Raw genomic sequence first — 57,671 nt, 5'->3', positions numbered from 1 at the left:
AAAGGCGCGCAGATTGCGCCAACAGGCCACGAAGCTGAAGAACAGACTTTTGACGGCTGGCAAGCCCTGCCAGTGCACCAGGGCAGGTGCATGCCAGAACATCATCGACAAGGGAATGTAAAGCACCATGGACAACCACATGGCCGCTTGAAATGACGCGTTATTGACCGCCTCTGGGGTGATGGCCGCTGCACCGAAATACACCTTGGCAAAAGTGCCGCCGTCCATCAACGCCGACGCCAACATGACCCCGATGAACAGCAAGGCATACAGGCCGCCCAGCTGGATCATGGCTTTGCGCTGCGGGCCGGTTTTGAGCGCGACAAACAACACCGCAGGCATGGGGAACTTGCCCTCGGCAGCCTCCTGAGTGGCGGCCATCGTGCCCAAAGTCAGGCTGGGCAGCACCATCAAGGCCAAGACTGGTCCGATGAACGGCACCATCGAAACCAAAGACACGGTGGCCATGAACAGGAAAAACAGGCCCGACATGGCCAGCGGCTGTCGCCAAAACGTGCGTATGCCTTGCATCGCCCAATGCGGACCAGAGCGGGCAGGGACGATGTTCAATTGCATGGTGATGTGCTCAAAAAAGAAAGGCGTTCAAAGCGTCACGGGTTGATCAATGCGACCACGCAGCACGCGCTCAAAGTGCGTGGGGTCGTGTGGCTTGAGCATCGAGGCTTCACGTGGCAGGTAAAAATCCCAAAGGCGTGAAATCCAAAAGCGCAATGCTCCTGCTCGCAACATGGCGGGCAGCAATTCACGTTCTGCAGCGCTCAAGGGGCGCACGGCCATGTAGCTGTGCAGCATGGCCAGGGCGCGATCCTGGTCGTGCCTGCCAGATGGCAAGTCGATGCACCAATCGTTCAGGCAGACGGCCAGGTCAAACAACCAGGCGTCCACGCCAGCAAAGTAAAAGTCAAAAAAACCAGTGAGCTGCTCGCCATCAAACATCACGTTGTCGCGAAACAGGTCGGCATGTACAGGGCCACGGGGCAGAGCCGCATAAGCCGCACCCTGGGCGATGTGGTTTTGGTAAGCCAGTTCACTGCGCAGCAGGGTCGCTTGCGCCTCATCCAGGTAGGGCAGCACCACGGGCACTGTTTCATTCCACCAAGGCAAGCCACGCAGATTGGGCTGGCTGCGGTTGTAATCGGATCCGGCCAAGTGCATGCGTGCCAACATGTCCCCCACAGCGGCGCAATGGGCAGTTTGGGGCTGCAACTGGCTTTTGCCTGCCAATTTGTTCACCACAGCGGCGGGTTTACCGCTGAGGGTGTGCAGCACATCGCCATCTCTGTTGGCGGCGGGGTCCGGCACCGGGATGCCGCGGCCCGCCAAGTGCTTCATCAGCAACAAATAAAAGGGCAGCTGTTCATGGGTCAGGCGCTCAAAAACGGTCAGCACATACTCACCTTGATCGGTGGTGGCGAAGTAATTGGTGTTTTCAATGCCGCCCTCAATGCCGCGCAAAGCGCACAGTCGCCCCAAATTCAGGGACTGCATCAGGTCATTGGCCTGGGTTTCGGTGACTTCGGTGAATACCGCCATGTTTGCAATCGGTGGCCCGCTGGATGGCCGCTGTGTGAACGAAGGGGAGATTGTAGGCGGGGCAGGCACTGCACACTGGGGTGGCCTGGGCAAATGAATGTGTGTTGCCGCAAGCACTCACGGATTAATATGCGGGGCTGACACTTCAAAGGCCGCACATGTTCAAAGTCCACGCCATCCCCCCAGAGCGCTTGCCTGAGTTGCTGAGTCTCATGCCCAAGGCCGAGCTGCACATCCACATCGAAGGATCACTCGAGCCCGAACTGATCTTTGCCCTGGCCCAGCGCAACGATGTGCAGCTGCCCTATGCCGATGTGGCCGCCTTGCGCAGCGCCTATGCCTTCACCAACCTGCAAAGCTTTCTGGACCTGTATTACGCCGGGGCCAGTGTGCTGCTGCACGAGCAGGATTTTTACGACATGGCCTGGGCCTATTTTGAAAAAGCCAAGGCCGATCATGTGGTGCGGGCCGAGCTGTTTTTTGATCCGCAAACCCATACGGCACGCGGTGTGGCCATGGGCGCGGTCATCGAAGGCCTGAGCCGCGCCTGCCGCGATGCGCAGACTCAGCTGGGCATCAGCGCCGATCTGATCCTGTGCTTTTTGCGCCACCTGTCCGAGGACGAGGCGCTGGCCACGCTGGAAGAAGCCATGCCCTGGCGTGAGCACTTCATCGGCGTGGGACTCGATTCGAGCGAGCTGGGCCACCCGCCCGAAAAGTTTGCCCGCGTGTTTGCCCGTGCCCGCGAGCTGGGCTTGCACTGCGTGGCCCATGCGGGCGAAGAAGGCCCGCCTGCCTACATCTGGGGCGCATTGGACGTGCTGCAGGTCGAGCGCATCGACCACGGCGTGCAAGCCATCCACGATGCGGCTTTGATGCAGCGCCTGGCCGACAGCCAGATGCCACTCACGGTCTGCCCGCTGTCCAACCTCAAGCTGTGTGTGTTCAAAAACCTGGCCGACCACAACCTGGGCCAGATGCTGGATGCAGGCCTGCGCATCACCCTCAACTCGGACGACCCGGCCTATTTTGGGGGCTACCTGAACGACAACTACCTGCAGACCTTTGCCGCGCTGCACCTGAATGCCCAGCAAGCCTACAAATTGGCCGCCAACAGCATCGAAGCGAGCTTTGCACCCGAGGCGGACAAGCACCGCTGGATGCATGAATTGAAAGTCTGTTTTCAGGGGTTTGCGGAGCAGGATTGAGGGGTTTGCCTGTCAAAATGGCGCGATGCTCAAGCAAGAATCCCAGCACACCGAATGGAAGGAAACCTGGCGCGATGACTACCTGCGCTGGGTGTGCGGCTTTGCCAATGCGCAAGGCGGCCATTTGCTGCTGGGGGTGAATGACAAGGGCGAAGTGGTGGGTCTGCCCGATGCGGCCAAACTCTTGGAAGATTTACCCAACAAGGTGCGCGACTTGCTGGGCATTGTGGTGGACGTGAACCTGCACACCGAAGGCGAGTTGCACTACATCGAGGTGGTGGTGCAAGCCTATCCCAACCCGATCAGCTACCGGGGCCATTACTACATGCTCAGCGGCAGCACGCTGCAAGAACTCAAGGGCGCGGCTCTGGACCGCTTTTTGTTGGGACGCCATGGCCGCACTTGGGACGGCGTACCGATGCCCCAGTTCAGTCTGGCCGATGTGTCTGCACCGGCCATGGCGCGGTTTCGCCAGCTGGCCCAGCGCAGCGGACGGCTGGATGCAGAGACACTGGCCGAGAGCGATGCCAACTTGCTCGACAAACTGCGTCTGAAAGAGGGGGCGTATTACCAACGCGCGACAGCCTTGTTGTTTGCCGCAGACCCCCAGCGTTTTGTGACGGGTGCGTTTGTGAAGGTGGGTTATTTCGAGTCAGAGACCGAGTTGCTGTACCACGACGAGGTCGAAGGCGCTTTGTTCCACCAAGTCAAGAACACGCTGGACTTGCTGCTGACCAAATACCTGAAGGCGGTCATTTCATACGATGGCATTGTGCGGGTGGAGACCTTTCCGGTGCCGCGTGCTGCGCTGCGCGAGGCATTGCTGAATGCGCTGGTGCACCGCGACTATGCAGTGACCGCGCCCGTGCAGATTCGGGTGTACGAAAACCGCTTGCGCATCTGGAACCCTGCGGTCTTGCCCGAAGGCTGGACACTGGACACGTTGCTGGGCGCGCATTCCTCCAGCCCGTACAACCCGGCCATTGCAAATGCCTTTTTCAGGGCGGGCGAAATCGAAGCATGGGGCCGTGGGGTGGAGCGCATTTTTGCGGCATGCGCTGCGGCGGGCACGCCCAAGCCAGTGCTGCGCTACCAACCGTTCGACATGTGGCTGGAATTCCCATTTGACCCCGCGTATTTGAAGGTGCTCAGGGCGGGGCAGGGGCAGAGCGAACAAGTCGAAGCACAAGTCACCCCCGAAGTCACCCCCGAAGTGGAGCGCATGTTGAGGCGGGTCAATGGCGAGATGAGCCGCGTTGAATTGATGAGCGCGTTGGGCTTGAAAGACGAAAAACACTTCCGTGTCCACTATCAGCAAACGGCTTTGGCCTTGGGCGTTCTGGAGATGACGGTGCCCGGTAAGCCCCAAAGTCGTCTTCAAAAATATCGACTGACGCCAGCAGGTCGACGCTGGCTTGCCAGACAGGCTTAAAACATACCCAGAGGGGGCGTGATGCGATTGGCATTTGTTTCAGATATTCATGGCAATTTGGCTGCTTTAGACGCCGTGATGGCCGACATGAGTCATCGAAAAATTCAGTGTGTGGTGAATTTGGGTGACAGCTTGAGTGGCCCATTGCTTCCCCATGAGACCGCAGCCCGACTTCAAAATTTGCCATGGCTGCATGTCGCAGGTAACCATGAGCGCCAGTTATTGAGCTTGCCGATCGAGCGTCAAAATTTGTCAGATGCATACACATCTGCTCAATTGAACCTAGAAAACGCAGTTGACCGCTTTGAACCCGCTGGAAACCCTGATGTATCCTGAACTTTGTGAGCACGAAGACGCTCACCTGGTGGGTGATACCGCTACGCACCCGATGGCACAGCCCTGGGGGGCACTGGCGGCGTTGCTCGTCGTTGCAGGGGTGCAGCCTGCGGCCTCCTCGCGCCTGGCCATTGCCCACCATGGCTGCACCCTCGGGCGCGTTCAACTGCGTTTTCTAGGTTGAATCCGTTTGTCAAAACATGGTTGGCGTCGCACGCTGATCCGTCGGACCCCCGGCTGCACACGGCACAAATTTGGTCTGAACAATTGGGCCATGATGTGGCACTGTGCCATGGCAGTCCTCGCAGCGACATCGAATATTTGTTGGAAACACCCGAAGGCGAAGCGGCCCGATTGGCGAACGTGACAGAGATTGAAGAGCGTTTGGCGGGGCTGATACCGGAAAACATCAGCTTGCTGGCCTGCGGACACAGTCACGTTCCGAGGACGGTTCGTTGGCGATCCAAGCTGCTCATCATCAATCCGGGCAGTGTCGGTTTGCCTGCTTACGATGACGATCACCCTTACCCTTTTTCCAAGTTCCATCGCATAGAGAACGGCAGCCCCGATGCGCGTTATGCGGTGGTCGAAAAATCGGGTGCGGACTGGTGTTGTGAATTGATCAGCGTGCCCTATGACCATGAATCCATGGCGATTTTGGCCGACAAGCGTGGCCGTCTTGATTGGGCGCATGCTTTGAGAACTGGATGGATGCCCAGGGTTTGAATCGAGGAGGACTGAACATGTTGTTTGTCGTTTTGTTCACTGATCGACCCGACCAAGCCGCTTGGCGTGCCACGTATTTGCAGGCCCACATTGATTGGGTGGGTGCACACCAGGCGCAAGTGCGCGTGGCCGGCAGTTTGCGCGAGCAGCTTGGTCAGGTGCCCACAGGTGGCTTGTGGATCGTTGAGTCCGAGTTCAAAGAAAGTGTCCATCAACTGAAGCAGACCGACCCCTTCTGGATTTGTGGGCTGCGCCAGAGCGTGGAGGTATTGCATTGGAGCAAAGCGCTGGACCAGCAAGTGTTGGTTTGAGGGGCTCATTGACGCCTGTGGATGGGTGCGAATTTGCGATAAACTTCAGCACATGTTGAATACATTTGTATTGATAAATCTTGTGAGTATGGTCTGCGCTCAACCAGCGCGTGGCCTGTCTTCAGGTGTTTGTTTGCGCAAGCGGTTCAACATGATTACCACCACAACCAACGCGGCCACCTGAGTTCGCGCGGGTGGCCTTACTGGCTGCCCACTGGTGGATTTCCAAACAAACCAGCCCCGGCAGCTGGATTTCACAGTTTGGAGATTTTCATGATTCATGGTTCTTTGTTTTCCGCAGCATCGGATGCATCCGATGTGCCAGGCGATGGCGCTTTGCGTGTGGGTTTGATTGGCACGGGTGTGGTGGGCTCTGGCACTTGCCAGGTGCTGGCACGCAATGCCGACCTGATTGCCCAACGCGCGGGTCGGCCGATCCGGCTGGTCATGGCCACTGCACGCAATTTGCTCAAAGCGGCTCAAGTGCTTGGGCCGGATGTGGCCTTGGTCAGCGATCCCTTGACCTTGGTGCGTCACCCGGGCATCGATGTCGTTGTGGAGGTCATGGGCGGGGTGACCCTGGCCAAGGCACTGGTGATGGAAGCCATTGCCCACGGTAAGCATGTGGTCACGGCCAACAAAGCGCTGTTGGCTGAACATGGGACGGAGATTTTTGCTGCGGCCGATGCGCAAGGCGTGATCGTGGCCTATGAAGGTGCCGTGGCGGTGAGCATCCCCATCATCAAAGCCTTGCGTGAGGGCTTGGCTGCCAACCGCATCCTGGAGGTGGTGGGCATCGTGAACGGGACAACCAACTTTATCCTGACCCAAATGCAAGAGGCGGGGCTGAGCTTTGAGGCGGCTTTGCGCTTGGCTACCGAGCTCGGCTATGCCGAAGCCGACCCTGCATTGGATGTATCGGGTATGGATGCTGCCCACAAAACGGCCTTGCTGGCCGCCATCGCCTTTGGGGCTGATGTGCCTTTGGATCAGGTGCATGTCCAAGGCATCAGCAGCTTGGAATCGTTTGACATGGTGTGTGCCCAAGCGCTGGGTTACCGAATCAAGTTGTTGAGCATGGCCAGGCAGCGGTCCGACGCTCTGGAGTTGCGGGTGCATCCGGCCCTGGTGCCCGAGAAGCATTTGCTGGCGCAAGTACCGGGCGCGATGAATGGCATTTGGGTGAATGCGGATGCGGCTGGGCCCACGTTCTATTACGGTGCAGGAGCGGGTTCACAAACCACGGCCTCAGCGGTCGTGGCCGATTTGATCGATGTGGCACGACTGGGGTCTGCTGGCTTGTATGCACGGGTGCCGCATCGCTCGGTGCCCTCGGGCGTGATTCGGTCGTTGCCCATCTTGCCCATCGGGCAGGTGGCCTCGCGGCATTACCTGCGCTTTGCGCTGCATGGGCAGCCTGAGTGCTTGGCCTGTCTGACTGGATGGCTGCAGGATTGGGGTGTGGACGTAAAGCAGTGGACGCATGTTCAGCACCCTGAGGATCCCTCGCGTGATGCTTGGGTGGTCTTGACGCCATCGCTCCCAGGTGATGTTTTGCTGGATGCGCTGGCGGGGCTGCGTCATATATCTGGAGGCCTTGTCCCCGTTGCTGTGTGGCGCGTAGAAGATTTGGATTTGTGATGCACTTTTGACGAGCAGGACTGGCTTGCCATGTAAAATCCACTCCCGAAGCCCGCCGCCCCGGCGGGCTTTGTTTTGTTCAATCTCGGGGCCATGTAGAGGACTACCATGTATAAAAACCTCGCTGCCATGCTCGTGGCCGCCTGCTTTTTTTTTCCTGCCGTTCAGGCACAAACTTCCACTCCAACGCCAGTCAAAGCTACTGAGCCCATCAAGGCCGGTTTTGTCTATGTCTCGCCCATCACCGAGGCGGGCTGGACGCGTCAGCACGACGAGGGCCGAAAGGCCGTTGAGCGGGCTTTGGGCGATCAGGTCAAGACCACTTTTGTGGCCGATGTGCCCGAGGGTGCGGATGCCGAGCGCGTGATCCGCGACCTCGCTAACCAAGGCCACCAGATCATTTTCACGCCCAGCTTTGGCTACATGGAGCCCACGCTCCGAGTGGCCAAAGACTTTCCGAATGTGAAGTTCGAGTCAGTGACCGGCTTCAAGACCGCACCCAACGTGGCGGCCTCCAACGCCCGTTATTACGAGGGCCGCTATTTGGCGGGCATCGCAGCCGGGCGCATGACGCAAACGAATGTGGCCGGTTATGTGGCGGGCTTTCCGATTCCAGAAGTCCTGCAGGGCATCAACGCCTTCACTTTGGGCATGCGCTCGGTCAACCCCAAAGCCAACGTCAAGGTGGTCTGGCTCAACGCCTGGTTTGACCCCCCCAAAGAGCGCGAAGCGGCCATGGCCTTGTTCAACCAGGATGTCGATGTGATCGCCTTCCACACGGGATCGACCGCCGTGATGGCCGCGGCCCAAGAGCGCGGCAAGATGGCCGTGGCCTACCACTCCGACATGCGCAAGATCGGGCCGGATGCGCAGATCATCGCCGTGACCCACCAGTGGGGCGACTACTACACGGCCCGCGTCAGGGCGGCCATGAATGGCACCTGGACTTCAGGCAGTGTGTGGGGCGGCGTCAAGGACGGCATGATCCGCGTCGGCGACTTTGGCCCTAGGGTGCCCAAGCAGGTTCAGGACGAAATCCTGGCCAAGCAAAAGCTGGTGGGCTCGGGCAAGTTGTTGCCGTTTGCAGGTCCGATCACCGACAACGAAGGCCGTGCCGTGCTGCCCGCAGGCCAAAGCCTGAACGATGGCCAAATCCTGGGCATGAACTATCTGGTTCAGGGTGTGCAGGGCAAGGTTTTGCGTTGAGGCCTGAATGTCATTGCGAGGAGCGCAGCGACGCGGCCATCCAGTGATAGCACTTGCGCACACACTGGATCGCCGCGCCTCGCTCGCGATGATGATCGTGGGCATTGCGGGATGCATGATGACGCGGCAATCCAGTGGTGACTCTCATCGTTGGACTGGATCGCCACTAAAATCGAGCCCATCACCAAAGGGCATACCATGAGCATCAAGAGCGATAAATGGATCCGACGCATGGCCGAGCAGCACGGCATGATTGAGCCGTTTGAGCCGGGACAGATCCGTCAAAACGCCGCAGGTCAAAAAATCGTCAGCTATGGCACCAGCAGCTATGGCTATGACATCCGCTGCGCCCCTGAATTCAAGGTGTTCACCAACATCTACAGCACGGTGGTTGACCCGAAGAATTTTGACGACCGCAGTTTTGTGGACATTGAAGGGGATGTCTGCATCATCCCGCCGAACAGTTTTGCACTGGCCCGCACGGTGGAGTACTTTCGTATTCCACGCAATGTGCTGACCATTTGCCTGGGCAAAAGCACCTACGCCCGCTGCGGCATCATCGTGAACGTGACGCCTTTCGAGCCGGAGTGGGAAGGCTATGTGACGCTGGAGTTCAGCAACACCACCCCGCTGCCCGCCAAGATCTACGCGGGTGAAGGCTGTGCCCAGGTGCTGTTCCTGGAGAGCGACGAAGTGTGCGAAACCAGCTACAAAGACCGTGGCGGCAAATACCAGGGCCAAGTGGGCGTGACATTGCCCAAAACCTGAGCCTTGAAACCAGAGTCAAAAAATCAGATTTTGGGGAGCTCAGCCCAAAATGAGACAATAGCGGGTTAATGACCGACTCTTTTTCCAATTTATCGCTGGCGCCCACGCTGGCACGAGCCGTAGCCGAAATGGGCTACGAATCCATGACGCCCATCCAGGCCCAAGCCATTCCAGTGGTGTTGACGGGCCAGGACGTGATGGGCGCAGCCCAAACCGGTACCGGCAAAACCGCTGCTTTCTCGCTGCCTTTGTTGCAGCGCCTGCTCAAGCACGAAAACCCCTCCACCTCACCAGCACGCCACCCGGTGCGCGCTTTGGTGTTGTTGCCCACGCGTGAGCTGGCCGACCAGGTGGCCCAACAAATTAAGATGTACGCCAAGTACACCCAGCTGCGCAGCGCGGTGGTGTTTGGCGGCATGGACATGAAGCCCCAGACCCTGGAGCTGAAAAAAGGTGTGGAGGTGCTGGTCGCCACGCCAGGGCGTTTGCTGGACCACATCGAAGCCAAAAATGCGGTCTTGAATCAAGTGGAATATGTGGTGCTGGACGAAGCCGACCGCATGTTGGACATCGGCTTTTTGCCCGATCTGCAGCGCATCCTGAGCTTTTTGCCCAAGCAGCGCACCACGCTGCTGTTCTCGGCCACCTTCTCGCCCGAAATCAAGCGCCTGGCTGGCAGCTACCTGCAAAACCCCATCACCATTGAGGTAGCGCGTCCCAACGAGACGGCTTCGACGGTCGAGCAGCGTTTTTACGCCGCGCAAGACGACGACAAGCGCCGCGTGATCCGCAAGGTGCTCGACGACCGGGGCATCAAGCAGGCGTTCATCTTTGTCAACAGCAAACTCGGCTGCGGCCGCTTGGCCCGTTCGCTGGAGCGTGAAGGCTTGCGCACTGCCGCTTTGCACGGTGACAAGAGCCAAGACGAGCGCCTGAAAGCGCTGGAAGCCTTCAAAAAGGGCGAAGTCGATTTGCTGGTGTGTACCGATGTGGCCGCCCGTGGCCTGGACATCAAAGATGTGCCTGCGGTGTTCAACTTCGATGTGCCTTTCAACGCCGAAGACTATGTGCACCGCATTGGCCGTACCGGCCGTGCCGGGGCTTCGGGTTTGGCAGTCACGTTGGTCAGCCCTTCCGACACCCGCTTGGTGGGCGACATTGAAAAGCTGATCAAAAACAAGATCGAGGTCGAAACCGTGCAGCTGGAGACACGGCCCGCAGCCCCTTCCGCAGGAAAATGGGGCGAACGCCCTGAAGACCGCCCCCGTGCACGCCCCTACGAAGGCCGTCGACGTGAAGAGTTTGACCCCCGTGACGCCTTGGAGTCCCCACGCCGAGGGGGCTTTCGTCCCGCGCCCATCAGCCGCGATCCGTTTTTTGAAAAGCCCTACGAGGCTTCGCAAACCGATGTGGCCCCCAGCTGGGAGCCCAGTGGTCCCAAGCCCGTGCGTTCGTCGATTTCGGCCAACATCAAGCCCAAGCGCAAGGTGGCGGCCCTCTTCAAGTCGGGCGATTGATTCTCTGGGCCAAGGGCATAAGGGCCCGGTCTTTACCCGGGCTTTAAAGAAGTGACTCGGGGCGCTGTCAAAATCGGCACATGCGCCCTTATTTTCTAGCCTCCACTTTTTCTTCCACCGCTCGTGTCGCTCGGCCGACTTGCTGGACGTTGACCCCCATTTCTCGCCTTCTGCTAGCTGCCAGCTGTGGTGTCACGGCCTGGCCAGGATTGGCGCTGGCGCAAAGCGCAACGCCCAGCCCGACCACCGATCTGGGCAGGGTGGAGATCCGCAGTAACCGCAACATCGACACCGAAGTGAGGCGCGAATCCACGGCATCCAAGATCGTGATCGGCCGTGAAGAAATCGAAAAACAAGGCGATGCCACCTTGAGTGAGGTGCTCAAGCGCTTGCCGGGCGTGACCATCGGTGGTGCACCCGGACGAGGCGGGGCGATTCGCATGCGTGGGCTGGGCAATGGCTACACGCAAATCCTGCTCGATGGTGAGCGCATGCCGCCTGGCTTTTCGGTGGATTCTCTGACGCCAGAACAGGTCGAGAAGATCGAAATTTTGCGCTCACCCACAGCCGAGACCGGCGCACGCGCCATTGCGGGCACCATCAACATTGTGCTGCGCGAGGGTCAAAAAGCCAGCCCTGATGACCTGAAGATCACCCGCAGCCAGGAGCATGGGCAAGACTCCAGCCAGGTCAATTGGGTGCACAACCTCAAGACCGAGCCAGTGACCGGGACCTTCACGGTGTCCGCCATGGACAACTACCGTGCGGACGCGTCCACCATCGTCACAGACTCTTCACAAACCACCGACCGTGTGCGCGAAAGCACCAGCCTGGGCCACCGCCAGGCGATTCACGCCAATGCCCGCTTGCAATGGAAAGGTGAGCAGGGGCGAAGCCTCACGCTCATGCCCTTTGTCATGGCGTCCGACTGGAACAGTCAACTGAATGCCCGGGTGACAACCCTAGAGAGTCCTCTCGTGAGTGACAGCATCCTGTCACAAACCCACAGCCGTTTTTCCATGGGCAGGCTCAATGGCCAATGGTCTGCGCGCCTGTCGGCCGATGACCGGCTGGAGCTGAGATTTGGTTTGGGTGAGTCCCGCTATGACTACCGCATGGACCAGACCGGTGCATCCGGTGTGTTGAGCGGCAGCGGCCAGCCCTTGCTGCGCAATGGGTTTGAGACGCAAAATTTTGTAGACACAAGCGGCAGCTTGAATGGCAAATGGACTCGCGCACTGGACAATGGCTACCAGATCGTGAGCGGTGTCGAGTTGGAGCAGGTGCAGCGTGATGAAAAGGGCAATGCGGCCAGTTCAGAAGACGCAGGCAACCTCAATGCCAAAACCCGTCGATGGGCGGCTTACACGCAAGACGAATTCAAGATCAATGCCAACTGGTCGGCTTATGGGGGCTTGCGCTACGAATCAATTTTGACTGAAGGCACGGTCAATGGTGTGCTCAAGCGCAATGAAAGTTCGATTTGGACGCCACTTTTGCATGCCGTATGGAAACCCGATGCACAAAAGCGCGATCAGGTGCGTATGAGCTTGACCCGCAGCTACAAGACGCCGACGCTTTTCAACCTGATGGCGCGCTATGTGCCCTCCTTGGGGGAGAACACTTGGACCCAGCCTGACCGCACGGGCAATCCGGACTTGAAGCCCGAGCTGGCGACGGGTGTGGATGTGGCGTTTGAGCGCTATCTGGATCAGGGTGGTTTGCTCAGTGCCAACTTGTTTCATCGCAACATCACGAATTTGATCCGCTACACCACGGCATACAACAGTGCGACTCAGCGCTACATTTCTTCACCCGCCAACGTCGGGGATGCCTACACCCAAGGTGTGGAGTTGGAGGCCAAGTTCCGGCTCAATCAGTGGATGGCCGATGCATTGCCGGTCGATATCCGCGCCAACACCAGCTTTTTTCATTCGCAGGTCAAGGATGTGCCCGGACCCAACAACCGTCTGGACCAGCAGCCCAGCATGACGGCCAATCTGGGGGCGGACTACCGCATGCGCAGCCTGCCTTTGACTTTGGGCGGCAACCTCAACTGGAACCCTGATTACAGCACCCAGCGTACCGAGCAGCAGCTGAATTACCAAGGGGTCAAGCGGGTGGTGGATGTGTATGGCCTGTGGCGTTTTTCGGCGGTCACAGCCTTGCGGCTTACGGTCAGCAATTTGGTGCCGCGTGATTACCAAACGGGCAGCACCTTCGTCAATGGGGCCTTCCGCGAGTGGGCTCAAACCACCGACCGCAATTGGCGCAACCTCCAACTGCGTTTGGAAATGAAAATTTGAGCGGTACTGCGGCATCAGGTTGTCGCAAGTTGTGCAGGATACGGCGCCCCCTTGTGCCAAGATGCCGGATCATTTGAACCGGAGACCAAGATGCCCCTCAAAGACGCCGCCTGGCATGACCGCATGTACAACAACCGTGCACTGGTGCCGGATTTTGCGGACCACTTTGCACACTGGATGAGCGCCTCGGCCCAGGCCCGACAGGCACTCCCGTGCACACTGGATGTGTCATATGGAGATGGGCCCAAGGAGACGCTGGACATCTTCCCGGCTGAACAAAAAGATGCGCCTGTGGTGATCTTTATTCACGGCGGTTATTGGCGCAGTCTGGACAAATCAGACCACTCGTTTGTGGTGCCCGCCTTGCGCGAGATGGGGGCTTGCACCGTGGTGGTCAATTACGCCTTTTGCCCAGGCACAGAGGATCAGCCTGTCACCGTGCCCGACATCGCTTTGCAGATGACTCAGGCGAGCGCCTGGGTCTGGCGACACATTGCCCAATATGGCGGCAATCGCGACAACATCACCGTCATGGGGCATTCGGCGGGCGGTCATCTGGTGGCCATGCTGCTGGGCTGTGACTGGAAGCGGGTGGGACGCGATTTGCCCGCAGGCCTGGTGCGCAAGGCCTTGTCGATTTCAGGCTTGTTTGATCTGGAGCCCCTGCGCAAAACGCCTTTTTTGAATGCTGATTTGTGCTTGACCCCGGCGCATGTGCGCATGGCCAGTCCCGCCAAATGGCAGCGTCCGAGCAAAGGCGTGCTTTACACCGTGGTCGGGGGCGACGAGAGCCCGGAGTTTTTGCGCCACAACCGTTTGATCCACCAGGCCTGGGGGCCCAAGACGGTGCCCGTCTGCGAAGACCTGCCAGGCCTGAACCATTTCAGCGTGGTCACCGAACTGACCCAAAGCGGCAGCCGCTTGAACGCCTTGGCCCGCGAATTGATCGGCCGCTGAGCTGTCCACCCCCGGGGACATGCCGGACTTAGCGACTGCCGGCCGATGGGGGCAGGGTCGGTCGGCGGTCAAAGACCCGGGCAAATACGAGCGATCAAACGGCAGGCCAAAGGCCTGCTTTTCGGTTTGCAGGCACGCTCAGTTTCCATTGGCTGGCAAGGGCTGGAACTGTCAGTGGCAGGCGCAGCAGCCGTTTGTCTCGCGACACCAGGGCTATTAGCTGGCGCTCACGCCCCAGCAGGGCAGGCAGATCGTCCAATTTGGACAGGCGCCAGCTGCCGCCCTGGGAGTGACCACCTTTGACAGGGCCCACGTCCAGGCCCAGCCACTCATCCCCCGCAGCCAGTCCCGCTGCTTCAGCGGCGCTGCCGCGCAGCACGGCCTTGATCTGCACGCTGGCGCCGGTCTCGCTCACACGCAGTCCCAGGCGTTGGGCCATGGGCGATGTGTCGGCACTGACTTCGATGCCTTGTGCGCTGAGCAGATCGCGCAGTGGCAAGTCGGTGGTGCTGTGGACCCATGCCTTGATTTCAGGCTGCCAGCTGCGGCCTGTGAGGGCTTGCAGTTCATCCAGCAGGTCTTGTTCACGCATCGGTCCGGCTTTGCAGCGTTTCCACAAGCCGCGCATCACGCTGTCCAGCGTGTGACCTTCAGCCGTGAATTCCTGGCGCAGCGTCAGGTCCAGGCACAGCGCCACCAGAGCGCCTTTGGTGTAGTAACTCACGGTGGCGTTGGGGGTGTTCTCGTCTTGCCGGTAGTACTTGACCCAGGCGTCAAAGCTGGCCTGTGCCAAGGTCTGCACTTGCCGGCCTGGGGTTTGCTGCACCTGGGCGATGGTTTTACCCAGCAGTTGGATGTACGTGGCGTCGTCGATCAGCTCTGCGCGGCGCAGCAGCAGGTCGTCGTAATAGCTGGTGAAGCCTTCAAAGAACCACAGCAACTGGGTGTAGTTTTCCTGCGTGTAGTCATAACGGGCAAAAGCATCAGGGCGCAGTTGCTTGACGTTCCAGGTGTGGAAGTATTCGTGGCTGATCAGGCCCAGCAAGGTGGTGTAGCCCTCACCCGTGTGCGGGCTGGTCTGGCGCGGCAGATCAGAGCGTTTGCAGATCAACGCGGTGCTGTTGCGGTGTTCCAGCCCGCCGTAGCCGTCGTGCACGGCGTTCAGCATGAACACGTAATCTTTGTGTGGGGCTTTGCTTGCTGCCTGCTTGCCTTGGCCGTGCCAGAAACGGATGAGGGTTTCGCAAATCTTTTGCGTATCGGCCAACAACCGGTCACCGTCAAACGAGGGCAGGGCCCCGGCCACCACAAAGCGATGCGGGATGCCGCAGGCCTTGAAGCTTCCCGACCAGAATGCCCCCAACTCCACCGGGCTGTCCACCAATTCATCATAGTCAGCAGCTTGAAACAGGCCAAAGCCTCGCTTGTCGGTTTCAACGGCTTTCAGGCCCGTCGTTGCCAACCAGTTGGGCTGGCCTTTGACGGGGTGCAGCTGCAAGTGCTGCGGTTGATGCTCTTGTCCGTGGACCCGCAGGCACAGGCTGGTGCCGTTGAAAAAGCCCCGTTGCGTGTCCAGCCAGGCGGTGCGAACCGAGTTGTCAAAGGCATAAACCTCGTAGCTCAATACCAGCGGTTCACCGATGCGGCAGGTGATGACCCAGGTGCATTTGTCCTGCTGCGCAACAGGGGCGGCGCGGCGGCCTTGCCGGGCTTGCAGTTTTTGAAGGTTTTTTGAAAACTCCCGGACGAGGTAGCTGCCGGGTATCCAGACAGGCAGTGACACGGTCTGCTGCGGCGCCGGTTCGCGGATGGTCAAGGTGACGCGAAACAGGTGCGCGTGAAGGTCGGCGGCTTCGATGCTGTAGGTGGTGGCGTGCATGGGGCGCGTTCGTTCAAGTCAAAAGGAGAGGGGTGCTCGGCGAGCAGTTCAAGCTTGGCCCAGGGCCGTCAGCAGCTGGGTGTGGATGCTCCCAAAACCGCCATTGCTCATGCACAGCAGATGGTCGCCCGGACGGGCCTGCGCCAGCACCTGCTGGATGACTTCCGGCACGTTGGCACCCACTTGCGCCCGCTCGCCCATTGAGGCGAGTGCTGCGTTGGCGTCCCAGTCCAACCCGCCCGAATGGCAAAAGGCCAGGTCGGCTTCTTCCAGGCTCCAGGGCAATTGGCCCTTCATGGAGCCCAGCTTCATGGTGTTGCTGCGCGGCTCAAAGATGGCCAGGATGCGCGCATGGGGGCCGATCTGGCGACGCAGTCCGTTGACGGTGGTGCGGATGGCGGTGGGGTGGTGCGCAAAGTCGTCGTACACGGTGATGCCGTTCACTGTGCCACGCACTTCCATGCGGCGTTTGACGTTTTCAAAGCTGGACAGCGCTTGTGCAGCCACGCCCGGGCTGACGCCGATATGTTCAGCTGCGGCGATGGCGGCCAGGGCGTTGAGCTGGTTGTGCACGCCGCCCAATGCCCACTGCACCTGAGCCACGGCCTGGCCCGCCTGACGGACCTGGAAGCTGGACGGCTCGCCCTCAGCCACAAAGTCACTCACGGTCGAGCCGAAGGTGCGCACGTCGCTCCAGCAGCCTTGAGCCAGCACTCGGGTCAGGCTTTCTTCCAGGCCGTTGACCACCACGCGGCCAGAGCCGGGGATGGTGCGCACCAGATGATGGAATTGCCGCTCAATGGCGGCCAGGTTGTCGAAGATGTCGGCGTGGTCGAATTCCAGGTTGTTCAGGATGGCCGTGCGCGGATGGTAATGCACAAACTTGCTGCGCTTGTCGAAGAAGGCGGTGTCATATTCGTCGGCTTCGATCACAAAATAGCGGCCGCCGCCCAAACGTGCCGATACGCCAAAGTTCAACGGCACACCGCCCACCAGAAAACCGGGCTGCAAACCGGCGTGTTCAAGCACCCAACTCAGCATGGAGGTGGTGGTGGTCTTGCCGTGCGTGCCAGCCACCGCCAGCACATGACGACCTTGCAGCACATGCTCGGACAGCCACTGCGGGCCGCTGGTGTAGGGCGCTCCGGCTTCGAGAATGGCCTCCATCAGCGGAAATTTTGGCTTTCCGTCGGGCAGTCGGGCGCGGCTGACCACGTTGCCGATCACGTAGATGTCGGGTTTCAGCACCATTTGATCTGCGCCAAACCCTTCGATCAACTCGATGCCCAAAGCCAGCAGTTGCTCACTCATGGGCGGGTAGACCCCGGTATCACAACCAGTGACCCGATGACCGGCTTCGCGTGCCAGTGCTGCCAAACCACCCATGAAGGTGCCACAAATGCCCAGAATATGAATATGCATGCGGGGGATTTTAGGCGCCGTGGGGTAAGTGCCCCTGCTGTGCACAGGCACAATCCATTCGCATGAACGATGTTGCACATGAAATTGCTGCCACGGCGGCGCGCCTGGTGGTGGAAGAAGGGCTGGCTTTTGGCCCTGCCAAGCACCGCGCCCTGAAAGAGCTGGGTTTGCCGGGGCGCACGGCCTTGCCCTCCAATGAAATCGTCGAGAGCGAGGTGCGCGATTACATTGCCCTGTTTTGCGCCGACACCCAGCCCCAGGAGTTGCGCGCTTTGCGCGAATTGGCACGGATATGGATGCAACGGCTGGTGGCATTTCGCCCGCATTTGGGGGGCGCCGTCTGGCAAGGCTGGGCCACACGGCTGTCGGACGTGGATTTGGCCTTGTTTTGCGATGACCCCAAATCGGCCGAGATCGCCTTGATCAACCAGAACCAGCGGTATGAGGTCCAGACGGTGCGCGGTATGCACGGCGATGACGTGGATGTGCTGAGCGTGCACAGTTTTTGTGAGGCCTTGGGCGAAGACATTGGCGTGCATCTGCGCATTTATGACCTGGATGACTTGCGCGGGGCCTTGCTGCCCGATGCTCAGGGCCGCTCTCCCCGAGGCGATTTGCAGGCGCTGGAACGTTTGCTGGCCGCTTGAATCACAATCACACCCATGACAGAACAACTGCAAACGCGCTCCAGGCGAAACTGGATGTTGGGGGCGGGTGCCTTGGCGGCATCCGGTGGAGCGGCCTTGTCTTGGTGGCGATTGCAACCGGGCACCCAAGCACCCGGCGCCGTGCATGCCCTGTGGTCTCAAAAGTTTGAAACGGTTTCCGGAGAGGTGCTGGACATGAGCGCATTTCGAGGTAAACCGCTGCTGCTGAACTTTTGGGCGACATGGTGCCCCCCTTGTGTTGAAGAGTTACCCCTGATCGATGCCTTTTGGCGCGAACAGCATGCGAACGGCTTTCAAGTTCTGGCATTGGCCATTGATCAACCCAGCGCCGTGAAACGTTTTCTGGCGCGTCAACCTCTGGGTTTTCCGGTTGGTCTGGCGGGCTTGCAAGGCACGGAGTTGGCCAGATCATTGGGAAACAGTGCAGGCGGATTGCCGTTTAGCGTCTTTTTTAAAGAAGATGGCACCATTTGGCTGCAGAAGCTGGGGCAACTCTCGTCCGGTGACTTGATCAAGTGGCGCACGCAGCGGACTTGAATCCTGAAGAGTCGGCAAACCTTGAGCTCTTTTTGCCGTTTATGTCAAATTTAATTAAAAAATCAAAATTTCGCTCAAAGAAGACGCTGATTTAGCGTGCTTTTGCTGAAAATTGGTGTAAATTCAATACATTACGTTGGCTTACGCAATGGAGGACTTTATGGACTTGCGCAAACTCAAAACCCTGATCGACTTGGTATCTGACTCAAACGTCTCCGAACTGGAGATCACCGAAGCTGAAGGCAAGGTGCGCATTGTCAAAAGCATGGGCGTTGCTGCACCCGTGATGATGCAACAAGTGGCAGCGCCAGTCGCAGTTGCAGCCCCCGCCGCTGCTGCGCCTGCTGCAGAAGTTCCCGTCGCGGCTCCAGCCGGTCATGCGGTGAAATCCCCCATGGTGGGCACTTTTTACCGTTCTTCCAGCCCGGGTGCTGCACCATTCGTGCAGATTGGCTCGGTCGTGAAGGAAGGCGATACCGTGTGCATCATTGAAGCGATGAAGATCCTCAATGAAATCGTGTCCGACAAGTCTGGAACTGTGACCCAAATCCTGTGCGAAAACGGTCAAGCGACCGAATACGGCCAGCCCTTGTTCATCATCGAATAAAGCGAACGGGAATTTCATGTTCAAGAAAATCCTGGTGGCCAACCGCGGTGAGATTGCCCTGCGCATCCAGCGTGCGTGCCGCGAACTCGGCATCAAGGCCGTGATGGTGTACTCAGAGGCGGATAAAGAAGCCAAATACGTGAAGTTGGCAGAAGAAGCCGTCTGTATTGGGCCTGCGGCCTCGCCCCTGAGTTACCTCAATATGCCCGCCATCATTTCGGCGGCTGAAGTGACCGATGCAGAAGCCATTCACCCTGGTTATGGCTTTCTCAGTGAAAACGCGGACTTCGCTGAGCGTGTGGAAAAAAGCGGTTTCCAGTTCATTGGTCCGACACCCGAGTCGATCCGCATCATGGGCGACAAGGTCTCGGCCAAGCAGGCAATGATCCGCGCTGGTGTGCCTTGCGTGCCGGGCTCAGAAGGCGAATTGCCCGATGACCCGGTGCAGATCCGCCGCGTGGCCAAGAGTGTGGGTTACCCGGTGATCATCAAGGCCGCAGGCGGCGGCGGTGGTCGCGGCATGCGCGTGGTGCACACCGAGGCAGCCCTGATCAATGCGGTGCAAATGACCAAGGCCGAAGCCGGTGTGGCTTTCGGCAATCCCGCGGTCTACATGGAAAAGTTCCTGCAAAACCCACGCCACATCGAAATCCAGATCCTGGCCGACAAGCACAAGAACGCGGTGTATTTGGGTGAGCGCGACTGCTCCATGCAGCGGCGCCACCAGAAGGTGATCGAAGAAGCGCCAGCACCGGGTATTCCCCGCAAGTTGATTGAGAAAATCGGTGAGCGTTGTGTGGCCGCCTGCAAGAAAATCGGTTACCGTGGTGCGGGCACTTTCGAGTTCCTCTACGAAAACGGCGAGTTTTATTTCATAGAAATGAACACCCGTGTGCAGGTGGAGCACCCCGTGACCGAATGGGTCACAGGTGTGGACATTGTGAAAACCCAAATCATGGTGGCAGCTGGTGAAAAGCTGCCTTTCACCCAGCGTGATATCCAGATCCGGGGCCACGCCATTGAGTGTCGCGTGAATGCTGAAGATCCATTCAAATTCACACCTTCACCGGGTCGCATCACGTCCTGGCACATGCCGGGTGGTCCTGGTGTGCGGGTTGATTCGCACGCCTACAACAACTACTTTGTGCCGCCCAACTACGATTCGATGATCGGCAAAATCATCGTGCACGGCGATACCCGTGAGCAGGCTCTGGCCCGCATGCAGACCGCCTTGGCCGAGACCGTGATCGAAGGCATCAGTACCAATATCCCGCTGCACCGTGAGTTGATGGTGGACGCCAAGTTCATGTCCGGAGGCACCAACATCCATTACCTGGAACACTGGCTTAGCCAGCACAAGCGCTGAGACGGGATGACGCATGTTTGAACTGAGCCTGTTGTGCCCGGAGGAGCGGGTAGATGTGTTGAGCGATGCCTTCGATGCATTGGATGCCTTGAGTGTGTCAGTCGAAGACGCTGATGCCCAGACCCCCGCAGAGCAGGCTTTGTTTGGCGAACCCGGCATGCCGCCCCCCAAGGATGGCTGGCAGCGCTCGCGCATGGTGGCCTTGTTTGCGCAGGAAACAGCGGCCAAAGAAGCAGCAGTGTTGCTGCAAGCACAGGACTTTTTTGAAGGCTGTCGCTTCTTGGGTATTCAAGTTGTGGCCGATCAGGACTGGGTGCGTTTGACGCAATCTCAGTTTGCCCCGGTCGAGGTGACTTCCGATTTTTGGATTGTTCCCAGTTGGCATGAACCCCCCGCCCAGGCCCGCAAGATCATCCGCCTGGATCCGGGTTTGGCCTTTGGCACAGGTACGCATCCGACCACCCGCATGTGCCTGCGTTGGATTGCGCGGCAAGGCTTGACCGGTCAGCGTGTGCTGGATTACGGATGTGGTTCGGGTATTTTGGCCATTGGCGCCGCCAAATATGGTGCCACCCAGATTGACGCTGTTGATATCGACGAAGCGGCGGTCACTTCTACCCGCTTGAATGCAGAGGCCAACCATGTTGAGTTGAGTGCCGGTATGTCTGAGCTGGCTCAAGGCCAATACCAAACCGTGCTGGCCAATATTCTGGCAACACCGCTGAAGGTGCTGGCCCCCTTGCTGTGCTCGCATGTCGCTTCGGGAGGATCATTGGTGCTGGCGGGTATTTTGGAGCGACAAGCCCAGGAACTCCAAGATGCCTATGCGCCTTGGCTGTCACTAAAAGTGTCTGATGCCGAAGATGGTTGGATTTTGATGACCGCACAATTGCCTTAAGCTTGAGCATGGCTGCGGACTCTGACTAAAATCGTGCATGAATTGGATCACCCGCTGCCCAGAGTGCGTCACGGTTTATCAGGTCGTGCCCGATCAACTCAAGCAAGCCAAAGGCTGGTTGAGGTGCGGCCACTGTTCACATGTTTTTGACAGCACTGGTCGGGTGCTGGCCTGGCAAGGGGTAGCCGGGAATTCGCCTGAGTTTCGTCAGTCCATAGATGTGAAGAGTTCGGTTGCATCTGCTCCGCAACTGCAGGATACATCGCCCCAAACACCCGTGTCTCTCAATGACTCGGTGAGCACAGCTTCAGCTACCGATCCTTCCCCCGATCATTTGTTCCCTGTCGAACCAGAAGCCGAAAAGGTTTCCTCAGGCGAATCTACAGACACCATTGGCAAGCCAGTGCCAATCTTCAGTCCTTTGGTGCTTGCTGAACCTCCAGCGCAATTGCCTACCTCCCCGGTACAGGCTCGTGGCCCATGGCGCGTGCTGTCTTTGGGACTGGTGCTGACTTTGACTTTGCAGTGGCTTTGGTTACAACGCGGTGTAGTGGTTTCTGTGTTTCCTCAGCTTGAAATGGCTTTTCAGTCGGTTTGTCAAGTGACGGGCTGTGAGTCTGCCGTGGTGCGCAATCCAGATGCGATGGTCATTGACAGCTCCAGCTTCGTGAAGCTAAAAGATGGTTTTGTCCTACATTGGACAGTGCGCAACAGCTCCCATCAAACCTTGGGGATGACCGCTTTGGAGTTGAGCTTGAAAGATGGTCAAGACAGCGATTTGGTGCGACGGGTGTTGCTGCCCAAGGACATGGAAGCACCCCCGACAATTGCCGCCGGTCAGACTTGGTCAGGCATGCTGATTTTGGGTGTCAGTGATAACTTGCCTGTGGTCGGTTACCGCGTGTTGAGTTTTTACCCCTGAAATGGTCTTAAAAAAACCCGGCACGATTGACCGTGTCGGGTTTTCAGTGCTGTTGCTTGACAGCTGAATCAGGGCTTGGCAGCCGATGGAAACGGCCAGGCAGCTTGAGGATTCAGAGTGGTTTGGGCAGCAGGGGCAGCGGGTGCTTTGGCGGCCTTCTTCGCAGCAGGCTTTTTCGCAGCTTTTTTCACCACGGCTTTTTTGGCGGCTGGCTTTTTGGCAGCAGCTTTTTTGGCGGTGGCTTTTTTGGCTGGAGCAGCGGCTTTTGCGGGAGCAGCTTTTTTCGCAGCTGGCTTTTTGGCCGCTACTTTTTTGGCTGCTGCTTGCTTGGCCGGTGCTGCTTTTTTGGCAGCTGGTTTCTTGGCTGCGGCTACTTTTTTAGCTGGAGCGGCTTTCTTTGCTGGAACAGCTTTTTTGGCTGCTGGCTTTTTAGCGACGGCAGCTTTTTTAGCTGGAGCAGCCTTTTTCGCCGGAGCAGCTTTCTTGGCTGCGGCTACTTTTTTAGCGGGTGCAGCTTTGGCCGGAGCGGCCTTCTTCGCGGGGGCAGCTTTTTTTGCTGCTGCTTTTTTTGCAGTTGCCATGATTTTCTCCTTGATCAAGTTGAGAACTCAACGGAAAGGTAACGCTTGGTGCTTGTTGGAATGCACAAAACGATCCATGGTGTTGAGGCATTCCTCAGCACCATGAACGCGGGAAAGCCACACTTCACAGCGCCTTGCGGCGCTGGGGAGTGTGGCTTGAAAAGGGGAGTCATTTGTGGGGTGTTCAGAAGTTCAATCCCAAGACAAGGCCCCACCAGATTGGTATTCGATGACCCGGGTCTCAAAGAAATTGCGTTCTTTTTTCAGGTCAATCATCTCGCTCATCCAGGGGAAGGGATTTTCTTCGTTCGGGAAAAGCGCTTCGAGGCCAATTTGCGTGGCGCGTCGGTTGGCAATGTAACGTAAATAGCCCTTGAACATCGAAGCGTTCATGCCCAGCACACCACGGGGCATGGTGTCTTCGGCATAGCGGTATTCCAGTTCAACGGCTTTGAGAAACAAGGCCTTGATTTCGGCTTTGAACTCAGCGGTCCACAGCTGGGGATTTTCCAGCTTCACGGTGTTGATCAAGTCGATGCCGAAGTTGCAGTGCATGGACTCATCGCGCAGGATGTACTGGTACTGCTCAGCGGCACCGGTCATCTTGTTCTGGCGGCCCAAAGCCAGAATCTGTGTGAAGCCCACATAGAAGAACAGACCTTCCATGAGGCAGGCAAACACGATCAGCGACTTGAGCAGGGTCTGGTCGTTTTCCAGCGTGCCGGTCTTGAAGTCGGGGTCCATGATCGCACTGATGAAGGGGATCAGGAACTCGTCCTTGTCGCGGATGGATTTGACTTCGTTGTAGGCGTTGAAGATTTCGCTCTCGTCAAGCCCCAGCGATTCCACAATGTATTGGTAGGCGTGTGTGTGGATGGCTTCTTCAAAAGCTTGACGCAGAAGGAACTGGCGGCATTCGGGGGCTGTGATGTGGCGGTAAGTGCCCAAGACAATGTTGTTCGCAGCCAAGGAGTCGGCCGTGACAAAGAAACCCAGATTGCGCTTGACGATGCGGCGCTCGTCTTCGGTCAGACCGTTGGGGTCTTTCCACAAGGCGATGTCACGGTTCATGTTCACTTCTTGCGGCATCCAGTGATTGGCGCAGGTCGCGAGGTATTTTTCCCAAGCCCATTTGTATTTGAAGGGCACCAACTGGTTGACGTCGGTTTGGCCGTTGATGATGCGCTTGTCTGCGGCATTCATGCGGCGAGGGCTTGCAGATGCAGATGCAGCAGTAGATGCTGAAAATGCATCAGCACCAGATGAAGCGGGCATTGCGGGTTGCAATGCGGGTTTGACTTGTTCGTCCCAGGACAGCATAAAAATTTCCAGTGTTCAAATTATGAAAGCATGCACACGAAATGCAAAGCAGTGATTGACGTTATGCCTGTGTACGGTTGAGAAGTGTTGTTCAATTGCATCGCACGGAGTCAGATCGACACAGTGCAATGCCTTGAACAATCACTGACAAGCTTCGCAACCAGGATCGTCGATGGCGCAGAACTTGATGTCGGTCGCAGGTGTGGCATTCATTTGCGCTTGCGCTGCAGTGGCTGCGGCTTCCAGTGCGCTCATGCCGGTTGAAGAAACAGCGTTGTGCGAGCCTGCTTGCACGGTGGATTTTTCCGCTTGTGTGGCGCTCGATGTGCGCAAGTAGTAAGTGGTTTTGAGGCCCCGCAACCAAGCCAGCTTGTAGGTGTCATCGAGCTTCTTGCCCGAAGCACCGGCCATGTAGATGTTGAGCGACTGCGCCTGATCAATCCATTTCTGGCGACGTGCAGCGGCTTCCACCAACCAGGTCGTTTCCACTTCGAATGCGGTGGCGTACAGCGATTTGATCTCTTGGGGTACGCGGTCGATGGGACGCAGTGAGCCGTCGAAGTGTTTGAGGTCCATGACCATCACATCGTCCCACAGGCCCAAGCGCTTCAAGTCACGCACCAGGTAGCTGTTGATGACGGTGAATTCACCCGACAGGTTGGACTTGACCGAGAGGTTGCCAAAGCAAGGCTCGATCGAGGCGTCCACGCCGATGATGTTGGAGATGGTGGCCGTGGGCGCAATGGCCACGCAGTTGGAGTTGCGCATGCCGTCGGCTGCAATTTTCTTGCGCAGGGCGTCCCAGTCCAGTGTGGCAGAGCGGTCCACTTCGACATAGCCACCGCGTTCACGGGCCAACAAGTCGAGCGTGTCCAGCGGCAAGATGCCTTGTTCCCACAAAGAGCCTTTGTAGCTGGAGTACTGACCGCGCTCCTTGGCCAGATCGGTGGACGCCCAGTAGGCAAAGTAGCAGATCGCTTCCATGGACTGGTCTGCAAATTCCACAGCTGCTTGCGAAGCGTAGGGAATGCGCATTTCATACAAGGCATCCTGAAACCCCATCAGGCCCAAGCCCACAGGGCGGTGACGCAGATTGGAGTCGCGGGCCTTTTTGACAGCGTAGTAGTTGATGTCGATCACGTTGTCGAGCATGCGCATCGCTGTCGAGATGGTTTGACGCAGTTTGTCTTGGTCAATGACTTTGCCGTTGGGGCCGTCTTTCAGGTGTTTGGACAGGTTGACCGAGCCCAGGTTGCACACAGCGGTTTCGGTGTCGCTGGTGTTGAGCGTGATCTCGGTGCACAGATTCGAGGAGTGCACCACCCCGGCGTGCTGCTGGGGCGAACGCACATTGCATGGGTCCTTGAAGGTGATCCAGGGGTGGCCGGTTTCAAACAGCATGGACAGCATCTTGCGCCACAGGTCGTTGGCAGACACCTTTTTGCTGGGCTTGAGTTCGCCGCGCTCGGCTTGTTGTTCGTAGGCGACGTAAGCTTTTTCAAAAGCGGCGCCGAATAGATCGTGCAGGTCGGGGCAGTCGGATGGCGAGAACAAGGTCCAGTCGCCTTTTTCCATCACGCGGCGCATGAAGAGGTCGGGAATCCAGTTGGCCGTGTTCATGTCGTGCGTGCGGCGGCGGTCGTCGCCGGTGTTCTTGCGCAGCTCCAGGAACTCTTCGATGTCCAGGTGCCAGGTTTCCAGGTAGGTGCAGACCGCGCCCTTGCGCTTGCCGCCCTGGTTGACTGCCACGGCAGTGTCGTTGACGACTTTCAGGAACGGCACCACACCTTGCGATTCACCGTTGGTGCCCTTGATGTGCGAGCCCATGGCGCGCACGCGGGTCCAGTCGTTGCCCAGGCCGCCCGCAAATTTGGACAGCAGGGCGTTTTCCTTGATCGACTCGTAGATGCCGTCCAGGTCGTCGGGTACGGTGGTCAGGTAGCAGCTCGACAGTTGTGAGCGCAAGGTGCCACTGTTGAACAGCGTGGGGGTGGACGACATGAAGTCGAATGAGGACAGGATTTCGTAGAACTCTATGGCGCGGGCTTCGCGATCAGTCTCATTGAGCGACAGGCCCATGGCCACGCGCATGAAGAAAGCCTGAGGCATTTCGATGCGGGTCTTGCGCACATGCAGGAAATAGCGGTCGTACAGGGTTTGCAGGCCCAGGTAGTCGAATTGCATGTCACGCTCGGGCTTGAGCGCTGCGGCCAGGCGCTTCAAGTCAAACTGCAAGAGCTTTTCGTCGAGCAGGTCGTTGTCCACGCCCTTCTTGATGAATTGGGGGAAGTAATCGATGTAGGCCTCAGGCATCTGGTCTTGCGTCACTTCCTTGCCCAAGATTTCCTTGGCAATGGTGTGCATCAGCAAGCGGGCGGTGACGTAGGTGTAGTCCGGGTCTTTTTCGATCAAGGTGCGGGCCGCCAGGATGGAGGCCTTGTACACCTCTTCCATGGGCACGCCGTCATACAGGTTGCGCAAGGTTTCGGCCACGATGGGCTCGGCGCTCACGTCCTTGCCCAGACCTGCGCAGGCATTGATCATGATGTCTTTGAGGTAGTCCTGGTTCAATGCGACGCGCTGGCCGCCATCGAGCACATGCAAGGTGGGTTCCTGGGGGGCTGCGGCCACTTGTTGCTGAGCACGGTCCTGGTTGCGGCGTTCACGGTAGAGCACATAAGCGCGGGCCACTTCGTGGTTGCTGCTGCGCATCAGGCCCAATTCGACCTGGTCTTGCACATCTTCAATGTGGAAGGTGCCACCGCCGGGTCGTGAGCGCATCAAGGCGCGCACCACATTTTTGGTCAGGTCTTCCACCACTTCGCGCACGCTGGCAGATGCGGCGCCTTGCGTGCCATGGACAGCCAAAAACGCCTTCATCAAGGCCACGGCGATTTTGTTGGGCTCAAATGGAACCACGGCGCCATTGCGGCGGATGATCTGGTAATGGGTCAACGCATGACCATTGGCTGCGCTGGCATTGTCGGATTCAGGCAGGTTCATCGCGCCAGAAGACGAGGAGGTAATGATCGTATTGGTGTGCATGGTCATGGGCTTCGGTAAGGGGTGTTTAGTCGCTGTTGATGGCGGTTGGATTGCTGCAAATGTTGTTTTTGTTAGTTTGGCCTAGACACTATATATGGTGTCTGCGGGCAATTCAAGCCACTACAGGTAGTGTACCGGGGCAATTGCGTGGCGTTCGCGATGGCGCCTAAAAAAATACAAATTGCCAAAGTCGGTGGCCGGTTTCAGACCGTGAAAATTAGACTGAGAAACCCATTCAACAGGTGCTTTTTGTGGGAAGCATCAAGCCTGCATTGGCTTTTGAGGGGTTTTTAGCGGCAAACCCATGAGGGACGGGAAGTCTTTTTGCTGGAAACGGGATACACGGTCTGGAAACAAGGGCAAAGCTGTGTGCGCTAGCGTCCACAAAATTATTTGCAGAGATACAACAGTCAAAGCCTGGGGAAACTTTGGGATGGGAAATTCAGTCCAGATTGCAAGCGCAACCAATCAAAGCCAGCCCCAGGGTCGAACTTGCGGCCTGGGGCAATATGCTCATGCCCCGCCACATGTGCGATCGGGTAGTGTTGTTGCAGCTCACGGCACAAGGCGTTCAGGCAGATGTATTGAGCGTCTTCAAACGCTTCACCTTCCAGGCCTTCTAGCTCGATGCCAATCGAGTCGTCGTTGCAGTTGCTGCGTCCCCGGTATTGCGATGCCCCTGCGTGCCAGGCCCGGTCATCACAACTGACAAATTGCCACAGCGTGCCATCGCGCCGGATATAAAAGTGCGCGGACACCTGCAGGCCCCGTATCTGTTCAAAGTAAGGATGCGCCGCCCAGTCCAGGCGGTTGGTGAACAAGTCCTGCACTTCATGACCACCGTAATGCCCGGGCGGCAAGCTGATCGAGTGAATGACCACCAGATCAATGCAGGCGCCTGCAGGTCGAGGGCCGTAGTTGGGTGAATCCAGCCTAAGGGCCTGTGGGTTCCAGCCTTGGAGCCAAGAGTTGTCTGGCGAGAGCGGCAGTTCCTGCATAGTGCAGCGCTTCAGACCGGGTTGCTGTCATGGGCTGCGCTGCGGTGCTCAGTGCTGCAATAGGCGCCATTTTGGCCAGACACGGCTTCTTCTGCGGGCAGATGAATGCCGCAGTGGGCGCAGGTGATCATTTCAGCAGGGCTAGAGGGGGTCTTGCTGTTTGGAGGGGGGACCTTGCCCGCACGACTGCGCTTGAATGCCCAAATGGCCACAAAAATCACCAGCAACCAAAACAGGTACTTCATCCAGCACGTCCCAACAAAATTTCAAGAACAAAACGCGAGCCCGCATAGGACAACAGCAGCAAGCCTGCCCCTATGTAAAGCACCCGCACAGCACGGCGACCCCGCCAGCCCCATAGATTGCGCCCGATCAGCAAGACCGCAAAGGTCAGCCACGACAGCAAGGCAAACACGGTTTTATGTTCCCAACGCCAATGCCCATTGCCTTGGCCGTAAAGGTTTTCTCCAAACAGAGCACCTGCGACCAGTGTGGCGCTCAACAGAGCGAAACCCGCACTGACAAAACGAAAGGTCAGCCGCTCCAGCGTGAGCAAGGGCAAACCACTGTCGGCTTCTTGGCCTTGGCGAATGTCATGTTCCGTGCGGGTCATCATCCAGGCGTGCACCACGGCAGCGGCAAACATGCCATAGGCCGACAAACCCAAGGCCCAGTGCAGCGGCAGCCAAGGCGACGCCACCGAGGACAGCAAGCTGCCCGGAAACACCCAGGCCAGCAGCACCGCAACGGCCCCAAGACCGCCCATGGCCCAGCGTGCCTTGAGTTGCGGAAAGATGTGGCGCTCAACCCCATAAGCCGTCACCACCAGCCAGGCGGTGACCGACAGGGCTGGCGCAAAACCGAAGCGCACAGGCCCGGCCAGCAATCCAAGCAAGGCCACGGCATGGGCGGCCCAAGCCAGCCAAATCAGGCGCCGAGCACTGCGATCACTCAAGCGGGCGCCGGCCAAGGCGGCCAAGGCATAGGCCAGCGCCGCCAGACCTGAGGCGGGCTGCATCCAGAATGGGGTACTGGCTAAAATCATGGGTCCGAGTTTAGCCTTTCAGGCGCAGCCGCAGGGGCTTCGCCATCACGCTGAACCGGTTATTTCTGGATTCCCCCCATGGCCTCCGCACTGACCGACAAACTCTCACGCCTCGTCAAGAACCTCAGCGGACAGGCCCGTATCACCGAATCCAACGTCACCGACATGCTGCGCGAAGTGCGCATGGCGCTGTTGGAGGCCGATGTGGCCTTGCCCGTGGTGCGCGACTTCATCGCCCGCGTCAAAGATAAGGCCCTGGGCCAGGAGGTGATCGGTTCCCTCAAGCCCGGGCAGGCCCTGGTGGGCATTGTCAACAAAGAGCTTGCCGCCACCATGGGCGAGGGCGTGTCCGACATCAACCTGGCCGTGCAGCCCCCCGCCGTGATCCTGATGGCCGGTTTGCAAGGTGCTGGTAAAACCACCACCACCGCCAAGCTGGCCAAACACCTGATCGAAAAGCGCAAGAAAAAAGTGCTGACCGTATCGGGCGACGTGTACCGCCCTGCAGCCATCGAGCAGCTCAAAACCGTCACCGCCCAAGCCGGGGCCGAATGGTTCCCCAGCTCGCCCGATCAAAAGCCCATCGACATCGCCCGCGCCGCCATCGACCACGCTCGCAAGCACCACTTTGATGTGTTGCTGGTGGACACCGCCGGTCGCCTGGCCATTGACGAAGTCCTGATGGCCGAAATCAAGGGGCTCCACGCGGAACTCAAACCTGTTGAAACCCTGTTCGTGGTCGACGCCATGCAGGGCCAGGATGCGGCCAACACCGCCCGAGCCTTTGGTGATGCCTTGCCCCTGACCGGCATCGTGCTGACCAAACTGGACGGCGACTCACGCGGTGGTGCGGCCCTGTCGGTGCGCCAGATCACGGGGGTGCCGATCAAGTTTGCCGGTACCAGCGAGAAAATTGACGGCCTGGAAGTGTTCGACGCTGAACGCCACGCTGGCCGTGTGCTGGGTATGGGCGACATCGTGGCCCTGGTCGAGCAGGTCACTGCCGGCGTGGACATCGAAGCCGCACAAAAGCTGGCCGCCAAGGTCAAGAGTGGTGGCAGTTTTGATTTGAACGACTTTTTGGCACAGATCCAGCAGATGAAACAAATGGGTGGTTTGTCCAGCCTGATGGACAAGCTGCCCAGCCAGCTGACCGCTAAAGCCGGTGCCATGGACATGGGTAAGGTTGAAAAAGACATTGCCCGCAAGCAAGGCATCATCCACAGCATGACGCCCAAAGAGCGCAGCAAACCCGAGCTGATCAAAGCCACCCGCAAGCGTCGTATTGCCGCTGGCGCGGGTGTTCAGGTGCAAGACGTCAACCGCATGCTCAAGGAGTTTGAGCAGATGCAGGACATGATGAAAAAAATGTCCGGCGGCGGCATGATGAAGATGATGAAACGCATGGGCGCCATGAAAGGCATGATGGGCGGCGGCGGGGGCTTCCCCGGCATGCCTCGTTGATCACACAGGCCATCCAAAGATGACTTACCTCTTTATTTACGGCACCCTGATGCCTGGTTTGCGCTTGGAAGCGGAAATGCACGGTGCCCGCTTCATGGGCCCTGCCCAAGTGCCCGGCCGCTTGTTCGACCTTGGGCGTTACCCCGGCTTGCTGCCAGGAGACGGCCTCGTCACGGGCGAAGTCTATGAAGTCGATGACGCACACCTGGCCCGTCTGGATGGGGTGGAAGGCGTGGTGCCCGGTGACCGCGCCGAATCACATTACTGGCGAGAGGTGGTGACGGTGGCCAGCGGCCCGCTGCAAGGCCTGAAGGTGCAGACCTATTTGTACAACCGGCCAGTCGATGGCTGCGCGCCCATCCCGCACGGCGACTACCGCCGCTACATCCGCGAAGTCGGGCGCGAGTCCTGATCGATTGATCGAAAAACAAATGGCCCCTGTCTTTGTAGGAGCCCACCCCGTGGGCGATGGGATGCGGACCCCCACATCACAACATTGCCCACAGGGTGGGCTCCTACAAATTTAATCGCGGATCACCAACTCGCCGCGCAGCGAATGCGACAGCCCCTGCGTGATGCGCACATCCGCCATCTGACCGATCAGGCGGTCCATGTTCGGGCCGCCGGGGAAGTTGACCACTCGGTTGCACTCGGTGCGGCCCGCCAGTTCGGTGGCGTCTTTGCGTGAAGGGCGCTCCACCAAGATGCGCTGCACTGTGCCCACGCGGCTCTCGCCAATGCGCTGCACGTTCTCTTCGATGGTCGCTTGCAGGTGGTGCAGGCGGCGCAGCTTCACTTCGTGCGGCGTGTCGTCGTGCAGGTTGGCCGCAGGCGTGCCGGGGCGGGGGCTGAAGATGAAGCTGAAACTCGTGTCAAAACCCACGTCGGTGATCAGCTTCATCATCTTGTTGAAGTCGTCCTCGGTCTCGCCGGGAAAGCCCACGATGAAATCGCTGCTGAGCGACATGTCGGGGCGGATCGCCCGCAGCTTGCGGATCGTGCTCTTGTATTCCATGGCGGTGTAGCCGCGCTTCATGGCCATCAAGATGCGGTCCGAGCCGTGCTGCACGGGCAGGTGCAAATGGCTCACCAGTTTGGGAATCTTTTCGTAAGCGTCGATCAGGCGCTGTGTGAACTCGTTGGGGTGGCTGGTCACGTAGCGGATGCGCTCGATGCCTGGCATGTCGGCCACGTACTCCAGCAACAAGGCAAAGTCGGCAATCTCTGAGGTGCCGCCCATCTTGCCCCGGTAAGCATTCACGTTCTGGCCCAACAGCGTGATCTCTTTGACGCCCTGCGCGGCCAAGCCTGCCACCTCGACCAATACATCGTCAAACGGGCGAGAGACTTCTTCGCCTCGGGTGTAGGGCACCACGCAATAGCTGCAATATTTGCTGCAACCTTCCATGATCGAGACAAAAGCGGTGGCGCCTTCCACCTTGGCAGGTGGCAGGTGGTCGAACTTTTCAATCTCGGGGAAGCTGATGTCCACCTGCGGGCGCTGCTTGCGCTCGCGCTCGGCCAGCATCTCGGGCAGGCGGTGCAGGGTCTGCGGGCCAAACACCACGTCCACATAAGGCGCACGTTTGATGATCTCGGCACCTTCCTGGCTGGCCACACAGCCGCCCACGCCAATCAGCACGCCCTTGGCTTTGAGGTGTTGCACCCGGCCCAGATCGCTGAACACTTTTTCTTGCGCCTTCTCGCGCACCGAGCAGGTGTTGAACAAAATCAGATCGGCCTCGTCCACGTCCTGCGTGGGCTCATAGCCCTGGGCCGCGCCCAGCACATCGGCCATCTTGTCCGAGTCGTACTCGTTCATCTGGCAGCCAAATGTTTTGATGAAGACCTTCTTGCTCATGCGGCCTCCACGGATTCAAGGGAGGTGATGAAGTCAAGGCAAAGCAAAGCACGCCCGCGAGGGGCCAAAGTGCAGCGGTTCATGGTGTAGATCCAGAGGCTGTTGAGGGAAGCGCTTGGGGCGCTGGGGAGGGGGGATTATCGCAGGGGGTCATGCATGGAGTTTTTTAAGTCGGACAAACCTTATTCCAGGCGTTAAAAGTCACTCTTTCTTGTTACGATCATTCTCCGCAGCCGCACTTCAAAGCGGCGTGCCGCACGAACCCACAAAACGACAAAGACCCGCAATGCTCACAGGCGAACTTCGCAGCCAAATCGATGCCATCTGGAACTCCTTTTGGACAGGCGGGATCTCCAACCCGCTGGAGGTGATGGAGCAAATCACTTACCTGCTGTTCATTCGCCGCTTGGACGACGCGCATACGCTCGAAGAGAGCAAGGCCTTCATGCTCAAGCGCCCCATGGCCAAGCGCATCTTTCCAGAGGGCCAAGACCTCAAAGGCCGCCGCTTTGACGATCTGCGCTGGTCACGCTTCAAAAACTTTGCGCCCGCCGACATGTACACCGTGGTGGGCGAGCATGTGTTTCCGTTTCTTCGCACTGGGCTGGTCACGGGCGGGGGCGACGGCTCCACCTACGCCAGCCACATGAAAGATGCCCGCTTCACCATCCCCACGCCTGCGCTGTTGGCCAAAGTGGTGGACATGCTCGACCATGTGCCCATGGACGACCGCGACACCAAGGGCGACTTGTATGAATACATGCTGGGCAAGATTGCCAGCGCGGGCCAAAACGGCCAGTTCCGCACGCCGCGCCACATCATCCAGCTCATGGTGGCCATGACCGCCCCCACGCCCAAAGACGTGATTTGCGATCCGGCCAGCGGCACCTGCGGATTTTTGGTGGCGGCGGGCGAACACCTGCGCGACAAGCACCCAGAACTGTTCAACGACGCCACAGCCCGTGCGCACTTTCACACCGGCATGTTCAACGGCTACGACTTTGACAACACCATGCTGCGCATTGGCAGCATGAACATGGCGCTGCACGGTGTGGAAAACCCCGACATCCGCTACAAAGACTCGCTGGCCCAAGACCACGCGGGCGACGAAGAGAAATACAGCCTCATCCTGGCCAACCCCCCCTTTGCGGGCAGCCTGGACTATGAGAACACCGCCAAAGACCTGCTGGCCATGGTCAAAACCAAAAAGACCGAGCTGCTGTTTTTGGCGCTGTTTTTGCGGCTGCTCAAACCCGGTGGCCGCGCCGCCGTGGTGGTGCCCGACGGCGTGCTGTTTGGCTCCAGCAAGGCGCACAAAGAGCTGCGCCGCATGGTGGTGGAAGACCAAAAACTCGACGCCGTCATCTCGCTGACCTCAGGCGTGTTCAAGCCCTATGCGGGCGTGTCGTGTGCCATTTTGCTGTTCACTAAAACCAACTCAGGCGGCACTGACCAAGTGTGGTTTTATGACATGCAGGCCGACGGCTGGAGCCTGGACGACAAGCGCCAGCCCTTGCTGGCCGAGGCGCTGCTGGGTGCAACCCCGGGCCAAGCGCTGAGTGAAGCTGAGCACGCCAAAAATAACCTGCCCGATGTGCTTGCCCGCTGGCAACAGCGCGAAGGCAGCGAGCACCAACGCCCACGTACCGCACAAAGCTTTTGTGTGCCCAAGGCCGACATTGCGGCGCAGGGTTATGACCTGTCGATCAACCGCTACAAGGAAGTGGTGCATGCGGCGGTAGAACACTTGCCACCGAAAGACATTCTGGCCAAGTTGGCAGAGTTGGAAGCGGAGATTCAGGCAGGGATGAAGGCGCTTGAGGGGATGTTGAAGTGACGCGATTTCGACGCATCCCGATAGAAGACTTGATGCACAACACTCGCGCTCAAGATGTGGTTGGTGGTGATGCAAAAGTTTGGAGCCTGAATCTGGATCAGATTGAGTCTGGAAGCGGGCGAATTCTTGAAAAGCGCATGGTCGCGTTGAAGGATTTGGGACCATCGACTTATCGTTTTGATGCTGGGACCTTGCTTTATTCAAAACTTCGTCCTTATTTGAACAAGGTTGTGGTTGCCGACGCGCCAGGCTACGCCACGACTGAGCTGGTGGCTTTGCGATGCGATTCTGCAAAAATGGTGCCCAACTTTTTGGCGCATTATTTGCGATCGCCAGAGTTTCTTGAATTTGCTAATACTGTCGTCGCTGGCGCGAAGATGCCACGCATGGTCATGAGCGCGTTTTGGCGATATGAAGTCCCTGCGCCATCTTTGGACGACCAGCACCACATTGCCACCATCCTCGACCAAGCCGACGCCCTCAAAGCCAAGCGCCGCGAAGCCTTGGCCCAACTCGATAAGCTCACGCAGTCCATCTTCATTGAGATGTTTGGTGAATACCAGCATGGTCGTATTCGTTGGCCGATTGAAGTGGTTGAGCAATTGACTTCTGATACTCAAATTGGACTGGTTCGAGGGGCAGAAGATTTTGGCCCCGATTTTGAAGTGCCTTATGTGCGCATGAATGCCGTGGGTCGGTGTGGTGAGTTTTTTCCAGAGTTGGTACAGCGTACAAATGCGACACCCGAGGAGTTGACAAGTTACTCGCTCAAAGCAGGCGATTTACTGTTCAACACGCGGAACTCAAAAGAGTTGGTCGGGAAAACAGCTTTGTTCCGCGAACAAGGCGTATACGTTTACAACAACAATTTGATGCGAATTCGATTCAAGCCAAGTATTGAACCGGAATACATTGCCGCAGCTTTCTTGACGCCCTTTATCCAGCAAGAGCTTGAAACGAGGAAATCGGGAACCACAAGCGTGTTTGCCATATATGGCCGCGAGTTGAAAACATTACCCATACCCGTGCCGCCATTGCCCTTACAAAAAACCTTCACCTCTCGAATCCAAGCCGTCGAATCCCTCAAAACTCAGCACCGTGCCGCTTTGACCGAGTTGGACGCCTTGTTTGCCTCGCTCCAGTACCGGGCGTTTCAAGGAGAACTTTGATGGGGTTGATCTCAGTGTTTTTTCTTGTTAAAAAATTCAATGAATTCAAGTGCTTAGAGGATGTCTCCCTCATTCATGAGGGTAACAAACGGCGCATTCGCATTCACTGGGATACCGAGAGCCAAGCATGAACACCACTCGCGCACAGCTCGATCAATGGCTGGCCGAGCCTGAAGGCTTGCGCTTGGAGTTCAAAGAAGCCAAGCAGCGCTACGACTTTGAAAAACTGTTGAAGTACTGTGTAGCCCTGGCCAACGAAGGGGGTGGCACCATTGTGTTGGGCGTGACCGACCAGCGGCCGCGCCGCATTGTGGGCACCCAGGCGTTTGAAGACCCGGGCCGTACTGAAGCGGGGCTGCATCAACGTTTGGGACACCGCATTCCTGTCGAGGAGCTGCGGCTGCCCGAAGGGCGCGTTTTGGTGGTGCATGTGCCCACGCGTTTGCCGGGAACAGCCTGGAATTTGGATGGCCGATACTTCAAGCGGGCGGGCGACGACCTGGCCCATTTGGGCGACCACGAACTGCGCACTCTATTTGCCGAGGCAGGCCCCGATTTCTCTGCACAGCCTTGTCCGGGCGCGACGCTGGCTGATCTGGAGCCCGCTTCGCTGGCCCTGTTTCGGGAGCGGTGGGCGCGCAAAAGCGGCGACCCACGCAAGCGCGAGTTAAGCGACCAGCAAACCTTGCGCGATGCGGAGCTGTTGGTCGATGGCGATCAGGTGAGTTATGCCGCGCTGATTTTGTTTGGCACGCGGTCCGGCCTGACTCGTTATTTGGCCCAAGCGGAGCTGGTGTTTGAATACCGCGCAACGGAAGCGGCAGGGCCTGCTGCCGACCGCGAAGAATACAGAGCGGGCTTTTTCGCCTGGCAAGACGCGCTTTGGAAAAAGATCAACCTGCGCAATGACCGACAGAGCTTTCAGGACGATTTTTTTCGTATGGACTTGCCGACTTTCGACGAGGTGCCGGTGCGCGAAGCCATCTTGAACGCGGTGGCCCACCGGGATTACCGCTTGGGGGGCTCGGTTTTTGTGCGCCAGTTTTCCAGACGCCTGGAGGTGGTGAGTCCTGGTGGCCTGCCCCCAGGCATCACCCCCGAAAACATCATTGACCAACAAAATCCGCGCAACCGCCGACTTGCAGAAGCGTTGGCGCGTTGTGGCTTGATCGAACGATCCGGTCAAGGCTTGAACCTGATGACGGAAAGCGCCGTGCGACAGGGCAAGCCTTTGCCCAGTTTTGCAGGGACAGCGGCTCACGAGGTGCGATTGACCCTGGAAGGCGGCGTGAGAAACCCGGCGTTTGTGCGCTTCATGGAGCGGCTGGGCAACGATCGGCTGAGTGGCTTTTCTACGCTCGACTATTTGGCACTGGAGCGTTTGGAGCAAGGTCGGCCGCTCTCCCCAGACTTGCAGGACCGCCTGCCGAGATTGGCCGAGGTGGGCGCGGTGGAGGTGATCGGCCGAGGCAAAAATGCCAAGTACATATTGGCTGCAGCCCTGTATGCGTCGCTGGGCAGCAAAGGCGTTTACACGCGCAAACGGGGCCTGGACCATGACACCAACAAGGCGCTGCTGCTCAAACACTTGCGCGATCAGGGCGGCGAAGGGGCACCCTTAAGCGAGCTTCGGCAGGTGCTGCCTTCACTGACCGAGCGAGGGGTGCAGTTGCTGCTCGATGAGTTGAGAAGTGAGGGGCTGATCCGCGTGCACGGACAGCGTCGCTGGGCTCGCTGGCACTTGTCGGACAGCAGCGTCTTTAAACCCAGTTAAGCCCAAAATGGCTAAAGGCATGTGCAAAGAATTCGATCAATTTCTTTATAAATCAATGACTTATAAAGCCGTTCACGTCTTGAAAACGTCTTTAGCCGGCTAAACACCCACCGTACAACACCACCACAACAAACCCACAGTGAACCGCCTAATGAGCAACTTTGCCTTCCTTGAGTCTGAATGGCTGATGCTGTTTGAGTCCACCTGCAAGGCAGAGTCGCTTGCCAACAGCGATGCAAGGGCGTCATGCTTTTACGCCCGCCGCACCCTGGAGCTGGCGGTGGCTTGGATGTACACGCATGACAAATCGCTGCGCCTGCCGTACCAGGAAAATTTGAGCGCGTTCATCCACGAGCCCACCTTCAAGAGCACCGTGGGCGATGCCCTCTTCACCAAGGCCCGGCTGATCAAGGACCTGGGCAACATGGCGGTGCACAGCACCAAAAAGATGGCCACCAGCGACGCCTTGAACGCCACGCGTGAGCTGTTTCATTTTTGCTATTGGCTGGCCCGCACCTATGGCCGTAAAAACCGGCCATCGCCTGGCTTGACCTTTTCTGCAGACCTGTTGCCTGCTGCTGCGTCGGCTGGCTCTGCTCCACAGTCGGCAGAGCAGCTGCAAAAGCTCGAAGCCAGCCTGAAAGAGCGTGACGACAAGCTGGCCTCTGCCCACGCCCAGCACGCCGCCGAAAAGGCCACGCTGGAACAAGAACTGCAACAGTTGCGCGAGGCAGTCGCGGCAGCCAAGAAGGCCAACACCGCCGAGCCCGACACACACGACTACTCCGAGGCCGAAACGCGCAAGGCCTTCATTGATGTGTTGCTCAAGGAAGCCGGTTGGAACCTGGACCCGGCCGTGAGCCATGAGGTGGAAGTGGTGGGCATGCCCAACAACGAGGGCAAGGGCTTTGTGGACTATGTGCTGTGGGGCGACGACAGCAAACCGCTGGCGCTGATTGAGGCCAAGCGCACCACCCGCAACCCCACCGTGGGCCAGCAGCAGGCCAAGCTGTATGCCGATTGCCTGGAGGCGATGTATGGGCAACGTCCGGTGATTTTTTACACCAATGGCTATGAGCACTGGATATGGGACGACGCGAGTTACCCGCCCCGACCGGTGCAAGGTTTTTACAAAAAGCCCGAGCTGGAGCTGACGATTCAGCGCCGCAGCAGCCGCAGGTCGCTGGCCGACGCGGTCATCAACTCCGGCATCATTGAGCGCCATTACCAGACGCGTGCTGTGCGCCGGGTGGGGCAGACCTTTGAGGTGGAGCATCAGCGCAAAGCCTTGTTGGTCATGGCCACGGGTTCGGGCAAAACCCGCACGGTGATTGCCCTGGCCGATGTGTTGATGCGCTGCAACTGGGCCAAACGCATTTTGTTTTTGGCCGACAGGGTGGCGCTGGTGAACCAGGCGGTGAACGCCTTCAAAAAGCATTTGCCCGATGCTTCGCCCGTGAACTTGGTCACGGACAAAAACACCGAGGGCCGGGTGTATGTGTCCACCTATCCGACGATGATGGGTTTGATCGACGAGGTGTCCAACGCCCAGCGCCGCTTTGGTGTGGGGCATTTCGACCTGATCATCATCGACGAGGCACACCGCTCGGTTTATCAAAAATACGGGGCGATTTTCAAATACTTTGATGCGCTGCTGGTGGGCCTGACCGCCACGCCCAAAGACGAAATTGACCACAACACCTATGGCTTGTTCAATCTGGAAAACGGCGTGCCCACCGACGCCTATGGCTTGGACGAAGCCGTGGCCGATGGGCACCTGGTTCCGCCTGTGCCGATTTCTGTCCCGCTCAAGTTTTTGCGCGAAGGCATTCAATACGATGACTTGTCAGAGCAAGAGCAGGCCGAATGGGATGAAAAAGAATGGGACGAAGAGGGCAATATTCCGGACGAGGTCAATTCTGAAGCCCTGAATAAATGGCTTTTCAACGTGGACACCGTGGACAAGGTGCTGGCCACATTGATGGCGCATGGCCAAAAAGTGGCCGGTGGCGACCGGTTGGGCAAGACGATTGTGTTTGCCAAGAACAATGACCACGCCGACTTCATCGCCCAGCGCTTTGATGCCAATTACCCGCATTTCAAGGGGCACTTTGCCCGGGTGGTGACATATAAAACCGAATATGCGCAGAGCATCATCGACGACTTTTCCAATAAGGACAGGATGCCGCACATCGCAGTGTCGGTGGACATGCTCGACACCGGCATCGATGTGCCCGAGGCGGTGAACCTGGTGTTTTTCAAGGTGGTGCGGTCCAAGACCAAGTTTTGGCAGATGCTGGGGCGCGGCACCCGCTTGTGTCCCGATTTGTTTGGGCCGGGCGATGACAAAAAGAACTTTTACATCTTCGATTACTGCCAAAACCTGGAATTTTTCAGCCAGAACCCGGACTTCAAAGAGGGCGCGGGCTCTGAGCCATTGAGCACGCGTTTGTTCAAGGCGCGGCTGACCATGATTGGGGAGCTGGATGCCAAGCTGGCTGGCCACGACCAGGCAGGCGAAGCGCCACCGCCCTATGGTCAGCTCACTCTGATTGCGGTGCGTGCCGAAACCGCGGCCATGTTGCACCAGGTGGTGGCGGCCATGCGGGTGGATAACTTTGTGGTGCGCCCGCAGCGCTTGGTTGTGGAGCGCTTTGCCAACGCCGACGCGTGGGACAAGTTGAGCCCTGATGATGTGCACGACTTGAGCAGCAAGGTGGCGGGATTACCCACCGAGCTGACCGACGATGACGAGGAGGCCAAGCGCTTTGACATGCTGGTTGTGCGTTCGCAGTTGGCCATTTTGCAGGCCAAGCCGGAATTTGCCTCGTTGAAGGAAAAGATCCAGTCATTGGCCAGCGCCTTAGAAGAGCAGGTCGCCATTCCTCTGATCAAAACAGAGATTTTGCTGATCCAGTCAGTAGCCAGTGATGAGTGGTGGGAGGATGTGACGGTGCCGATGCTGGAAACCGTGCGTCGGCGTTTGCGTGCCTTGATCAAACTCATCCCGAAGGGCAAGAAGAAGGTGGTTTACACCGACTTTGAAGATGAGTTGGGTGAGATGACCCAGATTGATTTGCCGCAGGTGACGGCCGGGCTGAACATGGCCAAATTCAAAGACAAGGCTCGGCAGTTTTTGCGTGAGCATGAATCGCACCTGGCTTTGCAGCGCTTGCGCCGTAATCAAGCGTTGACGCCAACAGACCTGGACGAACTGGAGAAGATGCTCTTGGCGGCAGGTGGCTCAAAAGCCTTGATTGACGAAGCGAAAGCGCAGAGTCAAGGCTTGGGCATTTTCATCCGGTCACTGGTTGGCTTGGATCGCGAAGCCGCGATGCAAGCCTTCAGCGAACTGGTCAGCGGCACCACCGCCACGCCCAATCAGATCGAGTTCATCAACCTGATCGTGCAGGAGCTGACCCAAAACGGGGTGATGGATGGAGCCCGTCTGTTCGAGTCGCCATTCACGGACATGAATGCGCAGGGGCCTTTGGGCATATTCCCGCCCGCCAAGGTAACTCAGTTGGTTCAGGTTCTGGATGACATCAAGCACCGGGCAGCGGCTTGAGGTTTATCGAGACTCGTCTAGGGATTGACGGTTTTTAATATTCGCCAACAGTTGACGAGCCATCGCCAATTTGGCATCGAGTGTGGCCATCACAAGTTATGCTGGCACACCATTTCCAGACTGGATGGTGTCTTCAATCGCTGCAAAACTACGCGTTAAAAAGTCTGCATGGCATTTGGGGGGCAAGGGGTTCGGCAGCAACTTGTCTTCAAGATTCATTGGTCCCCTCAACCACTTTCGGCTTGAAAAACATCGGATACGCCCTTTGCACCGTCGGGCTGTCATAGGCCCAGCTGTGGCATTGGCCCAGGAAGTAGGGCGCTTGGGTCATTTCGGGGTGGGGCTGGCCTGCCAGTTCGCGGCGCTGCCATTGGCCGGCTGGCAGGGTCTGGTAAGCGGCAGTCGCCATGTTGAACAGCATTTCGCGCAGGTGGGTGCAGCCTTCGGTGCCGCCTACGTGCTGGTTGATGATCTTGCGCCAGCCCGGGCCCATGGTGCAGCCGATGAGCTTGTGCATGCCGTGTGGCGCGCCGGTGCATTCGGCGTGCGGGATGTCGTCCATGGAGGTGGCGATGTCCTGGATGACCATTTGGTTGTCGAGGGTGACGCGGATTTTCAGGTTGTGTATCGGCTCATTGGCCGGAAAGGGCCGTTCGTTGGAAACTTCAAAACCATAGGTCTTGACGTCGGTCAGTTGGGCTTCGATGTCCCACAGACCGTCCTCGCGGTCAAAGCCTTGGTACACCACGGTTCGCGTATGTGACAGTTTTCGGGGGGATGCTGGGGGTAGTGCCAATGGAATTCTCGCGGGTCTGGTGTTCAATCTTCCAATCATATCCATGCAGGAGTCAGAACCATGTCGCCCGTGATCCAGACCGCCATCCACCCCGCCGTTCGCCGCCAGACCATTGCCGATGCACTGCGCCGCACCGCGATCCGCTTGCCCACCAAGACCGGCATCGTGTGCGGAGCCACCACCTGGACGTATGCCGAGTTCGATGCGCTGGTCACGCGCCTGGCGGCAGGCCTGGCCCATATCGGCGTGGCCGAGGGCGACAAGGTGGCGGTGCTGGCCCGCAATTCGCACGGTTTTGCGGCGCTGCGCTTTGCGTTGGCCCGCCGGGGCGCGGTCATGGTGCCGATCAACTTCATGCTCAAGGCCGAAGAGGTGGCTTTCATTTTGCGCCACGCGGGTGCCAAAACTCTGGCCACCGACAGTGGCCTGGCCGAGTTGGCGCAGGCTGCTAGCAAATTGGATACGCAGGTGCAGCAGTTCATCTGGCTGCCGTCCGAAGACCCGAGCGAGCCCGTGGTGGGCATGCACAGTTTTGATGCGCTGGCTGCTTGCACGGATGCGCTGCCCGACGTGCAGCTGGGCAGTTACGGCGTGGTGCAGATCGTCTACACCAGCGGCACCGAGTCTTCTCCGAAGGGCGCGCAGCTCACGCACGATGCGGTGCTGTGGCAATACGTCAGCTGCGTGATCGATGCCGAAATTGCCGAGGCCGACGTGGCCCTGCACGCGCTGCCGCTGTACCACTGCGCCCAGCTCGATGTGTTCTTTGGCCCCGCCATTTACATGGGCAGCACCAACGTGATCACCTCCAAGCCCACGCCCGACAACCTGCTGCCGATGCTCGAAAAGTTCGGCATCACCAGCTTCTTTGCACCGCCCACGGTGTGGATTGCGCTGCTGCGCTCGCCGCTGATGGATGCGGGCAAACTTGCCCAACTGGCCAAGGGCTACTACGGCGCGTCCATCATGCCGGTCGAGGTGCTCAAAGAGTTGGCCTCGCGCCTGCCCCAAGTGCGGCTGTGGAACCTGTACGGCCAGACCGAAATCGCACCCTTGGCCACCATGCTCGGCCCAGATGACCAGCTGCGCAAACCGGGTTCGTGCGGCAAAGCCGTGCGCAACGTTGAGACCCGTGTGGTCAACGACGACATGCAGGACGTGGCGGTGGGCGAGGTGGGCGAGATCGTGCACCGCTCGCCGCATTTGATGCTGGGCTACTTTCACGACGACGAGCGCACCCAGGCCTCGTTTGAGGGCGACTGGTTCCACAGCGGTGATCTGGGCATCATCGACGACGAGGGTTACATCACCGTGGTGGACCGCAAGAAGGACATGATCAAGTCTGGCGGCGAAAACGTGGCCAGCCGTGAGGTGGAAGAAATGATCTACCGCCTGCCGCAAGTGAGCGAAGTGGCCGTGATTGGCTTGCCCGACCCCAAATGGGTGGAGGCGGTGACAGCCGTGGTGGTGGTCAAGGCCGGGCAGACCTTGAACGAGGCGGCGGTGATCGCGCACTGCGCCCAGCACATGGCCGGTTTCAAGACGCCCAAGCGCGTGGTCTTCACCGATGCACTGCCCAAAAACCCCAGCGGCAAGCTGCTCAAGCGCGATTTGCGCCAACGCTACGCATGAGCCTGTTGATTCGACTCGCTGAAGATTGCAGGGTGACTTCAATTTTGCAACTTGTGGGCGCTAGCCCTGCTGGCGATCAGGCGCTTGTGGACCACAGGTTTTTCGCTTGCAGGGCAAGCTCCCACTAAATCCTCCCAACTGGCAGCACACCGTTCAGACTTCATCGGGCGGAATCTATATTGATCCGACTCGCTGAAGCATGAATGGGTGCACCGTCACCCCGTTGATCGGACTCTGCGAGTACCGACCTAAACGGCCAGGTATTTGTAGGTCGGTGGTCGAAGACCCCGACGTTTGTGGGCCTTGCACGCTGCTCAGGGTGCTTCGCCCACCTCTTTTTGCAGCAACAGCCAGGCTTTGAAGTGCGCCAGCATGGGGCGGGGCTGGGCCACTTGCGGTTGCACCAGGTAATAGGCGCGCTGACCGCGCAAGGGGCGGTCGCAGGCCACCACGAGTTCGCCGCTGGCCAGCTCCGAAGGAATCAAGAGCGTGGGCATGAGCGCCACCCCCAAGCCGCAGCGGGCGGCGGCCACCTGCATTGAAAAAAGCTCATACCTGGGTCCGGCCATGGCCCGTGGTGCGTCCACGCCCTGCGCGTCAAACCACTGGCGCCAGGCTTCGGGGCGGGTCGATTGCTGCAACAGCGGCAAGTGCGCCAGTTCTTCGGGCCGCAGGGGTTGGGTCTGGCCCAGCAGTTCAGGGCTGCACACGGGCAGCACCTCTTCGTCAAACAGGCGGGTGGCCTCGGTGCCCGCCCATTGCGCCACCTGCGCGGGCGTGCCCGCGTACAGCGCTGCGTCCAGGCCCGAGTCGCTGAACATGAAGGGGCGGGTGCGCGTTTCGATGTGGACCGGGGTTTGCGGGTGGGCTGTGGCAAAACTGGGCAAGCGGGGAATCAGCCAACGCGAGGCAAAGGTGGGCACGGCCGCCAGCGTCAGGCTCTCGCCCTGGCCTTGCCTGCCCATCAGGTCCAGCGTGTCGCGTTCCAACGCGTCCAGCCGGGTGCTGATCTGGCGCACATAGTCTTGCCCGGCCGGGGTCAGCTGCATGCCGTGCTGCCCGCGTTTGAACAGGGGCACGCCCAGCATGTCTTCCAGTGTGGCCACCTGGCGCGAGACGGCGCCTTGCGTCAGGGCCAGCTCTTGCGCCGCCTTGGTGAAGCTGGCGTGCCGGGCGGCGGCTTCAAAGCAGATCAGGGCCTGGGTGGAGGGGAGTTTGCGGCGCATGACGGGTTGGCAGTCGGAAATGTCTTCTGATGATACAAAAAATCATATCTGGGTGAAAAACAATCGTTTGATAAATGGCGGCTTTCACTCTAGGATCGTGCCATCTTCTGTTTTTTTGAAAGACGCCATCATGAGTTCCAGTCACCGCTTTTCCTGGTCAGACCCTTTTCAGCTCGAGTCTCAACTGAGCGACGACGAGCGTCAGGTCAGCGAAGCTGCCCGCGCCTATTGCCAGGAACGCCTGCTGCCCCGTGTGACTGACGCCTTTTTGAACGAAACCACCGACCGCGCCATCTTCAACGAGATGGGTGAGCTGGGCCTCTTGGGCGCCACCATCCCCGAACAGTACGGCGGCGCGGGCCTCAATTACGTCTGCTACGGCCTGGTGGCCCGCGAAGTCGAGCGCGTTGACTCGGGCTACCGCTCGATGATGAGCGTGCAGTCGTCCCTGGTGATGGTGCCGATCAACGATTTCGGCACCGAAGCGCAAAAGCAAAAATATCTGCCCAAACTGGCCCGTGGCGAGTGGGTCGGCTGCTTTGGCCTGACCGAACCCAACCACGGCTCTGACCCTGGCAGCATGATCACCCGCGCCAAGAAAGTGCCCGGCGGCTACAGCCTGTCCGGCGCCAAGATGTGGATCACCAACAGCCCGATCGCCGACGTGTTCGTGGTCTGGGCCAAGGACGACGCAGGTGCCATTCGCGGCTTCATCCTCGAAAAAGGCTGGAAAGGCCTGTCGGCCCCGGCCGTGCACGGCAAGGTGGGCCTGCGTGCCTCCATCACCGGCGAAATCGTCATGGACGAAGTCTTCTGCCCCGAAGAAAACGCCTTCCCCGAAGTGCGCGGCTTGAAAGGCCCGTTCACCTGCCTCAACAGCGCACGCTATGGCATCGCCTGGGGCGCCTTGGGTGCCGCCGAAGACTGCTACACCCGCGCCCGCCAGTACGTGATGGACCGTCAGCAGTTCGGTCGCCCCTTGGCCGCCAACCAGCTGATCCAGAAAAAACTGGCCGACATGATGACCGAGATCAGCTTGGGCCTGCAAGGCTGCTTGCGTCTGGGCCGCATGAAGGACGAAGGCACGGCTTCAGTCGAAATCACCTCCATCCTCAAGCGCAACAGCTGCGGCAAGGCGCTCGACATCGCTCGCCTGGCCCGCGACATGATGGGCGGCAACGGCATCAGCGCCGAATACGGCGTGGCCCGCCACCTGGTGAACCTGGAAGTGGTCAACACCTACGAAGGCACGCACGACGTGCACGCCCTGATCCTGGGCCGCGCCATCACCGGGATTGCGGCGTTTTCCAACTGATCGCTGTCCTGCCAACCCATGTCGGGGTCTTAGACCTCCGACCTGCAACAACTTATTGATTCGGCCCGTTGAAGTCTGAGCCGTGTGTTGCCCGTTGCGAGGATTTTGTGGGAGCTTGCCAGCCAAGCGAAAAGCCTTTGGTCCACAAGCGTCTGATCGCCAGCAGGGCTGGCTCCCACAAGGTGCAAGGTTGAAGTCACCCTGCAAACTTCACAGGGCCGGATCAATATGAATACCCCTGTGTGTCATTGCGTGCGGAGCGCGGCAATGCAGTGCCCCCCCCCGTGCGTCATTGCGAGCGCAGCGTGGCCATCCAGTGTCTGCTCTGCCATCGATTCTGGATCGCCGCGTCGCAAGCTCCTCGCGATGACGGAATCATGGATTGCCGCGTTGCAAGTTTCTCGCAGTGAAAGCCGCTGATGTAGGTTGGCAGCTTCAGCTCCGACGTTTCCGCTGTGACCGCACAGCCCGTTTTACAGTTCGGCGCCTTCAATCAGGAAGCGAACGCGTTTTTGGCCCTGCCACTCATCGGCATCCAGTCGGTAAGCCAACTTCACCCGCGCAGGCAAAGGCTCGGTGCGGCCAAACCAGATGCCGTCGACCGGCTGGCCTTGGTGTTTCATCTTCAGCGACAGGTGTTTCTCACCCACCAGGCGCTGCGACACGACCTCGATCTCTTCGCAAAACACGGGCGGCGCAAAGCCCTGGCCCCAGACTTCGTGGTGGAGCATGTCCACCAAATCTACCCGGCGGTATTCGGCGGGCAGCGGCCCGTCGGTTTCCAGGCGGCGTTGCAGCGTGGCCGCGTCCAGCCATTCCATGGCCACCTGGTTCAGCGTTTCCTCGAACACATCGAGGTGCTCTTCGGCAATCGTGCAGCCTGCCGCCATGGCGTGGCCGCCAAAGCGCAGCAGCACGCCCGGGGCGCGTTTGGCCACCAGATCGAGCGCGTCGCGCAAATGAAAGCCCGCAATCGAGCGGCCCGAGCCTTTGAGTTCGTGCTCTTTGCCCGGGGCGCTGCTGGCCGCAAACACAAAGGTGGGGCGGTGCAGCTTGTCCTTGATGCGCGAGGCCACGATGCCCACCACGCCTTCGTGAAAGTCCGGGTCGAACACACAAATCGCCGGTGGCGGCTCGTCGCCTTCGTCAAACAGCGACTCGGCCATCTCCATGGCCATCTCGCGCATGTCGCCCTCGATCACGCGGCGTTCGCGGTTGATCGCGTCCAGTTGTTTGGCCAGCTCGTCGGCGCGGCCCGCGTCGTCGGTCAGCAGGCACTCGATGCCCAGCGTCATGTCAGCCAGGCGGCCTGCGGCGTTGATGCGCGGCCCCAAGGCAAAGCCAAAGTCAAAGGTCGTGGCCTTGGCGGTTTCGCGGCTGGCCGCACGCATGAGCGCGGCCATGCCGGGCGGCAAGGCCCCGGCCCGCACGCGGCGCAGGCCTTGGGCCACCAGGCGGCGGTTGTTGGCGTCGAGCTTGACCACGTCGGCCACGGTGCCCAAAGCCACCAGCGGCAGCAAGGCGTCCAGCCTGGGTTGGGTGCTCGCGTCAAACACACCGCGCTGGCGCAGCTCAGCACGCAGGGCCAGCAGCACATAAAACATCACGCCTACACCCGCGATGGATTTGCTGACAAAGCTGCAACCCGGCTGGTTGGGGTTGACGATGACTTCGGCTTTGGGCAGTTCACTGCCGGGCAAATGGTGGTCGGTCACCAGCACCTGCAGGCCCAGGGCTTGCGCCGCTTGCACACCCGCCACGCTGGCGATGCCGTTGTCCACGGTGATCAGCACGTCCGCGCCTTGCGCGTGCACCCGCTCGGCAATCGGTGGGGTCAGGCCGTAGCCGTCAACCACGCGGTCCGGCACCAGATAGCTCACGTTCTGTGCACCCAGCATGCGCAGGCCGCTAACGCCCACGGCGCAGGCGGTCGCGCCGTCGCAGTCGTAATCGGCCACGATGCACAGGCGCTTGTTGTGCGCGATGGCGTCGGCCAGCAGCTGGGCGGCTGCTTGCGTGCCCAGCATGCCGGCCGGGGGCAGCAGCAGGTTCAGTGCGTCGTCCAGTTCGTCTTTGGACAACACGCCACGGGCGGCATACAGGCGGGCCAGCAGGGGGTGGATGCCAGCTTGTTCCAGCGCCCAGGCGCTGCGGGGGGGCACATCTCGGGTGAGCAAATTCATGGGGTGATCAGTGGGTGATGAGGGCTTGAAGGGCCGCTGCAGGTGAAGGTTTCTGGAACAGCCGGGTTAATGTGCGAGTGGTGCGCTGGTACCAAGCGGCAGGTGCGGCGGTGTAGGTGTGGGCCGCGTGTTCGCTGCACAGGCTGAGCTGGCCTTGGCCCGTGGCTTTGAGGTGTTGCAACAGGTCGGCCACGGCCGTGGCATCGAGCTGCTGCCAGGCTTGCCGCCAGGTTTGCACATCGCCATGCAATGCGCTGGAGCGCAGGGCGTCCGACACGGTCGCTGTCTCGGTCATGGGGCTTGAAGCGGCAGGCAGGGTGCCCGCTCCATGCAGCCAAAAGGCGTTGACGGTGTGCTGCCTGCGGGCGTCGCGGGCGTCGTTGACCGGGTGGTTGTAGAGCAGCATCTGCATCTCGCTTTGCAGGCGCTGCAGGGGCAGGGCGGCGGGGTGCTGGGGCATCCACTCTTTCACGTTCTGGCCAATCACCCGGTCGAGCGAGGCGGTGGGCAGCTCAGCCAGCAGCGCGCCCTGGACGTGCCAGCGCAAGGCGCTGTGCCAGGTCACCTGCAGGCCGTCTTCCTGCAAAAACGGTTGCATGGCTTGCAAAAGGTGTTGCGACTCTTCGTCAGACAGGTGCAAATGCGCGGGGTCGGCCATCACCACCTGGTCCATGCCGATTTGCCAGTGGCAGGGCGTCATCCAGGCTTGGGGCGCGGAACAGACCTGGCCTTGTTGCGCTTGGTGCCAAGCGGCCCATGGCAGGGTGGGGGCGTCAGGTGCCCAGCCCAGGGCCTGGGCTTGCAAGCGTTCATGAGGCAGGTGCAGCGGTGTGGCTTCGTAGTCTTGCAGCACCTGCTGGCGCTGCAACAAAGTCAGCAATGCTTGCAAATGGGGGAGCTGCAAACCAGCCCAAACCTCGGGGCCGATGAGGTTGTGGCTGGCTGCGAAGGGAATGATCAGGTGCATGGGCCGTGATTGTCGCAGGCCATCCCATGACCTTGAACCGTTGAACTTGGAGGGCTTCAGTTGGCGTTCATGCTGTAGATCACCGCCAAGGCAATGGCAAAAATCACCGCCCAAATGGCGCGGTTGTTTTTTTCGATGAATTTGAGCACCACGTCCTCAAGGCTTTTGGAGGTGTGCGGGGGACGATTGGGGTCCATGTGAGGCTTTCTGGGGGTGTAAGACGAGGGCAGCAGGGCGGGGCGTCAAGCCCAGTCTTCACCTGCGTCCCAAGAAGCGTCACCTGCATCGTCTGCTGCGGCCTGAGGCGACACCAGACCGGGCATGTCTTCTTCTGGGGCGTTGCTCGAAGGGGATGTGGCGTTGGCGTTGGACTCGGGCGAGGGCTTGTGCTGCCCCATGAGGCTTTGCACGCCCTGAAACAACAAGCCACCTGCCACCACACCCGCTGCGGTGGTCGCCATTTGGGCCATCATGCCGCCGCCCCAGGCGCTGGTGGTGGCAGGGGCGGCTTGGGTTTGGGCAGGCATGGCCGCTGGGCGTGCAGCCGCAAGCGGGTTGGTGGCAAAACGGGTTGTGGCTGCGGAGGGTGCGGTGGCAGGCATCTGCTGTGCGGGTGTTTCTGCCCCACGGCCCCAGGCTTGGGTACCCGACATCCAAGACCCGCTGGCAGCGGGTGTCGGCGCTTGTGTCGCTTGGGTGGCTTGCAGTTGGGCCAACTGGGCCAATTGCTGGGCGCATTGCGTTTCCAATTGCGCAATGCGCATCTGGGCGGCATCCAGCGCCACGCCCAAACCCATGGCCCGCTGCACCAGCAAATAAGGCGCGTCGGCTTGTGCACTGACCGCTTCGCGGATCAGGCCGTCGGCCGTGGGGTCTTTCGGGTCGGCACGGGTCTGGCGCAAAGCGCTCAAAAATTGCTGCAATTGGTCACGTTCAGTCGCGTTCATCGGGAGAACCTTTTTGGCAATGGAGGACTCATTATGGGCAAGCCCAGCGTGTGTGAGTTGACTGCCGAGGATGAATCCGAAAACCGACAAGGGCATGCCCTTTTATTGATCCGGCCCTGTGAAGTTTGCAAGGTGACTTCAATCTTGCACCTTGTGGGAGCCAGCCCAGCTGGCGATCAGACGCTTGTGGACCACAATCTTTTCGCTTGGCTGGCAAGCTCCCACAAAATCCTCCCAACGGGCAACACACGGCTCAGACTTCATCGGGCCGAATCTATAAGCAGTGACGGCGCAAAAAATTCAAAGTTCAGCGTGCCGAATCAATAGGAGCCTAACCCTGTGGGCGATTGCACGCGCACCTCCACCGCAGGCCATCCCCCCAAGGGGCGTGCCAAAAGACAAGGCCGCAAAACCCATCAAGCCGCGCTGCTTCAAAGGCACAATGACAGCTACTTCAAAAAAGAACCGGAGACAAGATGAAAGAAACCCCTTATGCCTGGGTGGTGGTGTGGGCCACTTTTGTGTGCCTGGCGCTGATCTTCGGGGTGTCGTATTCGTTTGCGGCGTTTTTTGAATCGTTCGCGGCCGAGTTCTCGGCGCAGCGGGCCGATGTGTCCTGGATCTTTGGCCTGTCGGGCTTTGTTTACTTTGTGCTGGGCGCGGGCGGCGGCATGCTGGCCGACCGCTTTGGCCCGCGCACCGTGTGCTCGGCGGGCATGGCGCTCATTGCGCTGGGCTTGCTGGCCACCAGCTGGGCCACGTCCTTGATGGCTGTCTATGTGAGCTACGGTTTGCTGGTGGGCCTGGGCATCGCCTTGGTTTACACCCCGTCCATTGCCAGTGTGCAGCCCTGGTTCACCACCCGGCGCGGCTTGGCCGGGGGCATTGCCAGTTCGGGCGTGGGCGCAGGCACCTTGCTGGTGCCGGTGCTGGTGGCCATGGCGATTGGCCCCATGCCCTGGCGCGAGGCCATGCAGCTGCTGGCCTTGGCGGTCTTGGTGCTGGGCTTGTTGGCGGCGGGTTTGCTGCGCCGCGCCCCTGCCACGCAAGCCGCCCCCGGTGCGACCAGTGCAGGGGGCTCGGCCTCCGGACTGACTTTGCGCGAGACCTTGCGCAGTCCCACCTTCCGCTGGCTTTACCTGGCCACCGTGCTGGCCTCGCCCGTGATGTTCATTCCTTTTGCGCATGTGTCCGCCTCGGCGCGCGATCTGGGTCTGGGCGAAGCCTTTGCCGTGGGGCTGGTGGGCCTGATTGGCGTGGGCAGTCTGGTCGGGCGCTTTGCCATTGGCCTGCTGGCCGACCGCCTGGGCCGGGCGCAGACGCTGGTGCTGATGCAGCTGTCCATGGGCGCGTCGTATGTGCTGTGGGGCGCGGCGGGTGGGCAGGCCATGCTGGTGCTGTTTGCGCTGTGGTTTGGCCTGAGTTATGGCTCCATCGTGTCGCTCTTGCCCGCCATTTGCATGGATTATTTTGGTGGTCGCTCGGTGGCCAGCGTGGTGGGCACGCTCTACAGTGGCGCGGCCCTGGGCAATTTGCTGGGCCCGGTGCTGGCCGGGGCGGCCTTTGACTGGAGCGGGCATTATTTGGGCGTGATGGCCGTGTGCGGCGGGCTGTCGCTGTGCGCCACATGGGCCTCGCGGCAGATGAAGCGCAGCGGGCAGGTGACGTATTGAGCCTGTGACTCCTATGAAGATGACAAGTACGGCACTTGGCTTGATGGTTTTTGTAGGAGCCCACCCTGTGGGCGATGGGCGTGGTACACGCCCTGCAAGCCATCGCCCACAGGGTGGGCTCCTGCAAAAGAACTTGCGGCGCTTGAGCTGAAGACTTCAACAAAACGACGCAGAAGACAGAAGGGCTTTCATGCACAACGATTTGCACGCGCTGCTGAGTGGCTTGGCGCAATATTGAACCTGTGACCCCTATGAAGATGACGGTTTCGGCACTTGGCTTGTTGGTTTTTGTAGGAGCCCACCCTGTGGGCGATGGGCGTGGTACACGCCCTGCAAGCCATCGCCCACAGGGTGGGCTCCTGCAAAAGAACTTGCGGCGCTTGAGCTGAAGACTTCAACAAAACGACGCAGAAGACAGAAGGGCTTTCATGCACAACGATTTGCACGCGCTGCTGAGTGGCTTGGCGCAATATTGAACCTGTGACCCCTATGCAGATGACGGTTTCGGCACTTGGCTTGTTGGTTTTTGTAGGAGCCCACCCTGTGGGCGATGGGCGTGGTACACGCCCTGCAAGCCATCGCCCACAGGGTGGGCTCCTACAAAAGAACTTGCGGCGCTTGAGCTGAAGTCTTCAACAAAACGACGCAGAAGAGACAGAAGGACTTTATGCACAACGATTTGCACGCGCTGCGGCGCATCCTCAAAAGTTGCCCCACCATCGCGGTGGTGGGCTTGTCGGCCGAGTGGCACCGGCCCAGCTATTTCGCGGCCAAGTACATGCAGTCGCACGGCTTCAAGATCGTGCCGGTCAACCCGCGCTATGCGGGCGGCCAGGTGCTGGGTGAAACCTGTTACGCCAGCCTGAACGACATCCCTTTCAAGGTCGACATGGTCGATGTGTTTCGCCGCGCCGAAGACGTGCTGCCGATTGCCGAGCAGGCGGTGCAGATCGGTGCCCGGTGTCTTTGGCAGCAGCTGGGCGTGGCTAATGCACCGGCCGACGCCTTGGCCCGGCAGGCGGGCATGGATTCGGTGAGCAACCGCTGCGTGAAGATCGAACACGCCCGGCTTTTTGGCGGCCTGAACTGGGTGGGTGTGAACACCTGGATCATCTCGGCGCGGCGGCTGGTGTGAGGCCAGCCATCGCCCACGGGGTGGGCTGCTACCAATACAAGCTCGCGTCACAGCCCACGACCGACATCTTGTTTTGCCATTTTTGAACCCTATTTTTTCCATCCGAACACCATGACCGACCGCCAATTCCACCCCGAAACCCTGGCCATCCACGCCGGGCAAATTCCCGATGCGGCCACAGGCGCACGCGCACTGCCCATTTACCAAACCAGCAGCTTTGTGTTTGACAGCGCCGAGCACGCGGCCTCGCTCTTTAACCTGCAGACCTTTGGCAATGTGTATTCGCGCCTGAGCAACCCCACCGTGGCGGTGCTCGAAGAGCGAGTGGCCGCGCTCGAAGGCGGGCGTGCTGCCGTGGCCAGTGCCTCGGGCATGGCGGCCGAAACCATGGCGCTGATGACCATCTTGCAGTCGGGCGACCATGTGGTGGCGGCCGGGGCTTTGTACGGCGGCTCGGTCACCCTGCTGGCCGTGAGCCTGGCCAAGTTCGGCATCGAGACGACCTTTGTGGACGCGACAAAACCCGAGGCCTTTGCCGCCGCCATGCGCCCCAACACCCGGGCCGTGTATGCCGAGAGCTTGGGCAACCCGAGCATGGTGGTGCTGGACATCGCCGCCGTGGCCGAGGTGGCCCATGCGCACGGCGTGCCGCTCATCATCGACAACACCGTGCCCAGCCCACTGCTGTGCAACCCGCTGGCGTTGGGCGCCGACATCGTGGTGCATTCGGCCACCAAATATTTGGCGGGCCACGGCACCACCTTGGGTGGCGTGGTGGTTGAGGGCGGCAAATTCCCTTGGGACAACGGCAAGTTTCCAGGCATGACCGAGCCGTCCAAGGGCTACCACGGGGTGAAGTTTTACGAGACCTTTGGCGACTTCGGCTTTTCCATGCGCTGCCGCATGGAAAGCCTGCGCGTGTTTGGCGCATCGCTCAGCCCCATGAGCGCCTGGCAAATTCTGCAAGGTGTCGAGACCCTGCCGCTGCGCATGACCAAACACTGCGACAACGCTTTGGGCGTGGCCCAATTTTTGAAGGCCGACCCGCGAGTAGCTTGGGTCAACTACCCCGGTTTGCCCGACCACCCGCAGCACGCCCTGATGCAGCGCCAGATGCGCGGCGCGTCAGGCTTGCTGTCGTTCGGCGTCAAAGGCGGTTTGGCGCAAGGCGTGACCTTCATCGAGTCGGCCCAGTTCATGAGCCACCTGGTCAACATCGGCGACACCCGCACCCTGATCAGCCACCCGGCCAGTACCACGCACCGCCAGCTCGACGAGGCCCAGCAACTGGCCGCAGGCGTGCCGCCCGACATGGTGCGCATTTCGGTGGGCCTGGAGAATCTGGACGACATCTTGTGGGACATCGACCAGGCGCTGGACAAGGCCAGCCGCTGAAAGCCCATGTTGGGCTATGGCGCAGGCCCATGTCTGGGCTGAAGCCACCGACCTGCGAAAAACCACAGAGCTTGCCTTGTAGGTCGGCAGCTTCAGCTCCGACATTGCGGGCTCCGGCACAGGTCCCATGTCGGGGCTGAGGCCACCGACCTACGCAAAACCACAGACCTTGCCTCGTAGGTCGGCAGCTTCAGCTCCGACATGACAGGCTCCGGCACAGGTCTCATGTCTGGGCTGAAGCCACTGACCTACGGGAAACCACAGGCCTTGATTTTTCAGCGCTTCAGCGCCGCAGCTTCCGATGCGCAATCTTGGCGGTCTGATTTCAGGCCTTTGGCTCGGGCGGCGGCAATTTCGGCTTTGGCCAGTTGAGCTTGGGCCTGAAACACCGGGTCGGCTTGCAGCCGGGCCACAGCGGCAGCGCCCACCACGCGCCCGGCTTCCAAGTCACTTTGCCAGTGCACGCCGCACACCATGCGGCTGTCACCAAAGGCGTGTCCGCGTTGAACCAAGGCATTGGCTTTGTCGGGGGCCAGGCCCGCCAAGATCAAGCCCCAGGCCCAACCCAGCGCGGCGTGCCCCGAGGGGTAGGCGCCGTCTTTGGACAGGTGTGCTTCTTCCTTGGGGGCGCAGGTGGTTTCACCCAGCTCGGCAAAAGGACGCTTGCGGTTGTAGTGGTCCTTGGCTTTGTAGGTGGCAAAGCCCGCGTCCACCAAACTGCGGCGCAGCAGCATGTTCAGGTGGGGCGTGGCTTCTTGCGAGATGGGCATGTCCAATGCACACGAGAACACCCCGGCTGCTTCAGGAAACTTCAGGTTCACGTCCTTGAAGGCGTATTCCCAGCGCGGTGTGTTGCGCAGGACGCGGGTTTGCTGGTGCTGCTGCACATCGGCCGCATGGCGGGCTGAGCCGGGGGTGGGCGGTGGCGGCACCAAGGCCAGGCTGTCGGGCAGTTCCTTGCGGTCGATGTAGCCGTTCAGGTAGCCCGTGCCCTTGCGGAATTCGCCCACCACCTCGGGCGAGGTCGGTGGCTCGGCAGTTTTGACTGGGGCCGTCTGGCAGGCGCTCAGCAGCAAGGCGACGGTGAGGGCTGCGGGGATGGCGCTCAGTCTGGGGGTGGCTTTTGGCGTCGTGCGGGGTGTGGTCATGGTTGGTTTCCTTGCATCCATGCATGCAGGGTCCGGGCATGCTGTGGGCAAGTTTTGCCGCACACGACCCGGTGCAACCGTCACGCCCGTGACTTTTTAGGTGAAAACACCCTCTGGCTTCTGCGCGATGCTTGCCCATAGGGGTCTGTGCAACAGGCACATCGCCTACCTCTTTGTCGGCTTGGCCAGCCCCAAAACCAGGGCGCCCAAGACACCCGCCAAGATGGAGCCGCCCAACACGCCCAATTTGAGTTGCAGTTCATAAGCTGGCCCCAGGCCGTTGAAGGCCAGGCCCCCGATGAACAAGCTCATGGTGAAGCCAATGCCACACAGCATGCTCACGCCCAGCAGTTGGACTGTGGAGGCCTCGGCGGGGGCTGGGGCCAGGCCCGAGCGAATCATCAGGTAAGCAGCGCCAAACACCCCCACGGCCTTGCCCAGCAGCAAGCCCAGGCCAATGCCCAAGGGGATGGGCGACATCAAGGTGTTCAGGCTGACCCCGTCCAGCAACACCCCGGCATTGCTGAAGGCAAACATCGGCAAGATGCCAAATGCCACCCAAGGGTGCAGCCCGTGCTCCAAGGATTCCAGTGGAGATTGGCCCTGCGCATCCCGCATGGGAATGGCCAGCGCCGTGATCACCCCCGCCAGCGTGGCATGCACTCCCGACTTGAGCACGCACACCCACATGACCAGGCCGACCGCGATGTAAACATCCACCCGCGTGATGCGCAAGCGGTTCAGGCTCAGCAGCACCAGGCCCGAAAGCAATGCCCCCAACAGCATGGGCCAGGACAGGCTGGCGGTGTAGAACAGGGCAATCACGACAATGGCGCCCAAGTCGTCGATGATGGCCACGGCGGTCAGGAACACCTTGAGCGACAAGGGCACCCGCGAACCCAACAAGGCCACGATGCCCAAAGCAAAGGCAATGTCGGTGGCCGCCGGAATGGCCCAGCCGCGCAAGGCCACGGCGTCGCCCCAGGTGAAGGCGGTGTATATCAGTGCAGGCACCAACATGCCACCCAGTGCGGCCACGGCGGGCAGCGCCAACTGGCCGGGTCCGCTCAATTCGCCTTCCAGAAATTCGCGCTTGATTTCCAGACCCACCAAAAAGAAGAACACCGCCATCCACAGGTCGTTGACCCACAAAATCAGGGGCTTGGACAGCACCAAGGCCGCATCCCCAACGATCACTTGCCCCGGGATTGCCAAAAATGACCGGTAATGCTCACCCCAGCTGGAGTTGCTGACCAGCAATGCGGCCAAGGCGGCCAGGGCCAGGACGATGCCGCCTGCCGACTCGTGGTGAAAAAAACGCAAGAAAGCGGAGTGGGGGAGGGTTTTCATGGCCCCATTGTGGTCAATTCAGGCCTGAAATGCGCAATGAGGGACAGCGCTGTGTGGGTTCTGTGTGAGCCCCATTGCACAATAGGCCCATGTCTTTTTTCAAAAACATCCCTTACGAGCTGGTGCTTGGCTGGCGCTACACGCGTGCAGGTCGCGCCACCCGACGCAACGGTTTCATTTCATTCATCTCTGGCGTGTCCATGCTGGGCATTGCCCTGGGCGTGGCGGCGCTCATCATCGTGCTGAGCGTGATGAACGGCTTTCAGCGCGAAGTGCGCGACCGCATGCTGGGTGTGGTCTCGCACATCGAGGTGTATGCCGCCGATGGCAACGCAGTGACCGATTTGTCGAATGTCTTGGCCCGGCTCAAATCACATCCTCAAGTGCTGGGCGCGGCGCCCTTCATCACCGCGCAGGCACTGCTGGCGCGGGGTGAAGACATGAAAGGTGTGCTGGTGCGCGGCATTGATCCGGCGCTGGAGCCCGAGGTGACCGATTTGTCGTCAGAAGCCCAGGCTGGCGTGCTGGCGCGGCTCTTGCCGGGGGAGTTTGGCATCGTGCTGGGGGCCGATCTGGCGCAAAACCTGGGTGTGCAAAGCGGCGACCCGGTCACGCTGGTTTCGCCTTCGGGGCAGGTGACCCCGGCGGGCGTGGTGCCGCGCATGAAGCAAATGCAGGTGGTGGGCAGCTTCCATTCGGGCCACTATGAATACGACTCGGCCCTGGCCATGATGCATGTGGACGATGCGGCCCGCATGTTCCGGCTCGAAGGCCCCAGCGGCATCCGGCTCAAGCTGCGTGATTTGCACCTGGCCCGCGAGGTGGCCCGTGATTTGCAAATGCAGCTGGGCGCTGGCTTTTTTGTGCGCGACTGGACGCAGCAAAACAAGACCTGGTTTGCCGCCGTGCAGGTTGAAAAACGCATGATGTTCATCATCCTCACGCTCATCGTGGCGGTGGCCGCCTTCAACCTGGTCAGCA

The 57,671-nt window shown here is 59.6% G+C and carries 49 protein-coding genes (2 of these 49 running past the window's edge); 30 read left to right on the top strand and 19 right to left on the bottom strand.

Going from position 1 to position 57,671, the window contains the following annotated elements; translation table 11 throughout:
• Positions 1-576, bottom strand: partial view of a BPSS1780 family membrane protein gene (locus AMM33_RS02300; RefSeq protein WP_090138379.1) — the 5' portion only. Its footprint begins 207 nt before the window's first position; 576 of the gene's 783 nt are visible here — the first part of the coding sequence; its start codon is at positions 574-576; the stop codon falls past the left edge of the window.
• Positions 577-603: 27 nt separating this feature from the next.
• Complete coding sequence (locus AMM33_RS02295) at positions 604-1,554, bottom strand: homoserine kinase (RefSeq protein ID WP_090138378.1); 951 nt, start codon at positions 1,552-1,554, stop codon at positions 604-606.
• A gap of 158 nt (positions 1,555-1,712) precedes the next feature.
• On the opposite strand from AMM33_RS02295, the gene AMM33_RS02290 reads away from it, so the two are divergent.
• From AMM33_RS02290 to AMM33_RS02240, 12 genes are all read left to right on the top strand, one after another.
• Positions 1,713-2,762: an adenosine deaminase gene (locus AMM33_RS02290; protein WP_090138376.1), complete on the top strand. Its 1,050-nt coding sequence runs from the start codon at positions 1,713-1,715 to the stop codon at positions 2,760-2,762.
• A gap of 25 nt (positions 2,763-2,787) precedes the next feature.
• A complete protein-coding gene (locus tag AMM33_RS02285; RefSeq protein WP_090138375.1) occupies positions 2,788-4,194 on the top strand; it encodes a Fic family protein in 1,407 nt (468 codons plus the stop codon).
• Positions 4,195-4,215: 21 nt separating this feature from the next.
• On the top strand, positions 4,216-4,530 hold the full coding sequence (locus AMM33_RS02280; protein WP_090138373.1) for a metallophosphoesterase family protein: 315 nt from the start codon (positions 4,216-4,218) through the stop codon (positions 4,528-4,530).
• The gene (locus AMM33_RS22320; RefSeq protein ID WP_228767902.1) at positions 4,520-4,714 is read left to right on the top strand and encodes a hypothetical protein; all 195 of its coding nucleotides are present in this window, start codon (positions 4,520-4,522) and stop codon (positions 4,712-4,714) included. Before AMM33_RS02280 ends, AMM33_RS22320 begins: the two co-directional genes overlap by 11 nt.
• A gap of 95 nt (positions 4,715-4,809) precedes the next feature.
• Positions 4,810-5,256, top strand: coding sequence for a metallophosphoesterase family protein (locus tag AMM33_RS02275; protein ID WP_228767900.1), 447 nt, complete (start codon positions 4,810-4,812; stop codon positions 5,254-5,256).
• Positions 5,257-5,273: 17 nt separating this feature from the next.
• On the top strand, positions 5,274-5,567 hold the full coding sequence (locus tag AMM33_RS02270) for a YciI family protein (RefSeq protein WP_090138369.1): 294 nt from the start codon (positions 5,274-5,276) through the stop codon (positions 5,565-5,567).
• Positions 5,568-5,840: 273 nt separating this feature from the next.
• Positions 5,841-7,208, top strand: a complete 1,368-nt coding sequence (locus AMM33_RS02265; RefSeq protein WP_090138749.1) for a homoserine dehydrogenase — start codon at positions 5,841-5,843, stop codon at positions 7,206-7,208.
• A gap of 108 nt (positions 7,209-7,316) precedes the next feature.
• Positions 7,317-8,414 carry a BMP family ABC transporter substrate-binding protein gene (locus AMM33_RS02260; RefSeq protein ID WP_090138367.1) on the top strand — a complete coding sequence of 366 codons (1,098 nt, stop codon included), beginning with the start codon at positions 7,317-7,319 and terminating at the stop codon, positions 8,412-8,414.
• A 198-nt stretch (positions 8,415-8,612) separates the two neighbouring features.
• Positions 8,613-9,182: a dCTP deaminase gene (dcd, locus tag AMM33_RS02255; RefSeq protein WP_090138747.1), complete on the top strand. Its 570-nt coding sequence runs from the start codon at positions 8,613-8,615 to the stop codon at positions 9,180-9,182.
• A gap of 68 nt (positions 9,183-9,250) precedes the next feature.
• Positions 9,251-10,699: a DEAD/DEAH box helicase gene (locus AMM33_RS02250; protein ID WP_090138365.1), complete on the top strand. Its 1,449-nt coding sequence runs from the start codon at positions 9,251-9,253 to the stop codon at positions 10,697-10,699.
• Between the two features lie 149 nt (positions 10,700-10,848).
• The gene (locus tag AMM33_RS02245; RefSeq protein ID WP_228767899.1) at positions 10,849-13,005 is read left to right on the top strand and encodes a TonB-dependent receptor plug domain-containing protein; all 2,157 of its coding nucleotides are present in this window, start codon (positions 10,849-10,851) and stop codon (positions 13,003-13,005) included.
• Positions 13,006-13,095: 90 nt separating this feature from the next.
• Entirely contained in the window at positions 13,096-13,962 is an 867-nt protein-coding gene (locus AMM33_RS02240) for an alpha/beta hydrolase (RefSeq protein ID WP_090138361.1), read from the top strand.
• A 94-nt stretch (positions 13,963-14,056) separates the two neighbouring features.
• Here AMM33_RS02240 and AMM33_RS02235 read toward each other — a convergent pair whose 3' ends face one another.
• Complete coding sequence (locus AMM33_RS02235; RefSeq protein WP_090138359.1) at positions 14,057-15,841, bottom strand: M61 family metallopeptidase; 1,785 nt, start codon at positions 15,839-15,841, stop codon at positions 14,057-14,059.
• Positions 15,842-15,889: 48 nt separating this feature from the next.
• Positions 15,890-17,263, bottom strand: a complete 1,374-nt coding sequence (gene mpl, locus AMM33_RS02230; protein WP_090138745.1) for a UDP-N-acetylmuramate:L-alanyl-gamma-D-glutamyl-meso-diaminopimelate ligase — start codon at positions 17,261-17,263, stop codon at positions 15,890-15,892.
• A 62-nt stretch (positions 17,264-17,325) separates the two neighbouring features.
• Between mpl and AMM33_RS02225 the strand changes: the two genes are divergently transcribed.
• The 6 genes from AMM33_RS02225 (at position 17,326) to AMM33_RS02200 (ending at position 22,261) form a co-directional block, all read left to right on the top strand.
• Positions 17,326-17,910 (top strand): hypothetical protein, encoded by a 585-nt coding sequence (locus tag AMM33_RS02225; protein ID WP_090138357.1) that lies wholly within the window; start codon positions 17,326-17,328, stop codon positions 17,908-17,910.
• Between the two features lie 141 nt (positions 17,911-18,051).
• Complete coding sequence (locus AMM33_RS02220; RefSeq protein ID WP_369802388.1) at positions 18,052-18,468, top strand: TlpA disulfide reductase family protein; 417 nt, start codon at positions 18,052-18,054, stop codon at positions 18,466-18,468.
• 160 nt (positions 18,469-18,628) lie between these two features.
• A complete protein-coding gene (accB, locus tag AMM33_RS02215; RefSeq protein ID WP_090138353.1) occupies positions 18,629-19,075 on the top strand; it encodes an acetyl-CoA carboxylase biotin carboxyl carrier protein in 447 nt (148 codons plus the stop codon).
• 16 nt (positions 19,076-19,091) lie between these two features.
• Entirely contained in the window at positions 19,092-20,441 is a 1,350-nt protein-coding gene (accC, locus tag AMM33_RS02210; protein ID WP_090138351.1) for an acetyl-CoA carboxylase biotin carboxylase subunit, read from the top strand.
• Positions 20,442-20,454: 13 nt separating this feature from the next.
• The gene (gene prmA / locus AMM33_RS02205) at positions 20,455-21,339 is read left to right on the top strand and encodes a 50S ribosomal protein L11 methyltransferase (protein WP_090138349.1); all 885 of its coding nucleotides are present in this window, start codon (positions 20,455-20,457) and stop codon (positions 21,337-21,339) included.
• A gap of 37 nt (positions 21,340-21,376) precedes the next feature.
• Positions 21,377-22,261 (top strand): zinc-ribbon and DUF3426 domain-containing protein, encoded by an 885-nt coding sequence (locus tag AMM33_RS02200; protein ID WP_090138348.1) that lies wholly within the window; start codon positions 21,377-21,379, stop codon positions 22,259-22,261.
• 68 nt (positions 22,262-22,329) lie between these two features.
• Here AMM33_RS02200 and AMM33_RS02195 read toward each other — a convergent pair whose 3' ends face one another.
• The 6 genes from AMM33_RS02195 to AMM33_RS02170 form a co-directional block, all read right to left on the bottom strand.
• Complete coding sequence (locus tag AMM33_RS02195; RefSeq protein WP_090138744.1) at positions 22,330-22,842, bottom strand: histone; 513 nt, start codon at positions 22,840-22,842, stop codon at positions 22,330-22,332.
• 192 nt (positions 22,843-23,034) lie between these two features.
• On the bottom strand, positions 23,035-24,162 hold the full coding sequence (locus tag AMM33_RS02190) for a ribonucleotide-diphosphate reductase subunit beta (RefSeq protein WP_090138346.1): 1,128 nt from the start codon (positions 24,160-24,162) through the stop codon (positions 23,035-23,037).
• Positions 24,163-24,303: 141 nt separating this feature from the next.
• Positions 24,304-27,165, bottom strand: coding sequence for a ribonucleoside-diphosphate reductase subunit alpha (locus AMM33_RS02185; RefSeq protein ID WP_228767926.1), 2,862 nt, complete (start codon positions 27,163-27,165; stop codon positions 24,304-24,306).
• A gap of 452 nt (positions 27,166-27,617) precedes the next feature.
• On the bottom strand, positions 27,618-28,205 hold the full coding sequence (gene ampD, locus AMM33_RS02180; RefSeq protein ID WP_090138342.1) for a 1,6-anhydro-N-acetylmuramyl-L-alanine amidase AmpD: 588 nt from the start codon (positions 28,203-28,205) through the stop codon (positions 27,618-27,620).
• A gap of 11 nt (positions 28,206-28,216) precedes the next feature.
• Positions 28,217-28,450 carry a PP0621 family protein gene (locus tag AMM33_RS02175; protein ID WP_090138340.1) on the bottom strand — a complete coding sequence of 78 codons (234 nt, stop codon included), beginning with the start codon at positions 28,448-28,450 and terminating at the stop codon, positions 28,217-28,219.
• On the bottom strand, positions 28,447-29,250 hold the full coding sequence (locus AMM33_RS02170; protein WP_090138339.1) for a cytochrome C assembly family protein: 804 nt from the start codon (positions 29,248-29,250) through the stop codon (positions 28,447-28,449). Before AMM33_RS02170 ends, AMM33_RS02175 begins: the two co-directional genes overlap by 4 nt.
• Before the next feature lie 78 nt (positions 29,251-29,328).
• Between AMM33_RS02170 and ffh the strand changes: the two genes are divergently transcribed.
• Positions 29,329-30,714 carry a signal recognition particle protein gene (ffh, locus tag AMM33_RS02165; protein WP_090138337.1) on the top strand — a complete coding sequence of 462 codons (1,386 nt, stop codon included), beginning with the start codon at positions 29,329-29,331 and terminating at the stop codon, positions 30,712-30,714.
• A 19-nt stretch (positions 30,715-30,733) separates the two neighbouring features.
• Positions 30,734-31,126: a gamma-glutamylcyclotransferase family protein gene (locus AMM33_RS02160; protein ID WP_090138335.1), complete on the top strand. Its 393-nt coding sequence runs from the start codon at positions 30,734-30,736 to the stop codon at positions 31,124-31,126.
• Positions 31,127-31,237: 111 nt separating this feature from the next.
• Here the strand turns inward: AMM33_RS02160 and miaB are convergent, their stop codons facing one another.
• The gene (gene miaB, locus AMM33_RS02155; RefSeq protein ID WP_090138333.1) at positions 31,238-32,575 is read right to left on the bottom strand and encodes a tRNA (N6-isopentenyl adenosine(37)-C2)-methylthiotransferase MiaB; all 1,338 of its coding nucleotides are present in this window, start codon (positions 32,573-32,575) and stop codon (positions 31,238-31,240) included.
• A gap of 286 nt (positions 32,576-32,861) precedes the next feature.
• Here miaB and AMM33_RS02150 point away from each other — a divergent pair, with 286 nt between their 5' ends.
• The 4 genes from AMM33_RS02150 (at position 32,862) to AMM33_RS02135 (ending at position 40,923) form a co-directional block, all read left to right on the top strand.
• Positions 32,862-34,412, top strand: coding sequence for a type I restriction-modification system subunit M (locus tag AMM33_RS02150; protein ID WP_090138331.1), 1,551 nt, complete (start codon positions 32,862-32,864; stop codon positions 34,410-34,412).
• Positions 34,413-34,444: 32 nt separating this feature from the next.
• Positions 34,445-35,581 carry a restriction endonuclease subunit S gene (locus AMM33_RS02145; protein ID WP_090138329.1) on the top strand — a complete coding sequence of 379 codons (1,137 nt, stop codon included), beginning with the start codon at positions 34,445-34,447 and terminating at the stop codon, positions 35,579-35,581.
• A gap of 127 nt (positions 35,582-35,708) precedes the next feature.
• The gene (locus AMM33_RS02140) at positions 35,709-37,355 is read left to right on the top strand and encodes an ATP-binding protein (RefSeq protein ID WP_090138327.1); all 1,647 of its coding nucleotides are present in this window, start codon (positions 35,709-35,711) and stop codon (positions 37,353-37,355) included.
• A gap of 151 nt (positions 37,356-37,506) precedes the next feature.
• Entirely contained in the window at positions 37,507-40,923 is a 3,417-nt protein-coding gene (locus tag AMM33_RS02135) for a DEAD/DEAH box helicase family protein (protein WP_090138325.1), read from the top strand.
• Between the two features lie 208 nt (positions 40,924-41,131).
• Here the strand turns inward: AMM33_RS02135 and AMM33_RS02130 are convergent, their stop codons facing one another.
• A complete protein-coding gene (locus tag AMM33_RS02130; protein WP_090138323.1) occupies positions 41,132-41,671 on the bottom strand; it encodes a DUF2889 domain-containing protein in 540 nt (179 codons plus the stop codon).
• 108 nt (positions 41,672-41,779) lie between these two features.
• Here AMM33_RS02130 and AMM33_RS02125 point away from each other — a divergent pair, with 108 nt between their 5' ends.
• Complete coding sequence (locus tag AMM33_RS02125) at positions 41,780-43,351, top strand: acyl-CoA synthetase (RefSeq protein ID WP_228767898.1); 1,572 nt, start codon at positions 41,780-41,782, stop codon at positions 43,349-43,351.
• A gap of 314 nt (positions 43,352-43,665) precedes the next feature.
• Here AMM33_RS02125 and AMM33_RS02120 read toward each other — a convergent pair whose 3' ends face one another.
• Positions 43,666-44,577 carry a LysR substrate-binding domain-containing protein gene (locus tag AMM33_RS02120; protein ID WP_090138322.1) on the bottom strand — a complete coding sequence of 304 codons (912 nt, stop codon included), beginning with the start codon at positions 44,575-44,577 and terminating at the stop codon, positions 43,666-43,668.
• 130 nt (positions 44,578-44,707) lie between these two features.
• Between AMM33_RS02120 and AMM33_RS02115 the strand changes: the two genes are divergently transcribed.
• A complete protein-coding gene (locus AMM33_RS02115; protein ID WP_090138740.1) occupies positions 44,708-45,892 on the top strand; it encodes an acyl-CoA dehydrogenase in 1,185 nt (394 codons plus the stop codon).
• Between the two features lie 473 nt (positions 45,893-46,365).
• Here the strand turns inward: AMM33_RS02115 and recJ are convergent, their stop codons facing one another.
• The 4 genes from recJ to AMM33_RS02100 are packed head-to-tail and all read right to left on the bottom strand — an operon-like array spanning position 46,366 to position 49,989.
• Positions 46,366-48,075: a single-stranded-DNA-specific exonuclease RecJ gene (gene recJ / locus AMM33_RS02110; RefSeq protein WP_090138321.1), complete on the bottom strand. Its 1,710-nt coding sequence runs from the start codon at positions 48,073-48,075 to the stop codon at positions 46,366-46,368.
• A 7-nt stretch (positions 48,076-48,082) separates the two neighbouring features.
• Complete coding sequence (locus AMM33_RS02105) at positions 48,083-49,042, bottom strand: hypothetical protein (protein ID WP_090138319.1); 960 nt, start codon at positions 49,040-49,042, stop codon at positions 48,083-48,085.
• Between the two features lie 56 nt (positions 49,043-49,098).
• Positions 49,099-49,239, bottom strand: a complete 141-nt coding sequence (locus AMM33_RS21700) for a hypothetical protein (protein ID WP_194945182.1) — start codon at positions 49,237-49,239, stop codon at positions 49,099-49,101.
• A gap of 45 nt (positions 49,240-49,284) precedes the next feature.
• Complete coding sequence (locus AMM33_RS02100) at positions 49,285-49,989, bottom strand: DUF2076 domain-containing protein (protein ID WP_194945181.1); 705 nt, start codon at positions 49,987-49,989, stop codon at positions 49,285-49,287.
• Between the two features lie 476 nt (positions 49,990-50,465).
• On the opposite strand from AMM33_RS02100, the gene AMM33_RS02095 reads away from it, so the two are divergent.
• From AMM33_RS02095 to AMM33_RS02085, 3 genes are all read left to right on the top strand, one after another.
• Positions 50,466-51,662 carry an MFS transporter gene (locus AMM33_RS02095; RefSeq protein WP_090138316.1) on the top strand — a complete coding sequence of 399 codons (1,197 nt, stop codon included), beginning with the start codon at positions 50,466-50,468 and terminating at the stop codon, positions 51,660-51,662.
• A gap of 667 nt (positions 51,663-52,329) precedes the next feature.
• The gene (locus AMM33_RS02090) at positions 52,330-52,797 is read left to right on the top strand and encodes a CoA-binding protein (protein ID WP_090138314.1); all 468 of its coding nucleotides are present in this window, start codon (positions 52,330-52,332) and stop codon (positions 52,795-52,797) included.
• Between the two features lie 111 nt (positions 52,798-52,908).
• Positions 52,909-54,192 (top strand): O-acetylhomoserine aminocarboxypropyltransferase/cysteine synthase family protein, encoded by a 1,284-nt coding sequence (locus tag AMM33_RS02085; protein ID WP_090138312.1) that lies wholly within the window; start codon positions 52,909-52,911, stop codon positions 54,190-54,192.
• Positions 54,193-54,467: 275 nt separating this feature from the next.
• Here the strand turns inward: AMM33_RS02085 and AMM33_RS02080 are convergent, their stop codons facing one another.
• On the bottom strand, positions 54,468-55,340 hold the full coding sequence (locus tag AMM33_RS02080; RefSeq protein ID WP_228767897.1) for an acid phosphatase: 873 nt from the start codon (positions 55,338-55,340) through the stop codon (positions 54,468-54,470).
• Between the two features lie 165 nt (positions 55,341-55,505).
• Positions 55,506-56,690: a Na+/H+ antiporter NhaA gene (nhaA, locus tag AMM33_RS02075; protein ID WP_090138310.1), complete on the bottom strand. Its 1,185-nt coding sequence runs from the start codon at positions 56,688-56,690 to the stop codon at positions 55,506-55,508.
• 89 nt (positions 56,691-56,779) lie between these two features.
• Here nhaA and AMM33_RS02070 point away from each other — a divergent pair, with 89 nt between their 5' ends.
• Positions 56,780-57,671 carry the 5' portion of a lipoprotein-releasing ABC transporter permease subunit gene (locus tag AMM33_RS02070; protein ID WP_090138308.1) on the top strand. 377 nt of this gene lie beyond the right edge of the window, so the window shows 892 of its 1,269 coding nt (coding positions 1-892); its start codon is at positions 56,780-56,782; the stop codon falls past the right edge of the window.

Source organism: Limnohabitans sp. DM1, assembly GCF_001269385.1.
GTDB lineage: Bacteria > Pseudomonadota > Gammaproteobacteria > Burkholderiales > Burkholderiaceae_C > Limnohabitans_A.
This window is presented reverse-complemented; position numbering and strand designations above follow the sequence as displayed.

Coding starts and splice junctions, on each gene's coding strand:
- accB (WP_090138353.1), top strand. CDS start 18,629: ATGGACTTGCGCAAACTCAAAACCCTGATCGACTTGGTATCTGACTCA.
- AMM33_RS02150 (WP_090138331.1), top strand. CDS start 32,862: ATGCTCACAGGCGAACTTCGCAGCCAAATCGATGCCATCTGGAACTCC.
- AMM33_RS21700 (WP_194945182.1), bottom strand. CDS start 49,239: ATGGACCCCAATCGTCCCCCGCACACCTCCAAAAGCCTTGAGGACGTG.
- recJ (WP_090138321.1), bottom strand. CDS start 48,075: ATGAATTTGCTCACCCGAGATGTGCCCCCCCGCAGCGCCTGGGCGCTG.
- AMM33_RS02225 (WP_090138357.1), top strand. CDS start 17,326: ATGAACGATGTTGCACATGAAATTGCTGCCACGGCGGCGCGCCTGGTG.
- AMM33_RS22320 (WP_228767902.1), top strand. CDS start 4,520: ATGTATCCTGAACTTTGTGAGCACGAAGACGCTCACCTGGTGGGTGAT.
- AMM33_RS02105 (WP_090138319.1), bottom strand. CDS start 49,042: ATGCACCTGATCATTCCCTTCGCAGCCAGCCACAACCTCATCGGCCCC.
- AMM33_RS02135 (WP_090138325.1), top strand. CDS start 37,507: ATGAGCAACTTTGCCTTCCTTGAGTCTGAATGGCTGATGCTGTTTGAG.
- AMM33_RS02140 (WP_090138327.1), top strand. CDS start 35,709: ATGAACACCACTCGCGCACAGCTCGATCAATGGCTGGCCGAGCCTGAA.
- AMM33_RS02145 (WP_090138329.1), top strand. CDS start 34,445: ATGCACAACACTCGCGCTCAAGATGTGGTTGGTGGTGATGCAAAAGTT.
- mpl (WP_090138745.1), bottom strand. CDS start 17,263: ATGCATATTCATATTCTGGGCATTTGTGGCACCTTCATGGGTGGTTTG.
- AMM33_RS02080 (WP_228767897.1), bottom strand. CDS start 55,340: ATGACCACACCCCGCACGACGCCAAAAGCCACCCCCAGACTGAGCGCC.
- AMM33_RS02265 (WP_090138749.1), top strand. CDS start 5,841: ATGATTCATGGTTCTTTGTTTTCCGCAGCATCGGATGCATCCGATGTG.
- AMM33_RS02095 (WP_090138316.1), top strand. CDS start 50,466: ATGAAAGAAACCCCTTATGCCTGGGTGGTGGTGTGGGCCACTTTTGTG.
- AMM33_RS02175 (WP_090138340.1), bottom strand. CDS start 28,450: ATGAAGTACCTGTTTTGGTTGCTGGTGATTTTTGTGGCCATTTGGGCA.
- AMM33_RS02125 (WP_228767898.1), top strand. CDS start 41,780: ATGTCGCCCGTGATCCAGACCGCCATCCACCCCGCCGTTCGCCGCCAG.
- miaB (WP_090138333.1), bottom strand. CDS start 32,575: ATGAGCAAGAAGGTCTTCATCAAAACATTTGGCTGCCAGATGAACGAG.
- AMM33_RS02120 (WP_090138322.1), bottom strand. CDS start 44,577: ATGCGCCGCAAACTCCCCTCCACCCAGGCCCTGATCTGCTTTGAAGCC.
- AMM33_RS02185 (WP_228767926.1), bottom strand. CDS start 27,165: ATGAACCTGCCTGAATCCGACAATGCCAGCGCAGCCAATGGTCATGCG.
- dcd (WP_090138747.1), top strand. CDS start 8,613: ATGAGCATCAAGAGCGATAAATGGATCCGACGCATGGCCGAGCAGCAC.
- AMM33_RS02250 (WP_090138365.1), top strand. CDS start 9,251: ATGACCGACTCTTTTTCCAATTTATCGCTGGCGCCCACGCTGGCACGA.
- ampD (WP_090138342.1), bottom strand. CDS start 28,205: ATGCAGGAACTGCCGCTCTCGCCAGACAACTCTTGGCTCCAAGGCTGG.
- ffh (WP_090138337.1), top strand. CDS start 29,329: ATGGCCTCCGCACTGACCGACAAACTCTCACGCCTCGTCAAGAACCTC.
- AMM33_RS02235 (WP_090138359.1), bottom strand. CDS start 15,841: ATGCACGCCACCACCTACAGCATCGAAGCCGCCGACCTTCACGCGCAC.
- AMM33_RS02280 (WP_090138373.1), top strand. CDS start 4,216: ATGCGATTGGCATTTGTTTCAGATATTCATGGCAATTTGGCTGCTTTA.
- AMM33_RS02190 (WP_090138346.1), bottom strand. CDS start 24,162: ATGCTGTCCTGGGACGAACAAGTCAAACCCGCATTGCAACCCGCAATG.
- AMM33_RS02260 (WP_090138367.1), top strand. CDS start 7,317: ATGTATAAAAACCTCGCTGCCATGCTCGTGGCCGCCTGCTTTTTTTTT.
- AMM33_RS02160 (WP_090138335.1), top strand. CDS start 30,734: ATGACTTACCTCTTTATTTACGGCACCCTGATGCCTGGTTTGCGCTTG.
- AMM33_RS02195 (WP_090138744.1), bottom strand. CDS start 22,842: ATGGCAACTGCAAAAAAAGCAGCAGCAAAAAAAGCTGCCCCCGCGAAG.
- AMM33_RS02170 (WP_090138339.1), bottom strand. CDS start 29,250: ATGATTTTAGCCAGTACCCCATTCTGGATGCAGCCCGCCTCAGGTCTG.
- AMM33_RS02285 (WP_090138375.1), top strand. CDS start 2,788: ATGCTCAAGCAAGAATCCCAGCACACCGAATGGAAGGAAACCTGGCGC.
- AMM33_RS02295 (WP_090138378.1), bottom strand. CDS start 1,554: ATGGCGGTATTCACCGAAGTCACCGAAACCCAGGCCAATGACCTGATG.
- AMM33_RS02240 (WP_090138361.1), top strand. CDS start 13,096: ATGCCCCTCAAAGACGCCGCCTGGCATGACCGCATGTACAACAACCGT.
- prmA (WP_090138349.1), top strand. CDS start 20,455: ATGTTTGAACTGAGCCTGTTGTGCCCGGAGGAGCGGGTAGATGTGTTG.
- accC (WP_090138351.1), top strand. CDS start 19,092: ATGTTCAAGAAAATCCTGGTGGCCAACCGCGGTGAGATTGCCCTGCGC.
- AMM33_RS02100 (WP_194945181.1), bottom strand. CDS start 49,989: ATGAACGCGACTGAACGTGACCAATTGCAGCAATTTTTGAGCGCTTTG.
- AMM33_RS02200 (WP_090138348.1), top strand. CDS start 21,377: ATGAATTGGATCACCCGCTGCCCAGAGTGCGTCACGGTTTATCAGGTC.
- AMM33_RS02290 (WP_090138376.1), top strand. CDS start 1,713: ATGTTCAAAGTCCACGCCATCCCCCCAGAGCGCTTGCCTGAGTTGCTG.
- AMM33_RS02090 (WP_090138314.1), top strand. CDS start 52,330: ATGCACAACGATTTGCACGCGCTGCGGCGCATCCTCAAAAGTTGCCCC.
- AMM33_RS02085 (WP_090138312.1), top strand. CDS start 52,909: ATGACCGACCGCCAATTCCACCCCGAAACCCTGGCCATCCACGCCGGG.
- nhaA (WP_090138310.1), bottom strand. CDS start 56,690: ATGAAAACCCTCCCCCACTCCGCTTTCTTGCGTTTTTTTCACCACGAG.
- AMM33_RS02115 (WP_090138740.1), top strand. CDS start 44,708: ATGAGTTCCAGTCACCGCTTTTCCTGGTCAGACCCTTTTCAGCTCGAG.
- AMM33_RS02270 (WP_090138369.1), top strand. CDS start 5,274: ATGTTGTTTGTCGTTTTGTTCACTGATCGACCCGACCAAGCCGCTTGG.